At 70.8% G+C, this 54,634-nt stretch carries 53 protein-coding genes and 1 riboswitch; of the genes, 26 read left to right on the top strand and 27 right to left on the bottom strand.

Annotation, left to right across the window (positions count from 1 at the left end; translation table 11 throughout):
* Positions 1–28: 28 nt before the first annotated feature.
* From zapE to MFF21_RS21170, 5 genes are all read right to left on the bottom strand, one after another.
* Positions 29–1,255, bottom strand: a complete 1,227-nt coding sequence (gene zapE / locus MFF21_RS21190) for a cell division protein ZapE (RefSeq protein WP_238313752.1) — start codon at positions 1,253–1,255, stop codon at positions 29–31.
* Between the two features lie 224 nt (positions 1,256–1,479).
* The gene (locus MFF21_RS21185) at positions 1,480–2,928 is read right to left on the bottom strand and encodes a pilus assembly protein TadG-related protein (protein ID WP_238313750.1); all 1,449 of its coding nucleotides are present in this window, start codon (positions 2,926–2,928) and stop codon (positions 1,480–1,482) included.
* On the bottom strand, positions 2,913–3,734 hold the full coding sequence (locus MFF21_RS21180; protein ID WP_238313748.1) for a pilus assembly protein: 822 nt from the start codon (positions 3,732–3,734) through the stop codon (positions 2,913–2,915). The genes MFF21_RS21185 and MFF21_RS21180 overlap by 16 nt, the downstream gene beginning before the upstream one ends.
* Entirely contained in the window at positions 3,734–4,285 is a 552-nt protein-coding gene (locus MFF21_RS21175) for a TadE family protein (protein WP_238313746.1), read from the bottom strand. Before MFF21_RS21175 ends, MFF21_RS21180 begins: the two co-directional genes overlap by 1 nt.
* Before the next feature lie 244 nt (positions 4,286–4,529).
* Positions 4,530–4,994, bottom strand: a complete 465-nt coding sequence (locus MFF21_RS21170; protein ID WP_238313744.1) for a YcgN family cysteine cluster protein — start codon at positions 4,992–4,994, stop codon at positions 4,530–4,532.
* Between the two features lie 353 nt (positions 4,995–5,347).
* Here MFF21_RS21170 and MFF21_RS21165 point away from each other — a divergent pair, with 353 nt between their 5' ends.
* The 3 genes from MFF21_RS21165 to MFF21_RS21155 are packed head-to-tail and all read left to right on the top strand — an operon-like array spanning position 5,348 to position 8,933.
* A complete protein-coding gene (locus MFF21_RS21165) occupies positions 5,348–7,615 on the top strand; it encodes a transglycosylase domain-containing protein (RefSeq protein WP_238313742.1) in 2,268 nt (755 codons plus the stop codon).
* A gap of 20 nt (positions 7,616–7,635) precedes the next feature.
* Positions 7,636–8,325, top strand: a complete 690-nt coding sequence (locus MFF21_RS21160) for a DUF1214 domain-containing protein (RefSeq protein ID WP_373325073.1) — start codon at positions 7,636–7,638, stop codon at positions 8,323–8,325.
* Positions 8,322–8,933 carry a DUF1254 domain-containing protein gene (locus tag MFF21_RS21155; protein ID WP_238313738.1) on the top strand — a complete coding sequence of 204 codons (612 nt, stop codon included), beginning with the start codon at positions 8,322–8,324 and terminating at the stop codon, positions 8,931–8,933. Before MFF21_RS21160 ends, MFF21_RS21155 begins: the two co-directional genes overlap by 4 nt.
* Before the next feature lie 3 nt (positions 8,934–8,936).
* On the opposite strand, the gene MFF21_RS21150 is transcribed toward MFF21_RS21155, so the two are convergent.
* The 4 genes from MFF21_RS21150 to MFF21_RS21135 are packed head-to-tail and all read right to left on the bottom strand — an operon-like array spanning position 8,937 to position 11,220.
* Positions 8,937–9,500: a DNA-3-methyladenine glycosylase gene (locus MFF21_RS21150; RefSeq protein ID WP_238313736.1), complete on the bottom strand. Its 564-nt coding sequence runs from the start codon at positions 9,498–9,500 to the stop codon at positions 8,937–8,939.
* The gene (gene rnhA, locus MFF21_RS21145) at positions 9,500–10,192 is read right to left on the bottom strand and encodes a ribonuclease HI (protein WP_238313734.1); all 693 of its coding nucleotides are present in this window, start codon (positions 10,190–10,192) and stop codon (positions 9,500–9,502) included. Before rnhA ends, MFF21_RS21150 begins: the two co-directional genes overlap by 1 nt.
* A 33-nt stretch (positions 10,193–10,225) precedes the next feature.
* Positions 10,226–11,017, bottom strand: a complete 792-nt coding sequence (locus MFF21_RS21140) for a hypothetical protein (protein ID WP_238313732.1) — start codon at positions 11,015–11,017, stop codon at positions 10,226–10,228.
* Positions 11,014–11,220 (bottom strand): hypothetical protein, encoded by a 207-nt coding sequence (locus tag MFF21_RS21135; protein ID WP_238313730.1) that lies wholly within the window; start codon positions 11,218–11,220, stop codon positions 11,014–11,016. Before MFF21_RS21135 ends, MFF21_RS21140 begins: the two co-directional genes overlap by 4 nt.
* A gap of 382 nt (positions 11,221–11,602) precedes the next feature.
* Between MFF21_RS21135 and MFF21_RS21130 the strand changes: the two genes are divergently transcribed.
* The gene (locus MFF21_RS21130; RefSeq protein ID WP_373325072.1) at positions 11,603–11,938 is read left to right on the top strand and encodes a hypothetical protein; all 336 of its coding nucleotides are present in this window, start codon (positions 11,603–11,605) and stop codon (positions 11,936–11,938) included.
* 113 nt (positions 11,939–12,051) lie between these two features.
* Positions 12,052–12,999, top strand: a complete 948-nt coding sequence (gene gshB, locus MFF21_RS21125; RefSeq protein ID WP_238313728.1) for a glutathione synthase — start codon at positions 12,052–12,054, stop codon at positions 12,997–12,999.
* 7 nt (positions 13,000–13,006) lie between these two features.
* Here the strand turns inward: gshB and MFF21_RS21120 are convergent, their stop codons facing one another.
* The 4 genes from MFF21_RS21120 to MFF21_RS21105 form a co-directional block, all read right to left on the bottom strand.
* Positions 13,007–14,572, bottom strand: a complete 1,566-nt coding sequence (locus MFF21_RS21120) for a cation:proton antiporter (protein WP_238313727.1) — start codon at positions 14,570–14,572, stop codon at positions 13,007–13,009.
* Between the two features lie 218 nt (positions 14,573–14,790).
* The gene (locus tag MFF21_RS21115; RefSeq protein WP_238313725.1) at positions 14,791–15,150 is read right to left on the bottom strand and encodes an ATPase inhibitor subunit zeta; all 360 of its coding nucleotides are present in this window, start codon (positions 15,148–15,150) and stop codon (positions 14,791–14,793) included.
* Between the two features lie 175 nt (positions 15,151–15,325).
* Positions 15,326–15,787 (bottom strand): hypothetical protein, encoded by a 462-nt coding sequence (locus MFF21_RS21110; RefSeq protein WP_238313724.1) that lies wholly within the window; start codon positions 15,785–15,787, stop codon positions 15,326–15,328.
* Positions 15,771–16,082 (bottom strand): hypothetical protein, encoded by a 312-nt coding sequence (locus MFF21_RS21105; protein ID WP_238313723.1) that lies wholly within the window; start codon positions 16,080–16,082, stop codon positions 15,771–15,773. The genes MFF21_RS21110 and MFF21_RS21105 overlap by 17 nt, the downstream gene beginning before the upstream one ends.
* 154 nt (positions 16,083–16,236) lie before the next feature.
* Positions 16,237–16,436, top strand: a riboswitch (cobalamin riboswitch).
* Between the two features lie 292 nt (positions 16,437–16,728).
* On the opposite strand from MFF21_RS21105, the gene MFF21_RS21100 reads away from it, so the two are divergent.
* From MFF21_RS21100 to MFF21_RS21090, 3 genes are read left to right on the top strand one after another with little or no spacing between them, the layout of a single operon-like run.
* Complete coding sequence (locus MFF21_RS21100) at positions 16,729–18,921, top strand: TonB-dependent receptor (RefSeq protein ID WP_373325071.1); 2,193 nt, start codon at positions 16,729–16,731, stop codon at positions 18,919–18,921.
* 2 nt (positions 18,922–18,923) lie between these two features.
* Positions 18,924–20,450, top strand: a complete 1,527-nt coding sequence (locus MFF21_RS21095) for a PepSY domain-containing protein (RefSeq protein ID WP_238313722.1) — start codon at positions 18,924–18,926, stop codon at positions 20,448–20,450.
* A 53-nt stretch (positions 20,451–20,503) separates the two neighbouring features.
* Positions 20,504–20,797 (top strand): hypothetical protein, encoded by a 294-nt coding sequence (locus MFF21_RS21090; RefSeq protein ID WP_238313719.1) that lies wholly within the window; start codon positions 20,504–20,506, stop codon positions 20,795–20,797.
* A 6-nt stretch (positions 20,798–20,803) separates the two neighbouring features.
* On the opposite strand, the gene MFF21_RS21085 is transcribed toward MFF21_RS21090, so the two are convergent.
* Positions 20,804–22,195 (bottom strand): M20/M25/M40 family metallo-hydrolase, encoded by a 1,392-nt coding sequence (locus MFF21_RS21085; RefSeq protein ID WP_238313718.1) that lies wholly within the window; start codon positions 22,193–22,195, stop codon positions 20,804–20,806.
* Positions 22,196–22,407: 212 nt separating this feature from the next.
* Between MFF21_RS21085 and MFF21_RS21080 the strand changes: the two genes are divergently transcribed.
* The 8 genes from MFF21_RS21080 to MFF21_RS21045 all read left to right on the top strand — a co-directional run bounded on the left by MFF21_RS21080 (position 22,408) and on the right by MFF21_RS21045 (position 28,631).
* Positions 22,408–22,932: a (2Fe-2S)-binding protein gene (locus tag MFF21_RS21080; RefSeq protein ID WP_238313716.1), complete on the top strand. Its 525-nt coding sequence runs from the start codon at positions 22,408–22,410 to the stop codon at positions 22,930–22,932.
* Entirely contained in the window at positions 22,929–23,936 is a 1,008-nt protein-coding gene (locus MFF21_RS21075; protein WP_238313714.1) for an FAD binding domain-containing protein, read from the top strand. Before MFF21_RS21080 ends, MFF21_RS21075 begins: the two co-directional genes overlap by 4 nt.
* A gap of 13 nt (positions 23,937–23,949) precedes the next feature.
* Complete coding sequence (locus MFF21_RS21070) at positions 23,950–26,205, top strand: xanthine dehydrogenase family protein molybdopterin-binding subunit (RefSeq protein ID WP_238313712.1); 2,256 nt, start codon at positions 23,950–23,952, stop codon at positions 26,203–26,205.
* A gap of 193 nt (positions 26,206–26,398) precedes the next feature.
* The gene (gene crcB, locus MFF21_RS21065; RefSeq protein WP_238313710.1) at positions 26,399–26,767 is read left to right on the top strand and encodes a fluoride efflux transporter CrcB; all 369 of its coding nucleotides are present in this window, start codon (positions 26,399–26,401) and stop codon (positions 26,765–26,767) included.
* A 23-nt stretch (positions 26,768–26,790) separates the two neighbouring features.
* Positions 26,791–27,225: an EamA family transporter gene (locus tag MFF21_RS21060; protein WP_238313708.1), complete on the top strand. Its 435-nt coding sequence runs from the start codon at positions 26,791–26,793 to the stop codon at positions 27,223–27,225.
* On the top strand, positions 27,225–27,896 hold the full coding sequence (locus tag MFF21_RS21055) for a M15 family metallopeptidase (RefSeq protein WP_238313707.1): 672 nt from the start codon (positions 27,225–27,227) through the stop codon (positions 27,894–27,896). Before MFF21_RS21060 ends, MFF21_RS21055 begins: the two co-directional genes overlap by 1 nt.
* A gap of 241 nt (positions 27,897–28,137) precedes the next feature.
* Positions 28,138–28,311: a hypothetical protein gene (locus MFF21_RS21050; protein WP_238313705.1), complete on the top strand. Its 174-nt coding sequence runs from the start codon at positions 28,138–28,140 to the stop codon at positions 28,309–28,311.
* Entirely contained in the window at positions 28,308–28,631 is a 324-nt protein-coding gene (locus tag MFF21_RS21045; RefSeq protein ID WP_238313704.1) for a hypothetical protein, read from the top strand. Before MFF21_RS21050 ends, MFF21_RS21045 begins: the two co-directional genes overlap by 4 nt.
* A gap of 9 nt (positions 28,632–28,640) precedes the next feature.
* Here the strand turns inward: MFF21_RS21045 and MFF21_RS21040 are convergent, their stop codons facing one another.
* Positions 28,641–29,405, bottom strand: coding sequence for a Crp/Fnr family transcriptional regulator (locus MFF21_RS21040; protein ID WP_238313702.1), 765 nt, complete (start codon positions 29,403–29,405; stop codon positions 28,641–28,643).
* A 308-nt stretch (positions 29,406–29,713) separates the two neighbouring features.
* Between MFF21_RS21040 and MFF21_RS21035 the strand changes: the two genes are divergently transcribed.
* From MFF21_RS21035 to MFF21_RS21025, 3 genes are read left to right on the top strand one after another with little or no spacing between them, the layout of a single operon-like run.
* Positions 29,714–31,165: an ABC transporter substrate-binding protein gene (locus MFF21_RS21035; RefSeq protein ID WP_238313700.1), complete on the top strand. Its 1,452-nt coding sequence runs from the start codon at positions 29,714–29,716 to the stop codon at positions 31,163–31,165.
* Positions 31,162–32,016, top strand: a complete 855-nt coding sequence (locus MFF21_RS21030; RefSeq protein WP_238313698.1) for an ABC transporter permease — start codon at positions 31,162–31,164, stop codon at positions 32,014–32,016. The genes MFF21_RS21035 and MFF21_RS21030 overlap by 4 nt, the downstream gene beginning before the upstream one ends.
* Positions 32,013–32,849, top strand: coding sequence for an ABC transporter ATP-binding protein (locus MFF21_RS21025; RefSeq protein ID WP_238313696.1), 837 nt, complete (start codon positions 32,013–32,015; stop codon positions 32,847–32,849). Before MFF21_RS21030 ends, MFF21_RS21025 begins: the two co-directional genes overlap by 4 nt.
* Before the next feature lie 13 nt (positions 32,850–32,862).
* On the opposite strand, the gene MFF21_RS21020 is transcribed toward MFF21_RS21025, so the two are convergent.
* Both MFF21_RS21020 and MFF21_RS21015 read right to left on the bottom strand, forming a co-directional pair.
* Positions 32,863–33,342: a response regulator gene (locus MFF21_RS21020; RefSeq protein WP_238313694.1), complete on the bottom strand. Its 480-nt coding sequence runs from the start codon at positions 33,340–33,342 to the stop codon at positions 32,863–32,865.
* An 88-nt stretch (positions 33,343–33,430) separates the two neighbouring features.
* Positions 33,431–34,561 carry a histidine kinase dimerization/phosphoacceptor domain -containing protein gene (locus MFF21_RS21015; protein ID WP_283206547.1) on the bottom strand — a complete coding sequence of 377 codons (1,131 nt, stop codon included), beginning with the start codon at positions 34,559–34,561 and terminating at the stop codon, positions 33,431–33,433.
* A 319-nt stretch (positions 34,562–34,880) separates the two neighbouring features.
* Here MFF21_RS21015 and MFF21_RS21010 point away from each other — a divergent pair, with 319 nt between their 5' ends.
* The 3 genes from MFF21_RS21010 (at position 34,881) to MFF21_RS21000 (ending at position 37,637) form a co-directional block, all read left to right on the top strand.
* Positions 34,881–36,299, top strand: coding sequence for an AmpG family muropeptide MFS transporter (locus MFF21_RS21010; RefSeq protein WP_238313692.1), 1,419 nt, complete (start codon positions 34,881–34,883; stop codon positions 36,297–36,299).
* Between the two features lie 5 nt (positions 36,300–36,304).
* Entirely contained in the window at positions 36,305–37,234 is a 930-nt protein-coding gene (locus MFF21_RS21005) for an EcsC family protein (protein WP_444543583.1), read from the top strand.
* 121 nt (positions 37,235–37,355) lie between these two features.
* On the top strand, positions 37,356–37,637 hold the full coding sequence (locus MFF21_RS21000; protein WP_238313688.1) for a hypothetical protein: 282 nt from the start codon (positions 37,356–37,358) through the stop codon (positions 37,635–37,637).
* Between the two features lie 73 nt (positions 37,638–37,710).
* On the opposite strand, the gene MFF21_RS20995 is transcribed toward MFF21_RS21000, so the two are convergent.
* The 3 genes from MFF21_RS20995 to MFF21_RS20985 form a co-directional block, all read right to left on the bottom strand.
* Positions 37,711–40,464, bottom strand: a complete 2,754-nt coding sequence (locus MFF21_RS20995; protein ID WP_238313686.1) for a caspase family protein — start codon at positions 40,462–40,464, stop codon at positions 37,711–37,713.
* A 183-nt stretch (positions 40,465–40,647) separates the two neighbouring features.
* On the bottom strand, positions 40,648–41,313 hold the full coding sequence (locus MFF21_RS20990; RefSeq protein WP_238313684.1) for a class I SAM-dependent methyltransferase: 666 nt from the start codon (positions 41,311–41,313) through the stop codon (positions 40,648–40,650).
* The gene (locus MFF21_RS20985; protein ID WP_238313682.1) at positions 41,310–42,482 is read right to left on the bottom strand and encodes a glycosyltransferase; all 1,173 of its coding nucleotides are present in this window, start codon (positions 42,480–42,482) and stop codon (positions 41,310–41,312) included. Before MFF21_RS20985 ends, MFF21_RS20990 begins: the two co-directional genes overlap by 4 nt.
* 48 nt (positions 42,483–42,530) lie before the next feature.
* Here MFF21_RS20985 and MFF21_RS20980 point away from each other — a divergent pair, with 48 nt between their 5' ends.
* Both MFF21_RS20980 and MFF21_RS20975 read left to right on the top strand, forming a co-directional pair.
* Complete coding sequence (locus tag MFF21_RS20980) at positions 42,531–42,962, top strand: GNAT family acetyltransferase (protein ID WP_238313681.1); 432 nt, start codon at positions 42,531–42,533, stop codon at positions 42,960–42,962.
* A gap of 64 nt (positions 42,963–43,026) precedes the next feature.
* Positions 43,027–44,208, top strand: coding sequence for a DNA topoisomerase IB (locus MFF21_RS20975; RefSeq protein WP_238313679.1), 1,182 nt, complete (start codon positions 43,027–43,029; stop codon positions 44,206–44,208).
* Positions 44,209–44,218: 10 nt separating this feature from the next.
* Here the strand turns inward: MFF21_RS20975 and pyk are convergent, their stop codons facing one another.
* Entirely contained in the window at positions 44,219–45,640 is a 1,422-nt protein-coding gene (gene pyk / locus MFF21_RS20970) for a pyruvate kinase (RefSeq protein WP_238313677.1), read from the bottom strand.
* A 155-nt stretch (positions 45,641–45,795) separates the two neighbouring features.
* Between pyk and MFF21_RS20965 the strand changes: the two genes are divergently transcribed.
* Positions 45,796–47,211: a cytochrome ubiquinol oxidase subunit I gene (locus MFF21_RS20965; protein WP_238313675.1), complete on the top strand. Its 1,416-nt coding sequence runs from the start codon at positions 45,796–45,798 to the stop codon at positions 47,209–47,211.
* 96 nt (positions 47,212–47,307) lie between these two features.
* On the opposite strand, the gene MFF21_RS20960 is transcribed toward MFF21_RS20965, so the two are convergent.
* The 4 genes from MFF21_RS20960 to MFF21_RS20945 all read right to left on the bottom strand — a co-directional run bounded on the left by MFF21_RS20960 (position 47,308) and on the right by MFF21_RS20945 (position 50,014).
* On the bottom strand, positions 47,308–47,988 hold the full coding sequence (locus MFF21_RS20960; RefSeq protein ID WP_238313674.1) for a LuxR C-terminal-related transcriptional regulator: 681 nt from the start codon (positions 47,986–47,988) through the stop codon (positions 47,308–47,310).
* 182 nt (positions 47,989–48,170) lie between these two features.
* On the bottom strand, positions 48,171–49,067 hold the full coding sequence (locus MFF21_RS20955) for a GGDEF domain-containing response regulator (protein WP_238313672.1): 897 nt from the start codon (positions 49,065–49,067) through the stop codon (positions 48,171–48,173).
* Between the two features lie 118 nt (positions 49,068–49,185).
* Complete coding sequence (locus MFF21_RS20950) at positions 49,186–49,635, bottom strand: hypothetical protein (protein WP_238313670.1); 450 nt, start codon at positions 49,633–49,635, stop codon at positions 49,186–49,188.
* 133 nt (positions 49,636–49,768) lie between these two features.
* A complete protein-coding gene (locus MFF21_RS20945; RefSeq protein WP_238313668.1) occupies positions 49,769–50,014 on the bottom strand; it encodes a hypothetical protein in 246 nt (81 codons plus the stop codon).
* A 415-nt stretch (positions 50,015–50,429) separates the two neighbouring features.
* On the opposite strand from MFF21_RS20945, the gene MFF21_RS20940 reads away from it, so the two are divergent.
* On the top strand, positions 50,430–51,254 hold the full coding sequence (locus MFF21_RS20940) for an FTR1 family iron permease (RefSeq protein ID WP_238313666.1): 825 nt from the start codon (positions 50,430–50,432) through the stop codon (positions 51,252–51,254).
* Positions 51,255–51,320: 66 nt separating this feature from the next.
* Here the strand turns inward: MFF21_RS20940 and MFF21_RS20935 are convergent, their stop codons facing one another.
* The gene (locus tag MFF21_RS20935) at positions 51,321–51,485 is read right to left on the bottom strand and encodes a hypothetical protein (RefSeq protein WP_238313664.1); all 165 of its coding nucleotides are present in this window, start codon (positions 51,483–51,485) and stop codon (positions 51,321–51,323) included.
* A gap of 95 nt (positions 51,486–51,580) precedes the next feature.
* A complete protein-coding gene (gene mutS / locus MFF21_RS20930) occupies positions 51,581–54,319 on the bottom strand; it encodes a DNA mismatch repair protein MutS (RefSeq protein ID WP_238313662.1) in 2,739 nt (912 codons plus the stop codon).
* Positions 54,320–54,634 lie beyond the last annotated feature (315 nt).

Here is a 54,634-nt window from a genome sequence, read left to right as displayed (position 1 = left end):
CTGTCGTGGACAGGCGCCGGCACCGCGCTCAGGTCTCGACGAGACCGGCGCTCGACCCGGACGCGCTCGAATCCCCGGCGCCGTGGGGCATGGCGAGATACTCGGTCGAGCGCATCTCGATCAGGCGCGAGACCGTGCGGTCAAACTCGAAGGCTTCCCGGCCCTCCTTGGCCGTGTAGAGCTCCTGCGCCTCGGCCTGCGCCGAGGCCACGAGCTTCACATGCGCGTCGTAGAGCGTGTCGACGAGGGTGATGAAGCGCTTGGCCTCGTTGCGGTTGGCCTCCCCCATCACCGGGATGCCGGCGAGGATCACCGTGTGGAAGGCCCCGGCGATCGCCATGTAGTCCGAGGCGCCGAGCGGCTTGGCGCAGAGATCGGCGAAGCCGAAGCGGGCAACGCCGGCCGCCTCCTCCGGCACCGCGACCTCGCGGCCCTTCACCTTGAGGGTGGTGGGATTGCCCCTGGTCCGGCCAGTGAGCGCCTTGAAGGCCTTGTCGAGGGCCGCCTCGGCCGCCGCATCCGCCGGCACGTGGTAGACGGAGGCGCCGCCGAGCTTCTCCAGCCGGAAATCCGTGCGCGAATCGAGCCGCACGATCTCGACGCGGCTCTTCAGCTCCTTGACGAAGGGCAGGAACAGCGCCCGGTTGAGGCCGCCCTCGTAAAGCCGGTCGGGCTCGACGTTGGAGGTCGCAACCACGGTGACCCCGTGCTTGAACAGGGCCCCGAACAGGCGGCCGAGGATCATCGCGTCGGCGATGTCGGTCACCGTGAATTCGTCGAAGCAGAGCAGGCTCGCCTCCGCCGCCATGGCCTCGGCGACGGGCGGGATCGGGTCGTCGCCCTTCACCTCGCCGCGCTTGAGCGCCTGCCGGTGAGCGTGGATGCGCTCATGCGCATCCGCCAGGAAGCCGTGGAAATGAACGCGCCGCTTCCGCCCGGGAGCGACCTCGCAGAACAGGTCCATCAGCATGGTCTTGCCGCGGCCGACCGAGCCCCAGATGTACAGCCCCTTCGGCGGCCCTGCGTCGTCGTCCTTGCGCCCGAACAGCCAGCCCAGGGCACCGCCCTTCTTCGCTCGACGGCGGCGTTCCAGATCCTGCACCAGCCGGTCGAGAACCTGGATCAGGCGGATCTGCGCCGGATCGCGCTCGATGCTGCCCGCAGCGACGAGGGCATCGTATCGCTCGCGCACCGGACCGGGAGAGACGGCGCCGGCACGGGCGTGGTCGGAGGGGACGTGCGTGTTGGAGGGCATCCGGCCGATCGTTCGGGTGAGGCGGGCGCCCGTCCGTCGAGCGGGCCCGGGAAGCCGCGGAAGCGTTTCCCGGGGATCTGCTTGCCGTCCCTGGCCCTCCCGATCAAGCCGGCGAAGGCTCGCACTACCGACATCGGCGTCGATCTGGTTCTTCCCGCTGCCGAGGCTGCGCGGCTCCGAGGCTCCGAGGCTTCGCTTCAGCGGACCGCGACAGCCGGAGAGGCTCACTTCGAGAGACGGACGCCCTTCAAGGCGTGCTCGAACATCGCGTTCAAAGAGGCCGTGATATCTTCCGGCGTATTGGCTGTATAGAAGTAATCCGGTGAGGCACAGGCGCGAAGCGGGTTAGAAAGGGTCGGGCTAATTTTATTGACCTTCCCATTTTCTTCCGAAATATACCCATGATTTGGTTTATAATTTATCGTAATATATGGTATATATAATATCGATACTATGATGCCAGACCTCTTTAGATCATCGCAATATCTTGGATCGATCGCTGCAGGCTTCGAGCCATCGAAGGAAGACGGCCCATACCATTTGAACTCAGAGGGATTTCCGGCGTAGGCGTATCTACCGTTCTTGACAGTCGAATAGGTCTGGTAATTCTGCATGCCGTCGGTAATGAGAAACACGAAGGGTTTGGAGTTCTTCGAACTCGTGCCGTCGCCGATGGTTTTGATGGTCTGCCGCATCCGCGGCAGCGCGTTTTCGAAATGCGTTCCGCCACTTCCGGTGCCGGTGCCGGGATCGCCGTTGGTGTAGAACTGCGTCGTGCCGGTATCCAGGAGTTTGGTGAAGGCCAGGGGCCACGAACTGGTACAATCGGCAGCCGCCTTCAGGGCATTGAGTGAGGCCGAAGTGTCGTTCAATGGCACGAGTGTCACCAAGTCATTGATGAACGGGTAGATCCCGATCCGATATTGGTTGGGGACGACCTGGACCGAGGCCCGCTTGAGAAGCGCACAGACGGCATTGTTCACGGCATCCGAGCGCAGCTGAATCTTGCCGGCTGCCAGGTTCCAGCCGTTCGTGTTGACGAAATGACAGGCGAACTGACACCCCTGTTGGTAATCGAACCACATGTCGTGGTTGTCGCGGCCCAAAGCCTGCATGCCAGGCTCGGTCGACGGAAGTCCCATCGATCCCGACACATCGACCATCAAATAGAAATCAAGGTAGCTCGCCAGATCTGCCTTCGCGACGATCGTATTTCCGAGTGGCGTCGTCGGATGCATAAACAGCTTGCCGAACGTATTCTGGACGGTCGCGGTATAGGTGAGCGTAACCGTCAAAGTTTGGCCGTTGCGCTGCAGTTGAGGCGGCACGAGGGACACCGCTGTGAGCGGCACCTCGCCGGCGTTGATGTTGAACACCTTGATGGCTTGGTTCTGGCCAGCGATCAGAGCGGCGTCGATGACACCGGGTTGGTTCGCGTTTGCGGCGACATAGGCCTTTGCCGTCACGACAGCGGAAAGCGCCGCGGCATCCGCCGCATTGTCGAGCCGCGTCTTGTTCGTCACCGCCATGCCGTACTCGATGCCCAGGCCGATGAAGCCGAGAATGGGGATCATGGCGAGGGCAGCCAAGACGGTGAGACTGCCCGTGGTCTCACCGGCCAGGGCCTTGGCCCAGGCGTTGAGCCGGCGCGCACGGATCAATAACCGGGGCATGTCACAGCGATCCCATCACTGTTGGTCGTGTCGTAGCTGACGAGCGCGGCGTAGCGAGGCTGGACATAGGCCGAGCGGGCGATCCGGATGGCCGGCAGGAACCGCGCCCCGAAGGTCGGCCTGAAGGTGAACACGACGTCGATCACCACCAGCGACAGAGGGCCGAAGGCGGAGCGCGGAAGGGCGGCGCGGTTCGGCGGCGCCTTGTCGTCCATCGCCCGCTGCGAGGTGCTGCAAGGCCGGAAATTGGGTCCGTCGGACGGCTGGGGGCTGCCGCTGCTCGTCCAGACCACCTTGGCCTCGTAGCAGGTGCTCGCATCGGCGGCGCCTTGGATTTTGCTCTTGCAGGAGGCGTCTTTCGGCTTGAACTCAATGCTCGCGAAATTGATTGAAATGTTATCCTGCCATTTTACGCCCCTAATCCGGGCATCCGCCATGACGTATGGGAATAGAACCAGCGTTGAATCGTAGCTGAATCGAAGATCTGTCGAATTTACTTTTGCAATTGAGCCATTGATCGGCGGAGGCAATTGCGAAACCATCTGGCTGACCGAGTACGCCACCAGATCGACCTTGCGAGTGGCATCGATATACGTGATCAACTGCGCACCACAGAACAGGATGAACAGCAACGTCGGCAGAAGCAGAACGAACTCGGTTGCGGCGATCCCGCTATCGGCGAAGCGGAAACAGCGTCCGTGACGGCGAAAGCGCGCGCTGACGGCCCGGATCCGATCCGCAAGACAGAGGCCGCAGTTCCCCTCGGACGCAGCGAGGGTCGGCTTTCGGGAGAGCGGGGCTGGCATCAGTATTGTTCGACGCGAAAGGCCGCCGCCGATATGGCCAGATACGCAGGCTTGCCGTTGTAGGTCACACCGCCGCTCAGCCAGGATGAAATGATGCGAGGCAGGAAGGCAACGGGATAGATGACCTGCAAGTACTGATAATCGCCGCGTTTTCCGATATTGAACGGCCCTGATCCCACAGACAAATCGGCCAGTGCCAGACCACTCAGATCCGGCTTGACATAGGCATAGTATCCGCTCGGCTTGGACGCCTTGGTCACGACGTAGAGGTTGACGATCACGTCGTTGCATTTGATCGGAGCTAGAAGATTTTCGCAGAGGATCTGCTTGAAGCCCTCCGGCGTCGGCGTCGTCGATTGAGACTGGAAGCTACCGGTCAAGATCTGCCGGGCGGCATGGGCGGTCGCATTGTTGAGCGCCTGGTTGACGTACAGAACCAGAGCCGTGCTCATGATGAGCATGATCGCAAGAATGAACATCGCCCCCACGAGAGCGAACTCGACCGTGGTTGAGCCCTCGGCACCCTCACTATATTTCGACGCCTGCCGCATAATATAACAATATCATGCGGCATTTAAACAAAAGTGAATCTAACCGCCTAAAGCACGTCGCCCTGTATTGATATCAAGGCAGCAATCCAAGTTGTTTACAACTAGTGATATTCATGAGGCCGGCGGGCGACGCAGGCACCAATTTGATGCGCGGATAGTGGGAACTGGCAAAAGCCGCGCCCAAGCGTGGGGTGACGTGGCCGGCGAGACGCCCCTCAGCGATCGGGCGTCCCGTGAGGCAGGCTCAGGGCTTTTCGCCCGGCCAGGCTACGATGCGCTCGACGAGCTCGTCCTCCGAGAACTCTTCCTCATTGCCGGCCACACGCCCGCGCACCGAGATGCCGGCCTCGTGCACGCTCGCCTTGCGGCCCGTCAGCAGCGGGTGCCAGTTCGGCAGGTCGTGCCCGTCGCGCACGAGGCGGTAGGCGCAGGTCGGCGGCAGCCAAGGGATGCTGCGCACGGCTTCCGGCGTCAGCCGAACACAATCGGGCACGCGCTTGGACCGGTTGCGGTAGTCGCGGCAGCGGCAGGCATGGGTGTCGAGCAGCGTGCAGCCGATATCGGTGTGGTGGATCTCGCCGGTATCGTCGTCCTCAAGCTTCAGGAGGCAGCAGCGGCCGCAGCCGTCGCACAGGCTCTCCCACTCGGTCGGCGACATCTCCTCGAGGCTCTTCACGCGCCAGAACGGCTCGGCCGGGCGGTCCCGCATCGGGCGCACCCCTCTCTTTCACGCATCATGTGTCGGATCGTCGCCTCTCCTGCCGGAAGGCGGCCGCGGAGGCAAGCGGAGCCGCGCCGGGAAGCGCCTCCGAGAGGTTCAAACGGGCTCGCAACGGCCTCCGGCCATCCGGCCGCCCTATTCCGGCGTCAAGGTTAAGGAAACATTCCGGTCGCCCGGCCGCTCCCACCGGCGCGCCCGCGCGTTGGTTACGCAACCGTGAATCTCGCGCGGCGGCGTGAGACTTGGTAGGCAGGGCATTCAGCGCGGATCGGCGCCCGCTCCCGCGAGGGACGGCAGGGCGCGGATCGGCCGGGTCGCCCGAAGGACGAGACACTCAGACCGTGCGCCTGCCCAGCCTCGCCTCGCTCAGAACCCGGATCAGCCGCGCGGCGCTGGCTTTCGACGCCTTCGTCAATGCGAGTCTCTACGACAGCGGCCGCTCGACCTCGGAGGCCTACGAGCGCTTTCAGGAACGGATGAACGTCTTCTCCGTGCGCGGCTGGAAGCGCGTCGCCCTCGACCTGACGAGCGAGGCGACGACCCTGGGCGCGGTGGGGGCGCTCGGCGTGCTGATCCTGGCCCAATCCGCCTTCCAGCTCACCAGCGACAACTGGCTGAAGGCCCAGGACCTCGCCGTGACCTTCCTCGATCGCTACGGCACCGAGGTCGGGCGGCGGGGCATCAAGCACGACGACTCGCTCAAGCTCGACGACTTCCCCGACCTGATGATCAAGGCGCTCCTTTCGACCGAGGACCGGCGCTTCTACGATCATTGGGGCATCGACCCGATCGGCACGGCCCGGGCGCTGGTCTCGAATTCCCGCGGCAAGGGCAACGTGCAGGGCGGCTCAACCATCACGCAGCAGCTCGCCAAGAACCTGTTCCTCACCAACGAGCGCTCCCTCGAGCGCAAGATCAACGAGGCGTTCCTGGCCTTCTGGCTCGAGAGCCACCTGACCAAGAACCAGATCCTGAAGCTCTATCTCGACCGCGCCTATATGGGCGGCGGCACCTTCGGCGCGGTGGCGGCGGCCGACTATTATTTCGGCAAGCCCCTGCAGAACATCACCCTCGCCGAAGCCGCGATGCTCGCCGGCCTGTTCAAGGCGCCGACCAAGTACTCGCCCAACGTGAACCTGCCCGCCGCCCGCGCCCGGGCGGTCGACGTGCTGCACAACATGGTCGAGGCGGGCTTCGTCACCGAGGGTCAGATCCAGACCGCCCTGCGCAACCCGGCGACGCCCGTGACCCGGGCCAAGGACATCACCGCCGACTACTATCTCGACTGGGCCTTCGGGCAGGTGAAGGCGCTGGCCGACGCGGGCAAGCTGCGCAACGACCGCGTGCTCACGGTGAAGACCCCCCTCGACCTCTCGATCCAGCGCAGCGCCGACCAGGCGATCGAGGGTATGCTGCGCCGCTACGGCGACCAGTACGACGTCGACGAATCCGCCATGGTGGTGATGGATCCGGACGGGGCCGTGCGGGCCATGGTCGGGGGCGCCGATTACGGCGAGAGCCAGTTCAACCGCGCCACCGACGCCCTGCGCCAGCCGGGCTCCTCCTTCAAGCCCTATGTCTACGCGGCGGCGCTCGCCTCCGGCCAGTTCAAGCCGGACACCCCGGTGGTGGATTCGCCGGTCTGCGTCGGCAATTGGTGCCCGCAGAATTACGGCCGCTCCTATTCCGGCCGGCAGCCGATGTGGCTCGCCGTGGCGAAGTCGATCAACACGATCCCGATCAAGATCTCGATCGCGCTGGGCAAGGGCATGGGCATCACCCACGAGTGGAACGCCGCCAAGGCGGGCCGGGCCAAGATCATCCAGACCGCCAAGGCCATGGGCGTGACCACGCCGATCACCGACACGCCCTCCCTGCCGATCGGCTCGACGGAGGTGACGGTGATGGACCAGGCCTCGGGCTTCGCGGTCTTCGCCAATGGCGGCAAGCGGGCCAAACCCTACGCGACCGTGGAGGTGCGCAATTCCAGCGGCGAGGTGATCTACCGCCACGCCGACGAACCGGCCGAGCAGGTGCTCTCGACCCAGGTGACGGCCGACATGAACTACATGCTCAACAAGGTCGTCGAGGAGGGCACCGCCCGCAAGGCGCAGCTCGAGAACACCAAGGTGGCGGGCAAGACCGGCACCACCAACGGCTACCGCGACGCCTGGTTCGTGGGCTACACGGGCAATTACGTGGGCGCCGTCTGGTTCGGCAACGACGACCACAGCCCGACCAACAAGATGACCGGGGGCTCCCTGCCGGCGATGACGTGGCACGAGGTGATGGCCCCCGCCCACCAGGGCATCGAGCTGAAGCCGATCCCCGGCCTCAACGAGCGCAAGGGCAGCAATCAGGTCGCCCAGGCGCTGACGGGCGCCGAGGCACCGGTGAACCCGGCCGCGAGCGCGGCGGGCCGGCTGTCGCGGCGCTCCTTCGAGGTGCTGACCAGCCTCAATGGTCTGTTCCGGGCGGTCGAGAGCAAGCCGGCCGCGCAGAAGGCCGATCCCGCCCGCTCCGGCGCGCTCCGGCCGGACCGGAAGGGCGGCTCCGGCCTCGTGGACGTGGCCGAGCGCACCCGCTCCGCCGGCTTCGGGACGCCTTGAGCGATCCGGTTGGGCAGATCATGCTGACGGAGACTCCCGACCTCGCCCGCACGGGCCCGGCCCGGCCGCGCGCGACGGCACGCCTCGGCCGGCTGCGCCGTGTCCTCGGGGGCTGGCTGCGCAGGGCCTCCGTGGTGGCGCTGACGCTCTACGCCCTGGCGCTCGGCGCCGCCCTCGGCCTGCTGAGCGCCGATTACGCGACCCGAGGCGGCTACCCGTTCGGCGGCGTGCGGATCGGCCCCTGGGTGGCCTGGCCGCGTACCGGCGCGATGGATGCCGACCCCTATGCCCGCGCGGTGAATGCCCGCCGCGGCGAGATCGCCCTCGCCGTCGGCGAAGGCATGCTGGTGACGGCCGCCCTGGACGACGAGGGCCGCACCCTCGACGCCGCCTGCACCTACACGGTCGGCGGCGCCACCCCGCCGGCCCGGGCCTGGACCCTGACCATCGCCGGGCGCGGCACCCCGGAGCCGGGGGCGCCGGCTCTGCGCGAGGGCTTCACCTCCACGGAGATCCTGCGGGCGCGCGACGGCAGCTTCGGCATCGTGATCGCCCCCGACGTGCAGCCCGGCAACTGGCTGCCGATGCCGCGGCCGCGGGGGCCGGTGCGGCTAGCCCTGCGCCTCTACGACACCCCGGTCGCGGCGAGCGTCGGCAGCCTCGACCGCGACAGCCTGCCCGCCATCACCCGCATGGGCTGCGCCTCATGAGCCCGCGCAACCGCTTCCTGCTCGCCACCGCCTGCGGCCTCGTGCTGGCGGGCATGGTCCACATCGCGACGGTGCTCTCGATCCCGCGCTTCGCCGAGGGCGACGCCTTCTCCCATGCCCGGGCGAGCGAGAGCCTGGACCATCCCCTGGCCGTGCACACGCTCGCCACCGGCGAGAACCCGGGCCCGGCCGAATCCTGGCTCCCGATCCCCGACCCGGCAGTGGCGGTCGGCGTCTGCGCCTACGACCTCGATGACGGGCCGATGCGGGTCTCGGCCAAGACCGGGGCGCTGACCCTGTCTCTCGCCGTGCATGGCCGCCGCGGCGCCTTCTACGCGGTCACCGACCAGGCGGCGGTGAAGGGCGCCCTCGACCTCGTGGTGATGACCCGGGCGCAATACGACGAGGCGCTGGCCAGCGACGACGAGAGCGAACCGAGCCGCGACGTGCGCATCGTCGCCAGCGACCGCGAGGGCTTCGTGGTGGTGCGGGTGATGGCCGGGCTGCCGAGCCAGCGCGCCATGGCCAACGAGGCGGTGCAGGCGGTCTCCTGCTCCATCGACAGCCCCGACGAACCGACCGACGCCGACGCGGCGCAGGGCCGGTAAGTCTCAGGCCGGGGCCGTCCCGCGGGGCAGCGGGCGGCTGACGAAGCGCGAGCCGGCGAGCAGGAAGCGCCAGGGCGTCTCGACGCCGCGGCTGATGCCGATGCGGGGGCCCACCGCCACGGGCACGTCCTCCGCCCGAGGCCGCAGGGTAAAGGGCGCCCGGTCGAGAGGAAGGCCGTCTTGGGCGCGGTCGACGCCGAGCGCCTGGCAGAGGCGGCCGGGGCCGGCGCAGAGCAGCCGGGGCGCGTCGAGTCCGCGGCGGGCGCGCATCGTGGGCAGGCCGGCGGTCGGCTCGATCGCCCGCAGGAGCACGGCGCTGCCCGGCTCGCAGACGAGATTCAGGCACCAGTGCAGGCCGTAGGAACGATAGACATAGGCGTGGCCGGGGGGCCCGAACATGCTGGCATTGCGCGGCGTCGGGCCGCCGAAGCTGTGCGAGGCGGGGTCCGTCCGGTCATAGGCCTCGGTCTCGACGATCAGGCCGCCGACGCCGTCGACGAAGAAACCGCAGCCGATCAGCTCCGACGCCACGGCAGCGACGGGCCGCGCGAAGAAGCCCGCCTCCATCAGGTCTCGCGGGCGGGAAGGAGGGAGGCCCGGGCCCGCGCCCGGCCCTCCGGCCCGAGGTCGAGGGCGAGCTGCACCGCCTCCTCCACGAAGGCCTGGGGCGAGAGGCCGGCGCGCTTGGCGGCGCGGGACACCTCCAGCCCGAGGCCGAGTCCGATCCGCACCTCGGTGGTGCGCGGGGGCGCCGCGGGGGTAGACTCGGCGGCGACAGGCGCAGGCGCCTGAACCGGAGCAGGTGCATCCGAGGGCGCCCCGGTCGGGCGCTCCAGGGCCTCGCGGCGTCCCTGGGCGGCCAGCCGATCGGCCCGCTCGTTGCCCACCTCGCCGGCATGGCCACGCACCCAGGTCCAGCGCACGTCCCGGGCCGAGGCGAGGGCGTCGAGGCGCTCCATCAGATCGCGATTCTTCACCGGGCCGGTGGCGGTGCGCCAACCCTTGCGCTTCCAGCCCTTCATCCATTCGGTGACCGACTTCACCACATATTGGCTGTCGCAGCGCATCTCGATGGCCGCGCCTTCGGGGAAGTGCTCCAGCGCGCTGATCGCCGCCGTCAGCTCCATGCGGTTGTTGGTGGTCGCGCGCTCGCCGCCATGCAGCTCGACCGTGCCGGTCGGATGCTGGATGACGACGCCCCAGCCACCGGGACCCGGATTGGGGTCGCAGCCGCCGTCGGCGTAGACGATGGTTCGCATGGAGGAGTCCGGTTCCGCTGTCTGAGGGTCGGCTCAATACTTGGCGACGACCGGCGGGGCCAGGGCTGCCTGGGGCGGCTCGAGGATTTCGAGGCCGCAGCGCGCCGCCGCCTCGGGCGGCAGCAGGGGGGCGAGCAGCGCCCGGCGCGACTCGAGGAAGCCGATCGCCTGCTCGGTCACCGCCGCGTCCCGGCCGGGCATCTCCACGGCGAGATGCTCCAGGGCGTAGCGGTACTGCGCCACGCGCTGCCCGAGCTCCAGGCGCACCCAGGCGATCAGGCAGCGATTCTCGGCGACCCGCATGGCGGCGTTACGCACGTCGAAATCGTCCAGGGTCCTGGCGAAGGGCAGGCTGCGCAGGCGGAAGGCATCCGCCTCGATCACCCGGGCGGCGGTGGCCACGAAGACGGGGATCAGCCGGCCGTCGGCCCCCGCATCCTCGGAGAGCCGCCGATAGCGGGAGACGGGAGAACGGAAGGATTCGGAGAGGAGGCCGTCATGATAGGCGGCGACGTTGGGTTCGCGCCAGTTCGGCGGCAGCACCCGCGTGCGGGTCAGGTTGGCGAGCACGTCCTCGAAAGCGGCGTGCCCCTGGGCGGGCATGAGGAAGCGCCAGGCTCGGTCCCGCAGAACGCGCTCGTCGTCGGTCAGAGGAAAGGCGGAGGCCGGCTCCTCGCGCTCGCGGGCGGCCAGGGTGCCCGTGGTCTCGACGAGGTCGTTCCAGGCGCTCTTGGCCGGGCGGCCGAAATCGCCCTGCTGCGCGCAGGCCACCAGGCAGAGTGGCGCGAGCAGGATCAGGCGGGATGCGCGCTCGAAGGGGCTCACGACCACTTGCGGAGGCGCTGGGCCGCTTCGTCGTCGGCGAGGCGCTCGTAGCGCACGCCGGTGAAGAGCAGGATCGCGCCGCGCGGGCCTTCGGCCTCGTCCCGCCGGAACCGGCGGATCGCGGCGGCGGGGAAGGGCACGACGTTGGTCGTGGGCCTCGCGGGGACCGGCGCCTTGCGGCGGGGTTTGATCGAAGGAGTCATGGCCTTACGTCCCGTCGCGTTCGGGTCTGACGGTCTGGTCGTCCTGCGCCGCTCCGGCACCGGAGGAAACTGAGGGGTACCTCAGCACGGCATGGTTAACGGATGGTTTCCGCGGCCGTCGCGGCGCGGCCCGGTCCTTGCATCGTGGTTTTCGCCCACGGCGGGCGTTTCCTCCCTTGAACTGCGACCCCGCTCGCTTCGCGCGAGCGGGTTTTTTCGTTTGGCGCAGCCCATCGGACGCGGTGCGACGACGGGAAGGTGTTGCCGCCGCGCGACCCTCCGCCCGGGAGCTTTCGGGGCTCACCTGTGTTTGGCTTGCTAACTCGGCGGAGCGCCCGATATGCGGTGCCTGCCCTCTCAACCCAGCGAAGGACATCCCAGGATGGGTCTGGACACCTCACGATTCGGGAGCGTGGCGGGAACCACGGCGCTGCGCCTGGCCCGAGGCTTCAAGGCCGCCGCGCTGATCGGGACGCCGATGGCGGTCCTGGTGCTCGCCGGCCCGGCCCAGGCGCAGCGCGAGGATCAGGGTCTTCAGCTCGGCTGCGCCAACGACTATTTCCGCCTCTGCGCAGGCGTCGACCCGAACAGCAACGATGCGGACCGCTGCATGCAGCGCAACCGCAACCGGCTCTCGCCGGAATGCCGCTCCGCGATCAGCGACTACGATCGCCGCACCGGCAACAGGAGCGGGATGACCAAGCCGGACGACGACTGAGCGCGTCTTCGGACTCCCCATCGCGGGCGTTTCGTGAGAGGCACTGAACCACCGGGACGCCGGTCCCGCCGGTTCGTGGCCGAGAGGGGGCCACAGGACTTCAAAGGACGACCATGCCGCTCACCGTCGCGGTCCAGATGGATCCGATCCAGGCGATCCGCATCGCCGGCGACACCACCTTCGCGCTCATGCTGGAAGCTCAGGCGCGGGGGCACCGACTGCTCTACTACACGCCGGACCGGCTCTCGATGCAGGGCCGGCGCGTCACGGCCCGGGTCGAGCCGGTGACCGTGCAGGACGTGGAGGGCGCGCATGCCACCCTCGGCGGGATCGAGCGCATCGACCTGTCGGAGGCGGACGTGGTGCTGATGCGCCAGGATCCGCCCTTCGACATGGCCTATGTCACGGCCACGCACATGCTGGAGAAGATCCACCCCGGGACGCTGGTGGTGAACAACCCGGCCGAGGTGCGCAACGCGCCGGAAAAGCTCTTCGTCCTCGACTTCCCCGAGCTGATGCCGCCGACGCTGATCTCCCGCGACAAGGCGGAGATCGAGGCCTTCCGCCGCGAGCACGGCACGGTGGCGATGAAGCCCCTGCACGGACATGGCGGGGCGGCGGTGTTCCGGGTCTCGGAGGAGGACCCGAATTTCGGCTCGATGTTCGACCTCTTCGCCGCCACCTTCCGCGAGGCCTGGGTGGTCCAGCGCTTCCTGGAGCGGATCACCGAGGGCGACAAGCGCATCATCCTCGTCGACGGCGAGCCGATGGGCGCGATTAACCGCGTGCCGGCCAAGAACGACATCCGCTCCAACATGGTGCGGGGCGGGGCCGCCGCCGCCTCCGACCTGACCGACCGGGAGCGCGAGATCTGCGCGACGATCGGGCCGGAGCTGCGGCGCCGGGGCCTGATCCTCGTCGGCATCGACGTGATCGACGGGCATCTCACCGAGATCAACGTCACCTCGCCGACCGGCATCCGGGCGATCAAGCGCCTCGGCGGCCCGGATCTCGCGGTGTCGGTCTGGGACGCGATCGAGGGGCGGCTCGGCCGCAGCTGAGGCCGGCTCAGCGCTCCGCCCGGGGCGTGACGTCGAGCTCCGCCCAGTCGAACTCCTCCTCCAGCACGTAATAGGCGTCGTCGCCGATCCGGCCCTCCCGGCGCAGGGCAAGGATGCGGTCGCGGGCGGCGGAGACGGCTTTTCGGCGGGCCTCGTCCGCCGGCAGGGCCTCCGGCGCGTGGCCGGCCTCGTGCGCCGCCGCCTGTTTCAGGGCGAGGGCGAATTCCCGGCGCAGGGCCGCGGCGGCCTGCGACTCGTCCTGCTTCAGCCGGTCGAGGGCGGCCTGGTAGGCCTGGGCGCGGCCCCAGCCGACCTCGTGGCCGACGGGATCCGTGTCTTCGAGGCGCAGGCGGGCGATGAGGGGGCGCAGGGTGAGGCCCTGCAGCACCAGGGTGCCGAGCACCGTGCAGAAGGCGGTGAAGACCAGGAGGTCGCGGTGAGGGAAGCCCTCCGGCAAAGCGAGCGCCGCCGCGACCGTCACCAGGCCGCGCATCCCCGCCCACGACACCGCGAAGCCGGCTCCGAGGCCGAGGCCCTTCGGCTTCGGAGCCGCTTCGGCGGCCGCCTCGAAGCCGATGCCGCGCAGCCCGCTCGCCGGAAGCACCCAGGCGATGCGCACCAGAATCACCGTGAGCACCACCAGCCCGGCGAAGAGATTGTGCGAGACGGCGTGGTCGTCGCGCAGGCGTTCGAGGATCGGCCCGATCTGGTTGCCGATGAGCACGAAGGCGAGGACGTTGAGCACGAAGATCGCCGTGTCCCAGACGGCGTAGGACAGGATGCGGGCGCGCGGCGCGGTCTGGCCCGGGGAGAAGCGCGAGACCGTGATCGCGTAGCTGACCACGGTGAGCACGCCGGAGAGCTCCAGCTTCTCCGCGGCGATCCAGATGCCGAAGGCCGCCACGAATTGCAGGACGATGGTGCTCGCCGCGTCGTCGAACCAGCGGATCAGCCGGAGGGAGACCAAAGCGAGCAGCGGCCCGACCACGAGGCTGCCGAGCACGCCGACGAGGAAGGTCGGGGCCACCTCGGAGGGCTCGACATGCCCGGTCACCGCCGCGGCGACGCCGAGCCGGTAGATCAGCAGCGCGCTCGCGTCGTTGAGCAGGCTCTCGCCGCGCAGGATGGTGATGAGGCGGTGGGGCAGCGGCATGGCCTGGGCCGTGCCGGGGGCGAGCACCGAGAGGGCGGCGACCGCGTCCGGCGGGGCGACGATGGCCCCGAGCACGATCGCGGCGGCGAGCGGCATGTCCGGCACCAGCACCTTGGCCACCACCGCGACGGCGAGGGTGGTCGCCGCGACCGCGCCGAGGGCGAGCCCGGCGATGGGCCGCCAGCAGCGCAGGAGATCCCGCAGGGAGGTGTCGTAGCCCGCATCGAGCAGGACCGGCGCCAGGAAGAGGGCGAGCGCCAGGCCGGGATCCAGGGTCAGGTTCGGCACCCCGGGCAGGAAGGCGATGCCGACCCCGCCCAGCGCCAGGAAGGCGGGAAAGGGCGCGCCGATCCGCCGGGCCAGGGCGGCGAGCACCACCGCCCCGGTGAGGACGCCGACGATCCAGTCGAACAGAAGCATGGGCCCGGAGCAACGCGACGCGGTCAGGCAAGCGGAACCCCCAGCGGGGCCGGCGGTATCCCCACCCGGCCGATCGGTCGCGGCGCGAAGCGAGCGCCCGCGCCTTGCCTGCCCAGCCCGGAGGGCGTTCCGGCGCCCCGCGCAGGCCGGCGCATCAGGCGGCCGGGCCGGCCGCGCCCCTTCGCCCGCTCGGCATCCTCGTCAACCCGCGTCGCCCGCTACAGGGTCTCGAAGCGCGGGACGCTGGAGCGGGGCGTGACCACCCGGCGGGATTGCAGGGCGGGGTCCAGGCCGCTGCGCATCACGCCGCGCAGCTCGTCCAGGCCGAAATCGGCGACATTGGCCGAGAGGTCGGCCTGTACCCGCGCGAGCAGGGTCTCGTCGCTGGCGCCATGGACCATGGCGTCGATCAGCACGTCGGCATAGGCCCGGCTCGTCTGCCCGTCACAGCCAAGTTTTCGGACAGCAAAGTTCGCGAGCGCCTGGATTCCGAGACGGCGATTCAGGAAACGCCGCTCCTCCTCCAAAGCAAATTTCAGTTCTTCGGCACGTTCTCTCTCTTCGAACGATCTGAGCATCGTTTCCCTCCTGGGCGATCCGGGGGATGCGAGGGGTCGAAGCATTGAGAATGCCGCCGAATGCTGCGGATACCAAGGGAATTCGGCGATGGGATTTGAGGGCTTTCGCTTCCCGGCCCGGTGTTCCTCAAGGCGGCCTCATTGCGAGGCGGAGGCGGTATCCAGCGCGCTTCCCTCAACCGTTCGGCGGCCGGAACTTCTGCACGAAGCCTACGATGTCGATCCCGGCCAGATACAGGATGACGGCAAAGGCGATGAGGAGGATGGTGTAGACCGCGTTGGCGATCACGGAGGTGCCGATGGCCTTTGCCGTCGTGCCGCGCAGAGCTTCTTCCCGGATCGCAGGCGTCGCCTCGGCCACGGCGACATTGCCGAAAACCGCGAGTGAACTGTCCGCCCGTTCCTGCAGGCCCTCCAGGAGGGAATCCGTCCAGGTTGTCGCGTAGGCATCCAGCTCCGCCTGGGTCGGCTTGCGCTGCTCCTTTTCCCAGATCGCCTGCGCCCACTCGCGCTTGGCCACCTTGTAGAGCCCGTAGGCGAGCAGACCGCGGATATTCTCCTTGGCGTTCGGAGCCGGCGCGAGGCGGTCGAAGATCGGATTGTAATGGGGCTGCTTGGGGTCAGCGCCGCTTGCCATCGGGCCTCTTCGCCTCCGGGACCCTCACATCACGGAGCGCCGCGTTGGCCGATCGGACGGCCTTTTCGAAAACACCGCGATCCATCGTGCTCGCCTTGCCGAGGCCCGGCACCGTCACGGTCTTGAAGATGCCGGTGTCGCTGTTCCGGCCGAGGGCGCGGCCGGCAAACACGCCATCCGCCTTCTTTGAACCGAACATCATGATTCTCCTGGCCCACCCATCATAGAGCGTTGAGGCGACGGTTTCACCTTCTTCCGCTCTCAACCGCCTCAATTCGGGTTCGAATCGACCCACGATGCGGCTTCGCGGCCTCAAGCGTTTCGTTCGGCTCGAAAGGACGATCACAGCCTTGCGGCACACAGCCGGGTTCGACGGTCGGTCACGAGCGCGGGCGCGCCCAGCCCAGTGGGCGCCCCACAACCCCGCATTGACGAAACCGCGAGCAACGGCCAAGCTTGGTGCCGACGGTTCCCCGTTCGGGGATCAAAAGGGAACGCGGTGAGGGGTTCGCTCCGATGCCGCGGCTGCCCCCGCAACTGTGAGCGGCGAGCCTTCCGCCACCATGTCACTGGATGAGCCTCATCCGGGAAGACGGTGAGAGGGCAGCGACCCGCGAGCCAGGAGACCTGCCGTCAGCCGTGGTCACACGCGAAACGCGTCGGGCGGGGTGTCCTGACGGGTGCGAAGGCACCGCCCCTCCCCGGAGGAGGCGGAGGCCGAAGCCTCGTTCGCGGTGACGTGCCACTCGAAGACGCGCGCGCCGCCTCCGCCGATGTCCGATCCCGCAAGGTTTCCGCTCCCGCCCCGGGAGAGAGCCCGCCCGTGCCCGCGCCCCAGGCGGGGACACGGCCGCCTCGCGGATGGCGATTGTAACATTATTACATTCGCTGTAGGACCGCGGCCGGGGCACCGCCGCCCGTGCCCGGACACCCACGCTCCCATGACGATGCCTTCTCCCCGCCCCTCCGGGCGGCCCCGTTCCGCGCGCGGCCTGCCCGCCCTCGCCCTCCTGCTCTGGCCGGCCCTGCCCTGCGGGCCGGCCGCCGCACAGGAGGCGGCCAGCGTCACCCTCGACCAGCTCACCGTGACCGGCGACGGGGTGAGCCTGACCCGGGCCGCCCCGGCCGGCCTCAACCTGCGCACGCCGGATCGCGGCGGCTCCCGCCTCGGCCTGACGCCCCTGGAGACGCCGGCGAGCCTCGACGTGATCGCCGGCGAGACCGCCCGCATCCGCGGCCAGAACACGGTGACGGAGGCGGTGACGCAGAACGCCACCGGCATCACCACCATCGCCGCGCCGGGCAACGGCAACGGCGCCTTCACGAGCCGGGGCTTCGCCGGGCCGAACTCGATCCAGCAGCTCTATGACGGCACCCGGCTCTTCGTCGGCGCCGGCACCGTCACCTTCCCCTTCGACACCTGGAACGTCGAGCGCATCGAGGTGCTGCGCGGCCCGGCCTCCGTGCTCTACGGCGACGGGGCGATCGGCGGCGTGGTCAACGTGGTCAGCAAGCAGCCGGTCTTCACGCCGATCGGCGCGGCGCGGGCCGCCCTCGGCTCGGACGGGACGGCGCGGCTCGCCCTCGACACCGGTGGCCCCCTCGGCGAGCAGGTCGCCTACCGCCTCAACGTGAGCGGCAACCGCGCGGATGGCTGGATGAATCCGGACGGCGATTTCCGCAACCTCGCGGTCTCGGGCGCCCTGACCCTGCAGGCGACGCCGGACCTCGCCGTCACCCTCTCCCACGACCTCGGCTACCAGGAGCCGATGCGCTACTGGGGCAGCCCGCTCATCGACGGGCGCGTGCCGGACCGGATCCGCTTCAACAACTACAATGTCCGCGACGCCAAGGTCACCTGGCTCGACAACTGGACGCAGCTGAAGGCGGAATGGACACCGAGCGCGGACATCACGCTCCGCAACACCGCCTACCGGCTGCAGAGCCGGCGCCACTGGCTCGACGTGGAGCAATACAGCTTCAACCGCGCCACCGGGCGGATCGACCGCCGCGACTACCTGGAGATCTACCACTCCCAGGAGCAGATCGGGAACCGCTTCGACGCCGCCTTCAAGGGCGCGCTGTTCGGGATGCGCAACGAGTTCCTGGCGGGCTTCGACGTCAACACGATCCGCTTCCGCCACACCAACAACTTCTATTTCGACGCGTCCGACAGCGTGCCGGTCTCGGGCTACGATCCCGGCCTGTTCCCGCAGGACGGCCGGGCGCGCCCGGCCTATGCGACGCGGACCTTCCAGGCCTCGGTCTTCGCCGAGAACCGGCTGATCGTGACCGACCAGTTCGCGCTGCTCTCCGGCCTGCGCTACGACGCGCCGTATCTGGAGCGCACCAACCTCGCCACCGGCGCCGTCTTCGCGCGCGACTTCAGCGCGCTCAGCTACCGCTTCGGCGGCGTCTACAACCCGGCGCCGGACCTCGCCCTCTACGCGCAATACGCCACCGCGACCGACCCGGTGAACAGCCTGATCTCCCTCAGCCAGAGCGACGCGAATTTCGACCTCTCCACCGGGCAGCAGGTCGAGATCGGCGTGAAGGGCCTGAGCTTCGGCGGCACCCTCGAATGGACGCTCGCCGGCTACCGCATCGTCAAGGACAAGCTGATCTCGGCGCTGCCGGGCACCTCGACCCAGCAGGTGCAGGTCGGCCGGCAATCCTCCCAGGGCGTCGAGGCGGCGGTCTCCCTCCGCCTGCCCGAGGGCTGGCGCATCGACGCCAACCTCGCCCTGCTCCACGCCCAGTACGACGACTTCACCCAGGTGGTGAACAACGTGCTGGTCAGCTATGCCGGCAAGCAGCCCCTGGACGTGCCGGAGCGGGTCGGCAATCTCTGGCTCAACTGGGCCTTCGCCCCGGGCTGGGAGGCGCGGCTCGGGGTGCAGTATGTCGGGCGCACCTTCAGCGATTTCGGCAACACCGCGCCGCGGCCGGCCTATGCCCTGCTCAATGCCGGGCTCGACCATCAGGTGACCCCGAATTCCGTGCTCTCCCTGCGGGCCTACAACCTCCTCGACGAGGTCTACGCCATCGCCGGCAACGCGGTGGACGGGGTCGGCACCAACTGGCTGCTCGGGCGCCCGCGCTCCTTCGAGGTCGCCTACAGCGTGACGTGGTGAGGATGCGGGGCGGCGGACGACAGCGCACGAAGCGGATCGGCAAGGCGGGCAAGCGCTGGCTGCTACTCGGCCATCGCTGGATCGGCATCCTGACCGGGCTGTTCTTCGCGGCCTGGATCGGGTCCGGGCTGGTGATGCTCTACGTGCCCTTCCCGAGCCTGAGCGAGGCGGAGCGGCTCGCGGGCCTGCCGCCGATCGCCTGGGAGAGCGTCGCCCTCGGCCCCGACGCGGCGCTCGCCGCCTCGGAGGGCGGGACGCCGCCCAGCCTGGCGCTCGCCATGCGCGGCGCGGTGCCGGTCTACCGCCTCGTCACGGCGCAGGGCGAGCGCCTCACCCTCTCGGCCCGGACGGGGGCGCGGCTCGGCCCGGTCTCGGACGAGGAGGCGCGGCTCATCGCCGGGGCCGGCCCGGAGGCGCCGGTGGAGGCCGTGGCGCGCGACCAGTGGACGGTGCATGCCCGCTACGACGCCCTGCGCCCCTTCCTCAAGGTGGCGCTGGGCGATGCGGCGGGCACGGATCGCTACGTCTCGGAGCGGACCGGCGAGATCGCCCTCGACACCAACCGGCAGGAGCGCGTCTGGAACTGGCTCGGCGCGATTCCGCACTGGTTCTACCCGACGCCCCTGCGCGCCCGGGCCGAGCTCTGGCGGCAGGCGATCCTCTGGGTCTCCGGCCTCGGCATCGCCGGCGCCCTGAGCGGGCTCGTCCTCGGAATCTGGCGGCTGCGGGTCCGGCGGCCCTATCCGCACGGGTCGGTGACGCCCTATCGCGGGATCGGGCGCTGGCACCATCTCGTCGGGCTCGTGGGCGGGGCGAGCCTGCTCAGCTTCATCGTGAGCGGCTGGCTCTCGATGAACCCGAACCACTGGTTCACCATGCCGGGGCCGCCCGGCGACCTGCTGGCCGCCTATGCCGGGCCGGCCGGACCGATCGGGCTCGATCCCGCCGGGCTGAGGGCGGCGGCGCCGGAGGGCGCGGTCGAGCTCCGCTTCCTGCGCCTCGGCGGGCGCTGGCTGACCGAGGCCCGGACCGCCGCCGCCCGGCGCGTGCAGGGGGCGGAGGGCGGCCCGGCTCCGGACGAGGCCGCGATCGCCGCGGCGGCCGCCCGCGCCTTCCCGGCGGCGCCGCTCGCGGGGATCGTGCGGCTCACCAGCTACGATTCCTACTGGTACCCCCACCACGACACGCGCCCGCTGCCGGTCCTGCGCCTGCGCTTCGCCGATGCGGCGGCGACCTGGCTGCATGTCGACCCCGTCTCCGGGGAGATCCTGAACCGGCTCGACCGCAGCAGCCGCCTCTATCGCTGGCTGTTCGCCGGGCTGCACCGGCTCGACCTCGCCGTGCTCACCGGGCACCGGCCGGCCTGGGACATCGCGCAATGGTCGCTCAACGGGCTCGGCGGCGTCATCGCCGTGACCGGGGTGGTGCTGGGCTGGCGCCGCCTGCGCCGCCGGCCGCGCTCCGCACCCAACTATTCCGAGAATTTCACGGATCGTCGCAACGATTCGTTGAGGACGGGACCGGCATGATCCTGCCGAGTGGTCAGGCACGACCCCTCGTCCCTCTCGGCCCGTTGAGACAGATGGCTCCGATCCATCGCTTCGAGACCGCCCGCAGCTACCAGGCGGTCTCGCTCGTCGACGATCTCGTGGCCCGGATGGGACGCCTCGCCGTCCATCGCGGTTTCGTGCGGGAGGCCATCGCGAGCCCGATGCTCAAGCGGCTGATGCCGCGGGAGCGCCTCGCCGAGCGCGCGGCCTTCGAGACCAGCCTGCGCCGGCGCCTCGAAAGCGAGAAGCCCAGGCCGGACCAGATCGCCTATCTCGTCCGCCTCGCCGAGGACGAGCTCGACCTCGCCCACGAACGCACGACCTGAGCCGCCTCAGCCCGCCGCGCCGAGGGCCTGGAGGATGCGCGCCCAGGAGCGGGTGCCCTTGTGGAAGCTCGACAGCGCGTACTTCTCGTTGGGCGAGTGGATGCGGTCGTCGTCGAGGCCGAAGCCGATCAGCAGGGTGTCGAGGCCGAGGAGGCGCTTGAAGTCGCCCACGATCGGGATCGAGCCGCCGGCCCCGACCGCCACCGCCTCCCGGCCCCATTCCTCGGCGAGCGCCTGCCTGGCGGCGCCGAGCTGGGGCATGTCGTAGGGCAGCGCCACCGCGCGGGAGCCCTTGTAGCAGATCACCTCCACCCTGCAGTCGGCGGGCACCCGCTCGCGCACGAAGGCCTCGAAGGTCCGGGCCAGCCGCTCTGGATCCTGGTCGTCGACGAGGCGGAAGGAGACCTTGGCCGAGGCCTCGCTGGCGATCACCGTCTTGGTGCCCTCGCCGGTATAGCCGCCGATGATGCCGTTCACGTCGCAGGCCGGACGCGACTGGATCAGCTCGATCGGCAGGCGCCCCCGCTCGCCCGCCGGCTCCTTCAGGCCGATCGGCCCGAGGAACTTTTCCGCCGTGAGGCCGAGGGAGCGCCACTGCTCCAGCAGCTCCGGCGGCGGCTCGCGCACGCCCTCGTAGAAGCCCGGCAGCGTCACCCGGCCCTCGGCATCGTGCAGGGCGGCGAGGATCTTCGACAGGATGTGGATCGGGTTGGCCGCCGCCCCGCCGAAGAAGCCGGAATGCAGGTCCCGGTCGGCGCAGGTCACCTTCACCTCGAAATAGGCGAGGCCCCGCAGCGAGGTGGTGATCTGCGGCGTCTGCCGATCCCACATCCCGGTGTCGCAGACGAGGGCGACATCGGCCTCGAGGCGGTCGCGGTTGGCGGCGACCCATTCGGGCAGCCCCTGCGAGCCGTTCTCCTCCGCGCCCTCGACCAGGATGGTGACGCCGACCGGCAGGTCGCCGTTCATGGCGAGATGCGCCCGGCAGGCCTCGACGAAGGTCATCACCTGACCCTTGTCGTCGGAGGCGCCGCGGGCGACGATCTTCTGCGCCTCCCCCTCGCCGGCGAGGCGCGGCTCGAAGGGCGGCGTCTCCCACAGGGCGAGCGGGTCGACCGGCTGCACGTCGTAATGGCCGTAGAACAGGACGTGCGGCGCCCCCGGCTTGGGGCGATGCGCCAGCACCACCGGATGCAGGGAGGTCTCCTCCACGGTGGTCGCGAAGCCGAGGGCGGTGAGGGTGCCCTCGAGCCAGGCGGCCGCCTCCCGGCAATGGCCGGCATAGGCCGGGTCGGTCGAGATCGAGGGGATGCGCAGCCAGGCGAACAGCCGCTCCAGGGCATTGTCGAGGTCGCGGTCGATGTCGTTGAGGACGGGGTCGAGCGCCGTGTCGGGCATGGGCCTTCGGGTTCCCTGGGAAGCGGGTCGTGCCCTCAGCGTTAGCCGAGGGCGGCCCGGGGCGGAACCCCGGCGGCCCCGCCCCGGGCCGCCCCGCATGGAACGGCGCCAGTTTGGAGCGGTTATCGACGCAAAGCCGCGGACGGCAGCGTTTCGTCCTCCGCGCAACGTCCGCCCGGCGGACACTGTCCCTCACGCATCGGATCCCCGCCATGCTCATCGACAGCGGCTCGCCCGGAGCCCCCGGCACCGTCGACATCACCCTGACCATCAACGGGCAGAGCCGGCGCATCGCCGTCGCCCCCTGGGTCACGCTCCTCGACCTGCTGCGCGAGCGCCTCGACCTCACCGGCACCAAGAAGGGCTGCGACCACGGCCAGTGCGGCGCCTGCACCGTGCTGGTGAACGGCGTGCGCGTGAATGCCTGCCTGACGCTGGCGGTGATGAAGGACGGCGCCGAGATCACCACCGTGGAGGGCCTCGCGGCCCTGGCCCACAAGGCGGGCACCAACACCCTGCACCCGATCCAGGAAGCCTTCATCGAGCACGACGCCTTCCAGTGCGGCTACTGCACCCCAGGCCAGCTCTGCTCCTCCGTCGGCCTGATGAACGAGGGCCATGCCAAGAGCCGGGACGAGATCCGCGAGGCGATGAGCGGCAACCTCTGCCGCTGCGGCGCCTACACCCACATCGTCGACGCCATCGAAGAGGTGATGCAGCAGGGAGGCGCCCGATGAACCGCTTCGACTACGTCCGCGCGGGCACGGTCGCGGAAGCCGTGCAGGCCCTCGGTGCAGGCGGCCGCCTGATCGCGGGGGGCACCAACCTCCTCGACCTGATGAAGTACAATGTCGAGAAGCCGGAGCGGCTCGTCGACATCACCCGGCTGCCCCTGACGGACATCGAGGCGCATGCGGGCGGCCTGCGCATCGGCGCCCTCGTGACCAATGCGACGCTGGCCTATGACGACCGCGTCCGCGCCCGCTACCCGCTTCTGTCGAGCGCGATCCTGGCCGGGGCCTCGGCCCAGCTGCGCAACGCCGCCTCCACCGGCGGCAACCTGCTGCAGCGGACCCGCTGCTACTATTTTTACGACGAGGGCACGCCCTGCAACAAACGGGAGCCCGGCTCCGGCTGCCCGGCCATCGGCGGGGTGAACCGCATCCATGCGATCTTCGGGACGAGCCCGCACTGCATCGCCACCCACCCCTCCGACATGTGCGTGGCGCTCGCGGCCCTGGAGGCCACCGTCAACGTCACCGGCCCGGAGGGCGAGCGCGCCATCCCCTTCGCGGAGTTCCACCGCCTGCCCGGCGACACGCCGGAGAAGGACACCAACCTGAAGCCCGGCGAGATGATCCTCTCGATCGACCTGCCGGCCCGGGACTTCGGCCCGCACCACACCTACCTGAAGCTGCGCGACCGGCTCTCCTACGCCTTCGCCCTGGTCTCGGTCGCCGCCGCCCTCGAACTCGACGGCGGGACGATCCGGACCGCCCGGCTGGCGCTGGGCGGCGTCGCCCACAAGCCCTGGCGCAACCGCGAGGCGGAGGCGCTGCTCGAAGGCGCGCCTGCCACCCGCGAGAGCTTCCGGAAGGCCGCCGACCGGATCGTGTCGGAGGCCAGGCCCCAGTCCGAGAACGGCTTCAAGGTCGAGCTGGCCCGGCGGGCGATCGTGCGCGGGCTGGAGCAGGCCGCCGCGGGCACCCCGCAATCGCAGTCCGACAAGCGCATCCAGTAAGGAGAGCCCGACGATGGCCACCCAGCTCAGCAGCGGTGCCGGCAAGGACCGCTTCGTCGGCAGCGCGATCAGCCGCGTCGACGGCCCCGCCAAGGTCACCGGCCTCGCCAAGTATTCCGGCGAATTCGCCGCCCCCGATCTCGTGCACGGCTATGTCGTGTCGAGCCGCATCGCCCGCGGCCGGATCACCGGCATCGACGCAGCGCAGGCCGAGGCCGTGCCCGGCGTGCTCAAGGTCCTGACCCACGAGAACCGCCCCGCCGTGCCGGGGCAGGCGGATGCCTATCAGGACATGGTGGCGCCCCCGGGCGCGCCCTTCCGCGCCCTCTACGACGAGACGATCCTGTTCTCGGGCCAGCCCGTCGCCCTGGTGCTGGCGGAGGATTTCGAGACGGCGCGCTACGCCGCCTCGCTGGTGCGCGTCGCCTACGACACCGACACGCCGCGCACCGACCTCGATGCGCTGAGCGGAGACGCCTATGTCCCGCCGGTGGAGCGCGAGGGCATCAAGCCGCCGCCGGAGCCCTGGGGCGATGCGCGCAAGGCCCTGGAGGGAGCCGAGATCCGGGTCGAGCAGAGCTACCGCCTGGCCGACGAGCACCACAACCCGATGGAGCCCCACGCCTCGACCGTGGTGGTGGAGAAGGACGGCACCTACACCGTCTACGACAAGATCCAGGGGGTGGCGAACACGCAGCTCTACCTGACCAACGTCTTCGGCCTGAAGCCGGAGCAGGTGCGCTGCCTCAACCCCTATCTCGGCGGCGGCTTCGGCTCCGCCCTGCGCCCGCAATACCAGCTCTTCCTGGCCATGCTCGCGGCCCAGGACCTGAACCGCTCCGTGCGGGTGACGCTGGCCCGCGACCAGATGTGGAGCTTCACCTTCCGCTCGCAGGCGGTGCAGTCCATCGGGCTCGGCGCGGCGAAGGACGGCGCGCTGCAGGCGCTCAGGCACGGTGCCGTGCAGGGCACCTCGACCTACGAGGATTACCAGGAGGTCGTCGTCAACTGGTCGGGCGTGCTCTACAAGTGCGATAACGTCGAACTGACCTACAAGCTGGTCAAGCTCGACACCCCGACCCCGGGCGACATGCGCGCGCCCGGCGCCGTCTCCGGCGTCTACGCCATCGAATCCGCCATGGACGAGCTGGCCTACGCCACCGGCCAGGACCCGATCGCCCTGCGCCTCGTCAACTACACCGACGAGGACCCGACCGAGGGCAAGCCCTTCGGCTCCAAGGCCCTGAAGAGCTGCTTCGAGCAGGGCGCGGCGCGCTTCGGCTGGGACAAGCGCGACCCGCAGGTCCGCTCCATGAAGGACGGCCGCGAGCGCGTCGGCTGGGGCATGGCCTGCGGCATCTGGGAATCGATGATGCAACAATCGAGCGCCCGGGTGGCGCTCACCGCCGACGGGCGGGTCGAGGTCGGCAACTCCACCGGCGATATCGGCACCGGCACCTACACCATCCTCACGCAGATCGCGGCGGACGGGCTCGGCGTGCCCTTCGAGCATGTCACGACCAAGCTCGGCGACACCAGCTTGCCCGAGGCCCCCGTGGCCGGCGGCTCCTGGACCGCCGCCTCCTCCGGCACCGCGGTGATGAAGGCCGCCCGCAACGTGGCCGAGCAGGTCTTCAGGCTCGCCCGGGGCTTGGAGGGCTCGCCGCTCGCCAATGCGGATTTCGAGCGGGTCGTGTTCACCGGCGGCCGGATCCAGCTCGCGGAGGATCCCGCCCGCGGGGTCGCCCTGACCGAGGTGCTCGCCGCCACCGGCACCGACAGGCTGGAGGCCACGGAATCGGCCGGCCCGGATTCCGACTTCAAGGCGCAGTACGAGGCCTATACCCACTCGGCCGTCTTCGCCGAGGTGAAGGTCGACGAGGAGCTCGGCGTGGTCCGGGTCACCCGCGTGGTCTCGGCCATCGCCGCGGGCAAGATCCTCAACCCGAAGACGGCGGCCAGCCAGATCAAGGGCGGGATCGTGATGGGCATCGGCTCGGCGCTGCACGAGGAATCGATGCTCGACCACCGCCTCGGCCGCTTCATGAACCGCAATCTCGGCGAGTATCACGTGCCGGTGAATGCCGACATCCACGACATTGAGGTGATCTTCGTCGACGAGGAGGACAAGGCCAATCCGCTCGGCGTGAAGGGGCTCGGCGAGATCGGCATCGTGGGCGTGGCCGCGGCCATCGCCAACGCCGTCCACCACGCCACGGGCACGCGCATCCGCGCCCTGCCGATCACCCTCGACAAGCTGCTGACCTGAGGAACCCAGCGCCCTCCCCGCAGGCGCGATCGGACCGCTTCGCGCGGTCCCCCTCGCCCAGAGGGCGGGGAAAGGTGCTTCGCCCGGCACCCGCGGAGAGCTGCGGCTGCGATCCGCCCCACATCGTCGTTGCCCCACCCGCCCCGGGCGGCGTATCGCGGCGCTCGGGTTTCCTCGCGCCGGATCCAGCTGCATGGCGGCTCTCCTCGTCTTCCTCGGTGCCGGCCTCGGCGGCGTGATGCGCCACGGGGTCAACATGCTCGCCGTGCGGCTCGGATCGAGCTTCCCCTGGGGCACGCTCGCCATCAACGTCTCCGGCTCGATCGCCATGGGACTGGTGACCGGCTGGTTCGCCCTGCGCGGCGGCAGCCTGCAGGCGCGGCTGTTCCTCGCCACCGGGATTCTGGGGGGCTTCACCACCTTCTCGACCTTCTCGCTGGAAGCCTTCACCCTGTTCGAGCGCGGCGAGAGCGCGGCCGCGGCGGCCTATGTGCTCGGCTCCCTGGTCGCCGGCATCGGCGGCCTCGCCCTCGGGCTCTACGTGATGCGGCAGATCCTCTGACAGGGAGCCGAGGGGAACCGAGGATGGCCGATCCGCTCCAGTCCTGGCGCCTCTGGGCGCTGCTCTCGGCGGCCTTCGCGGCGCTGACCGCGGTGCTGGCCAAGGCCGGGGTGGAGGGCATCGCCTCCGAGACGGCGACCTTCCTGCGCACCCTCGTGATCCTGGCGCTCACCGGCGCGATCATGCTGCTGGCGGGCCAGGCCCAGGGCCTCGGCCGGATCCCGGGGCGCAGCGCCCTGCTCCTCGTCCTGTCGGGGCTCGCCACCGGCGCCTCCTGGCTCTGCTACTTCCGCGCCCTCTCCCTCGGCGACGCGGCCAAGGTCGCGCCCCTCGACAAGCTCAGCGTTGTGCTGGTCGCCTTGTTCGGCGTGCTCTTCCTCGGGGAGCGGCTCTCGGCGACCAACTGGCTCGGCATCGGCCTCATCACCGCCGGGGCCCTGCTGGTGGCCTGGCGCTGATGGGAGCCCCCCGCCTGGCCGCCCTGCTGGTCCCCGCCCTGCTCGCGGCCGGACCGGCCACGGCGGAGGATCCCTTCGTCGATGCGGGGGCGCGGGTGCCCGGCCTCGTCGTGGAGATGCGCTATGCCGGCGCGCACAACTTCGTCGGGCGGCCCATCGCCGGCTACGCGGCGCCGCGCTGCCTGCTCACCCGCGCGGCCACGGCGGCGCTCGCCCGCGCCCAGGCGGATCTGGCCCGCGAGGGGCTCGGCCTGAAGGTGTTCGACTGCTATCGGCCGACCCGGGCGGTGGCCGATTTCGTGGCCTGGGCCCGCGACCCCGCCGAGGCCCGCATGAAGGCCGAGTTCTATCCGGAGATCGACAAGGCCGACCTGTTCCGCCTCGGCTACATCGCCGGGAACTCCGCGCATTCCCGCGGCTCGACCGTCGACCTCACCCTCGTGACCCGGGCCGAGGGCCGCGAGATCGACATGGGCACGCCCTTCGACTTCTTCGGCCCCGCCTCCGGCGAGGGGAACAAGGCCCTCACCCTCCCCCAGGCCGCCCACCGCGCCCGGCTGCGGACGGCGATGATTCGGGCCGGTTTCGCCCCCTATCCGCAGGAATGGTGGCACTTCACCCTGCGCGGCGAGCCTTTTCCCCACACGGCCTTCGACCGGCCGATCCGCTGAGGCCCGCGCGCAGAAGCCGAGGCAACGCCATGGCTCTGTGTGGAATTTGTCTTGCGCCTTGAATTATTCCAGTTCAGGCGAGACAGATTTCGAGAGCAACTCTCGCCTTGTATCATTTCTAATGTTTTGATCGCAACTTGCAAATATTTCGGCGATTGCTCAAAGTTTCTCCCGCAACGAAACCTATCGATCGCCCCGGGCTTACCCTGTCAGGGGCGGGAGAACAGAAGCGGAGAGACGGATGGCACGCACCCTCGACGCGATCCGGCACTACACGCGGATCGCCTGGTGGGACGGCTCGGCCCTGGGCCTCCACCTCTCGGCCTTCGGCGACCTGCTGGGCCTGACCGAGGGCGAGCGGGGCGGCAGCCGCCGGCCCCAGGGCGGGACCGAGAGCGAGGACGAACGGGCGTGAGCGCAGGTGTGAGCGAGGAGCGGCGCGAGGCCGTGGAGCGGCAGGCGCAGGGCGGCCTCGAACGCGCGCTCATGCGCGCCTTCTGGCAGGCGATGCAGGACCAGCCCATGCCGGTGATGGCGGGGCTCGAGGCGGCGGCGCGGACGTTGGGCGCGCTCTACCGGCAGGCGGCGGCCGTGCACGGCCCCGGCGGCTGCGATTGCGGCTGGCGGCCGGAGCCCGATTCCGACCTGATCGTGCTGGAGGCGATGCTCGCCGCCGCCCTGTTGCAGCCGCCGGGCCGGACCCTGGCCGAGATGGAGCCCGCCGGCCGCGCCTGACGGCCCCGTCTAGCCCTCCGTCAGCACGATCTCGTGCAGGCGGGCGGGGCGGGTCAGGCGGATATGCGCCTTGTCGATCGCGACGATGCCCTCCCGCTGGAAGCGCTTGAGCATCATCGTCACCCATTGCCGGGTCGAGCCGACCAGGGCGGCGATCTCGTCATGGGTGATGCGGCGGTGGATCACCACCGCGCCGTCCTCCTCCGTGCCGTAGAGGTCGCCGAGATTGAGGAGCAGTTGGGCCAGCCGCTCGATCACCGAGCGGGTGCCGAGCATCTGCGCCATGGCCGTGTAGCAGCGGCCCTTGGCCTCCAGCGCCTCGATCAGGCAGAGGGCGAAGTTCGGCATCTGGCGGATCAGGCTGCGCAGGGTCGCGCTGGAGAGCACCGTGACCCGCACCGGCTCGATCGCCACCCCCGACCATTGGTGGCAGCCCCCGCCGGAAATGCTGGGGCCGCCGATGAAATGGCCCGGCGTCCAGTAGGCGAGGGTCACCTGCCGGCCGGAGGGGCCGGAATAGAACACCCGCACGCGGCCCTCCTCGATCAGGAAGATGCCCTCATGCGCCTCGCCCTGCGCGAACACGCTGCGGCCGGCGGGGAGCGTCAGGCTGCGGCCGGCGGCGCGCACCCGCGCCGCCTCCGCGGGGGTGAGCCGGTCGAGGAAGCCGGCGCCGTCGTCGAGCCCCTCGATCGTCTCGCTCAGGAACAGCGCGCTGGCGATCAGCGGCGCCGGGCGGTGCGGTTCGGACAGGGCGAGCATCGCTGCGGACATGGTGCGGATGGCCTCTTCCGGGGCGCGGCCACCGGCGAAGGCGGCGGGGCGCGCTATGAGGGGGATTATCGATCGGACGCCGCCGCGAGCAATTCCAAATTGAAGATCTCGACGGCGAGATTTTCCCAAGGGGAAGATCTTTTGGAGATTTTCTTTTTGCCAACACAAGAACAGCCGCGAAAGATCGCAGTCTTCATGGGGCGATGAAATTAATTGCTCGCCGCAGCGCAGCACGAGGCCGCTAGATGGGCCCGTCGCCGCGCACCTTCCCGGGCCGCCCGGCGCATCCTGCCCGACGGAGCCCGCCCGTGACCGCCTTCCGCCCCGCCCGCCGCCCTCTCGCCCGGCCGCTCGCCGCCCTCCTCCTCTCGGCCACCGTCTTCGGCGCCACGGCCGGCACGGCCGCAGCCGAGACGATCCGCGTCGCGGTCGGCACGCAGGACACCACCATCAACTGCGCCACCGGCGGCCTGCTGATCCGCGAGCTGAAGCTCCTGGAAAAGTTCCTGCCGCACACGGGCAAGTACAAGGACGCGACCTACGACATCCAGTGGCGCAACTTCACCAGCGGCGCGCCGCTCACCAACGAGATGGTCGCGGGCAAGCTCGATCTTGGCGCCATGGCCGACTTCCCCGGCTCGCTCAACGGCTACGCCTTCGCCAAGGCCGGGCGGCGCAGCCTGTTCCTCTCCGTGCTCTCGGGCAGCGTGAAGGGCAGCGGCAACGGCATCGTGGTGCCCAAGGACTCCCCCGTGCAGGCGCTCGCCGACCTCAAGGGCAAGACCATCTCGGTGCCCTTCGCCTCAACCGCGCACGGGCTGCTGCTGCGGGCGGTGAAGGCGCAGGGCTGGGAGCCGGGCCGCGACGTCACCATCATCACCCAGGCCCCGGAGGTGGCGGGCTCGGCGCTGCTCGCCAACAAGATCGAGGCGCATGCCGATTTCGTGCCCTTCGCCGAGCTGTTCCCCTGGCGCGGCTTCGCCCGCAAGATCTACGACGGCGCCCAGGCCGACGCCCCGACCTTCCACGGCGCCCTGGTCGACGCCGTTTACGCCGACACGTATCCCGAGATCGTCGAGGCCTATCTGCGCGCGGCGATCGAGGCGGACCGCCTGATCGCCGCCGAGCCGGAAACCTATTCCGAGCTGATCGAGAAGGTGACCGGCATCGAGGCCGAGGTCGCCTACCTGTTCCACGGCCCCCTCGGCCTGCAGACCCGGGACCTGACCTGGAAGCCCGAATACCGGCAGGCGGTGAAGACCTCCTTCGAGACGCTGAAACTCCTGAAGAAGGCCGATTCCGACATCGACCTCGACCGCTTCGTCGACGACCGCTTCATCCGCGCGGCCGCCAAACAGGCCGGGATCGACTACGAGGCCCGCCTCAGGGACTACGCCCCCGCCCCCCTCGTCGCCACGGATGCGGCGACCGGGGCGCCGATCACCGACCCCGCCCGCGTCGCCCAGATCTGGGTGCGCGGGGAGCCGAAGGTCCGCCACTACGCCTCGCCGGAGGGCGCCTTCGCGGCCCTCGCCGCCCTGGAGAAGGAGGGCGGCCAGGCCCGCGTCGTCTACGCCCAGGACCGGGGCACCGGCATCAAGCTGTTCGCCACCCAGGCCTGGTACGTGCGCGAGGCCGGGAAGCACCTGAGCGCCTTCCTGCTCAAGGCGGACGCGGAGGCCTTCGCGAAAGCCAAGGGCGGGGACGTGCTCGACTTCGCCGCCGCCCGGGCCGGCCTCTCCAAGCTCAGCGCCCGATGAGCGCCTCGGCCCTGGACGCGCCCGCGCCCCCGCGGGCGGCCGGGCGCAGGCTCCGGCTGCCCCTGCCACAGCGCTGGCCTTTGGGGCGGCTCGCCCTGCGCGGCCTCGCCCTCGGCCTCAGCCTCGCCGCCTGGCACGTGGCGGCGCATGCGAAGCTCGACCTCGGCTTCGTCAGCTTCCGCAACGTGCCGACGCCCCTCCAGGCGGCGCAGGCCGCCTGGGCGCTTCTCCATGCGCCGGCGCTCGGCGCCCATCTCGCGGCGAGCCTCGCCCGGGTGCTGTCCGGCTTCCTGGCGGCTCTGGCGATCGGGGTGGGGCTCGGCCTCGCCGTGGGCCGCTCGCGCCTCGCCCACGACCTGCTGATGCCGCCGCTCGAGGTGCTGCGCCCGATCCCCGCGGTCGCCTGGATCCCCCTGGCGATCCTGATGTTCCCCTCCTCCGAGCTCTCGATGGCCTTCATCACCTTCACGGGGGCGCTCTTCCCGATCCTGCTCAACACCCTGCACGGGGTGGAGGGCGTGCATCCGCGTCTGGTGGCCGCCGCGCGCAGCCTCGGCGCGGGGGATACCGCGATCCTGCGGGAGGTGATCCTGCCCGGCGCCGCCCCGAGCATCGTCACGGGGGCGGCCATCGGCATGGGCACGGCCTGGTTCTGCCTCGTGACCGCGGAGATGATCTCCGGCCAATACGGCATCGGCTACTTCACCTGGGAATCCTACACCCTGCAGAACTACGACGACATCGTCGTCGGCATGCTGCTGATCGGCCTGCTCGGAATGGGCTCGAGCCTGATCGTGCGGACGCTCGGCGCCTGGGCGACGCCCTGGGTCGGCGCGGGAGGGCAGCGATGAGCGCGGGCGTGGCGGCCGGGGGCCGCGTGACCCTGGAGGGCGGCGCGATCCGGCTCGGCCGGGGGGCGGCGGCCTTCGACGTGGTCGAGGACATCCATCTCGACGTGCCGGCCCGGCAATTCGTCTGCCTCCTCGGGCCGTCCGGCTGCGGGAAATCGACCCTGCTCGGGGCGGTGGCCGGGCATCTCGCCCTGCGCCGCGGCCGGGTCAGCCTCGACGGCGAGGCGATCGCCGGGCCGCATCCGGACCGCGGCATCGTCTTCCAGCAGCACACCCTGTTCCCCTGGCTGAGCGTCGTCGACAACGTCGCCTTCGGCCTGAAGATGAAGGGAATCGGCCGGCGCGAGCGCCTGGAGCGCGCCGGGGAGATCCTGGCGCAGGTCGGCCTGTCCGATTTCGCCGGGCGCTATCCGGCGGAGCTGTCCGGGGGCATGCAGCAGCGGGTCGAGATCGCCCGCGCCCTCGTCAACCGCCCGCGGGTGCTGCTGATGGATGAGCCCTTCGGGGCGCTCGACGCGCAGACGCGCCTGACCATGCAGGAACTGCTCCTCGAAGTCTGGGCGCGGCACCGCACCACCATCCTCTTCGTCACGCACGACATCGACGAGGCCCTGTTCCTCGGCGACCGCCTCCTCGTGATGACGCCCCGGCCCGGCCGCCTCCTCGACGACATCGCCCTGGACTTTCCCCGCCCGCGGGCCCGGGGCCTGATCACCGACCCGGGCTTCACCCGGATCAAGCAGCATTGCCTCGCGCTGCTCCACCAGGGACCGGGCCTGCCCCTCTCCCGGCTGAGCCCGATCGGCATGCCGAATCGCCGGGCGGGGGCGTGACGGGAAACGCCCCTCAGTGGCGCGGCTCGCCCCAGGCGGCCCGGCCGCAGGCCTCGGCGGCGAGCGGCGCGAGGCTGAAGCCGTCGATGGTGTCCCGGGAGGGCGTGGCGCCGGCCCGGCACGCGGCGACATAGGCCAGCGCGCTCGCCACGCAGCGCTCGGAATAGGGCTTCGGGATCACGCCGAGGGCGCCGGCGAAGTCGTCCGGGATGCGCTTGGCATTGGCGGTCATGAACAGCACCAGGATGCGCGGGTCGGCGCTCAGGGCGCGGGCCACCTCCACCCCGGTCGGGCCGTCGACGAGATGAATGTCGACCAGGGCGAGATCGGGTGTCGTGTCGCGGCCGAGCGCGATGGCTTCTTGCGAATTCGTGGCCACGCCGACCGGGATGTGCCCGAGATCTTCGAGAAGGCTTTCCAGTTCGAGCGCGATCAGGGCCTCGTCCTCGACGACGAGAATCCGCAGGCCGGATCCGGACGTCTCCTGGGACATGGCGGATGCCTTTCCTCCGAGGCGGGGCCTCGTTCCGTGACCGGGACCCTCGTTTTCTTGTCTTCGACCTGAAGCTATACCGACACACTCAGTTCAGGCCATCCCGGGCATTCATCGGAATCGTGATTTCTACACGTGTTCCTGGCGCGGCATCGCTCCAGAGCACGTTCCCGCGCAGCTGGCGCACCACCATCTCGACGAGGTTGCGGCCGAAGCCGGCCGGATTGGCGGGCGCCTGCGCCAGCCCGACGCCGTCATCCTCGACCACGAGCTGCATCCCCTCCGCCCCCTGCCGCGCCCGGATGCTGACCAGGCCCTCGCGGTCGCCCGGGAAGGCGTGGCGCAGGGCGTTGGCGGTCAATTCGTGCAGCATCAGGGCGAGCGGGGCGGCCATGGCGGCGGTGGTGCCGACGGGCTCGATCTCCGACCGGATCGTGGTCCGCTCCGGATCGAGCCCGGCGGCGACGTCGGAGAGGAACTCCGCGGTGAATTCCTGGAAGTCGAAGCGGGAGACGTTGCCGGCGGAGTAGAGCATCCGGTGGGCGGTCGAGAGGGCGCCGATGCGCTCGGCCATGGCCTGCAGGGCCTCCCGGGCCTCGCCCTCCGGCGTGCGCCGGGCCTTCAGGAGCATCAGCGAGGAGATGACCTGGAGGTTGTTCTTGACCCGGTGGTCGACCTCGTGGAGCAGAGCCGTCTTCTGCTCCAGGGCCGCTTGCAGGGCGGCGGTGCGCTCGGCCACCTGCCGCTCCAGCTCGTCGTTCGCCCGCTTCAGCGCCTCCTCCAGGCGGTGCTTGTCGGTCATGTCGGCCTGGGCCGAGAAGAAGTAGCGGACCGCGCCGTCGGGGTCGCGCACGGGGCTGATCGTCATCCCGTTCCAGAAGCGGGAGCCGTCCTTGCGCACGTTGAAGAGCTCGCACTCGACGGATTTCTCCTCCGCCACCGCCGCGCGCATGGCCGCGATCACCGCCGGGTCGGAATCCGGCCCTTGCAGGACGCGGCAATTGCGGCCGTAGAGTTCGGCCCGGCCGTAGCCGGTGAGCGTCAGAAAGGCTTCGTTGGCCCAGACGATGGGGTTGTCGGCCTGGCGCGGGTCGGTCACGACCATGGGCGTCGGGCTGGCCTCGAAGGCCGCCGCGAAGGCGCCGAGGCTCACCGGTGCCGAAGGCGGTACGGCGTCGACCTTGTTCTCATCGGAATCGTTGTCCCGTTTCCCCGTCATCCGCGCGCCGCGACGTACACCGTTGTCGTTGAGCGAGGGAATTCCCGGATCCGGTGGCCGGGAGCCCTCCGCTCGGATCGAGCGTTTCGTCCACTTGGTCTCGGCAACGCCAACCCGGGGCCGAGGCCGTTGTTCCTTGCAGGGCCGTCCGGGACGCCCGGTCCCGCCCCCCGGCGACCGGGGCCGCGCCCGAAAGACGGCTTAGGCTTTCTCCAGACTTGCCGTCTATGAGACGTTTCGGCCCGCCGCGACGCGGCGCCGGCGCAAGGATGCCACGATCCTGGGGGACAAGCTCCTCCGACGTTCAGGAGTTTGGTTGATGGCCGTCACCCCCGCCCCAGCGGCCCCGGCGGTGCGCAAGTTCCGCCTGCGCGACGTGGTCGAGGATCCGCGCATCCTGCGCATGCTGGCGCTCGGCTTCTCGTCGGGCCTGCCGCTGCTGCTGGTGCTCGGCACCTTCACCCTGCGGCTCGCCGATTCCAAGATCGACATCCGGGCGATCGGGCTCCTGAGCTACGTGGCCCTGCCCTATTCCCTGAAATTCCTGTGGGCGCCCCTGATCGACCGCCTCGACGTGCCCTGGCTCGCCGACCGCCTCGGCCGGCGCCGGGCCTGGATGGTCGTGACGCAGATCGCGGTCGCCGCCTGCCTCTGTCTGATGGCCTTCGCGGACCCGGTCGAGCACCTCGCCTTCCTGGCCTTCGGCGCCCTGCTCGTCGCCTTCTGCGCGGCGACGCAGGACGTGGTGATCGACGGCTGGCGCATCGACGCCGCCGGCACCGACCTGCAGGGCGTGATGGCCGCCACCTCCAATCTCGGCTACCGCCTCGGCCTGATCCTGGCCGGGGCCGGGGCGCTCTACATCGCCAGCGCCACGAGCTGGAAGGTGGCCTATCTGACCATGGCGATCTTCATGAGCGTCGGGCTCGCCGCCGCGCTGCTGGAGCCCCGCCGCGACCCCGCGCCGGGAACGGAAGGCGCCCCCCCCGCCCCCCGGCCGACCTGGAACTTCCGCGACGCCGTGCTCGAGCCCCTGACGGCCCTCTACGGCCGCATGGGCCACGCCCTCTGGGGCGTGCTGCTGCTCGTCGCCCTGTTCCGCCTGCCGGACTTCCTCTCCGGAGTGCTCGCCGGGCCGCTCTACATCAGCCTCGGCTTCACCAAGAACGAGATCGCCACCGTCACCAAGGTCTACGGCATCTGGGTCGGCATCGCCGGGGGCTTCGCCGGGGGCTGGGCCCTGAACCGGCTCGGCATGTTCCCGAGCCTGCTGATCGGCGCCTTCGTGGCGGCCGCCTCGCATCTCTCCCTCGCCTGGCTGGCGCTGGGCGGGGCCGAGATCTGGCGGCTCGTCATCGCCATCTCCATCGAGAATTTCTGCGGGTCCTTCGCCGGCATCGTGCTGATCGCCTACATGTCGAGCCTGACCACGCCGGGGCATGCGGCCACGCAATACGCCCTGTTCTCCTCGCTCTACGCCTTGCCCGGCAAGCTCATCGCCGGCACCTCCGGCTTCGTGGTCGGGACCTTCGGCTTCCCGGTCTTCTTCGCGATGACGGCGGCGGTCGGTATCCCGGTCGTGGCCCTGTGCTTCGCCGTCGGCCGGCGCACGAACCTGGCCTCCGCCGCGGCGGAGGCCCCGGAGGCTCCCGCGCCGGATCCGAAGAGGAACCCACCGGGCGGTCCCGAGCTTGCTTCGGTCGAAGTTTCCGCGTCACCGATGAGAGCGCAGACGTGAACGAGATTGCCCTGTCCGGCGAGATCCTCCCCGTCCCGACCGGAACCCCCATCCCGCCGCCCCTGACGGCCGAGGACCTCGCCGCCCTGCGCCGGGCGGTCGCCGCCCTGGAACGGCCGGGCCTCGCCGCCCGCCTCTCCGCCGCCGCGGGCGCGCCCCTGGAGATGATCGGCCGCGCCCTGCCCGGCCCGGTCACCGAGGCGGTCGCCCGCTCCACCGAGGGCGCCATGCGCACGGCCCTGCGCATCGCCCTCGCCACCCTGCCCGACCGGACCGTGAAGGCGACCGGCGAAGGCGCCGGCACCGCGGTCGAGACCGTCTCCGCGGAGACGGCGAGCCGGCTCTCCCGCCTGCTCGGGTCGAGCGATGCCCGCCACAAGGTCTTCGCCGCCCTGTCCGGCGCCGTGGGCGGCGCCTTCGGCCTGCCGAGCCTCGCCGTCGAGCTGCCCCTCTCCACCACCCTGATGCTGCGCTCCATCGCCGAGATCGCCCGCGAGGAGGGCGAGGATCTGAGCGATCCCGAGGGCGCGCTCGCCTGCGTCCAGGTCTTCGCGCTGGGCGGCCGCAACGGCGCCGAGACGGCGCTCGCCGACAGCGGCTACTTCGCCGTGCGCGCGGCCCTGGCCAAGACCATGTCGGAGGCCGCGCGTTACGCCGCGCACCGCTCCCTGCTCGATGCCGGCGCCCCGGCGCTGATGCGCTTCTCCGCGCAGATCGCGGCGCGCTTCGGCCTCGTCGTCTCGCAGAAGGTGGCAGCCCAGGCCGTACCGCTGATCGGCGCCGTGGGCGGCGCAGCGGTCAACACCGCCTTCATGGACCATTTCCAGTCGATGGCGCGGGCGCATTTCACCGTGCGCCGCCTGGAGCGCAGCTACGGCAAGGAGGCGATCCGGCAGGCCTACGCGGCGGAGAAGGACGCCTTCGGGATCGGGTGATTCGCGCCATTCCGGCACGGCACAGTCAAGCCTTCGCTACGGCTTCGTTCACGATCTTGCGCGATGTTACCGGCAGGCCGCGAAACCGGCCGCGTTCTCTCGCGTAAGTTCAGGTCCGGCCATGCGGCGCATTCTCACGAGTGGCATCAAGGCGATCCTGGCGATCGCAGCCCTCTCCACCGCCGCCCATTGGGCGATGCGGGTTCAGCGCGAACCCACCGCGACGGCGAAGATCCCCGACCCCGCCGCGACGGGGTCGATCGCGCCCCGCAAGCTGGAAGCCGCCGCGACGGCCCCGGCGGCCTCGATCATGCAGGGCCTCGACCAGCAGCATCTCGCCAAGCTGATCTCCGGCGCCTCGACCGAGAAGCCGAAAGCGCCCAAGCAGGTCGCCAAGCGCTGACCCTCGACCGACCGGGACCCTGACCGCACCCGGCCGCCCCGAGCGGGGCCGCCGGGATCTTCGGCGGCCCGCCTCAGCGGCAGGGCTGGCCCGGATGGCAGCCGCCATGGGGGGCCGGGGCAGCCCGCGGCGGCGGGGCCTGGCGCGCCTGCATCATCTGCTGCTGCCGCATGGCGGCGGCCTGGGCCTGCTGCGCCTGCATCTGCTGCGCCCGCTGAGCCGCCTGGGCCTGCATCATCTGCTGGCGCTGGGCGGCTTGAGCCTGCTGGCGCTGCGCTGCGGCCTGGGCCTGCTGGGCCTGACGCTGCGCCTGCATCTGCTGCGCCCGCTGGGCCGCCTGTTGCTGCTGCATCTGCTGACGCTGCGCGGCTTGGGCCTGCTGGCGCTGCGCCGCGGCCTGGGCCTGCTGGGCCTGACGCTGCGCCTGCATCTGCTGCGCCCGCTGGGCCGCCTGTTGCTGCTGCATCTGCTGACGCTGCGCGGCTTGGGCCTGCTGGCGCTGCGCGGCCTGGGCCTGCTGCGCCTGGCGCTGGGCCTGCATCTGCTGCTGCCGTTGGGCGGCCTGCTGCTGCGCCGCCTGCGCCCGCTGGGCGGCGGCCTCGGCCTGCTGGGCCCTCTGCGCCTGGAGCGCCTGCTGCGGGGCCTCGCGCCCGGCGGCCGGGTTCGGGCCGGGCGGCAAAGCGGGGCGGCCCGCCACGGCGGGGGGCGCCGAAGGCCGCTCGGCCGGCTGCGGCCCGCGGCCCGGCCCGGCCTGGGCCGGGAGCGGCTGACCGTTCGCGCCGGGCAGGGGCCGGCCGGGGGCGGGGGCGGCCCTCTCGGCGGCGTTCGGCAGGCCGGCCTGCTGCGGGGCGCCCGCCGGGTTCGGGCCGGGCGCGACACCGGGGCGACCCGCCTGAGCCGGAAGCGGCTGGCCGTTCATGCCCGGCAGGGCCCTTCCGGGCGCGTTGGCCGCCCGCGGATCCGCCGGGTTGGGCTGGCCGGGCAGGGGCTGCCCGTTCGTGCCCGGCAACGGCTGGCCGATGGCCGGACGCAGGCCAGGATTCTGCGCGGCGGGGTTCTGGCCCGGCGGCACGGCGCCCGGCTGGCCGGGGACGGCGCCGGGCATCGCGCCGGGGCGCTCGGCCTGGGCGGGGATCGGCTGGCCGTTGGGCAGGGCCGGACCGCGCAGGCCCTGCCCCGGCTGGCCGGGGGCGACATTCGGGGCAAGGTTGGGCGCCAGGGCCGGGTTCTGACCGGGACCGGCCGGCATCGGCCCGCGCAGGGCCGCCTTCTGCGCCACGGCCGGCGGCAGGGCGACCCGGGCCGCCGCGGCCCCCAGGGCCGCCCCCGCGACCGCCCCGGCACCGATCGCGGCGGCGGAGCCCGGGTTGCGGGCGATCTCGGCGTTGCGTTCGTTGATCGTGTTGATGACCGTGGTGTTGTGGATGTTCTCGTAGATCACGTTGTTCGGCGGGGCCGCGACATAGGCCGGCGCGCTCACGTAGTCCGGCACCGGGGTGAAGGCGGGCACCGGCAGGGCATAATAGGCGACGGGCGGAGGCGGCGGCGCCAGATCGACGATGTAGGCCGGCGGCGGCGGCAGGAACACGGCCGGCGGCGGCGGGGGCGGCGCGAAGTCGTAGACCGGATCGTCGAGATAGAGCGCCGGGCGCTCGACATAGACCACCTCCTCCGGCGGGGGCGGCGGCACGTCGTAGGCGATCATCGCGAAGCGCGGCGGCGGCTCCAGGGCGACGGCGAGCTCGCGCAGGCGGCGCCGCGCGTCCCAGGCATGCGGCCCGCGGGGATAGCGGCTCAGATAGGACCAGTAGGCATCCGGCGTGTCGGCCACGTAGGTCCGCCGCCAGGTCACCGCCTCGCGGCGTGCGGCCACGAGGGCGCGCACGCGCTTGGCCAGGGCGTCGTGCGGATAGGCGGCGATGAAATCCTGGTAGCCCTCCAGGGTGTCGCGCTCCAGGCAGACGGCATAGGCGTCCTTGGCGCCGATCTCGCGGATCGGGCGCGACCGCAGGGCCGAGACCTGCTGCGGCTCGGCCACCGGGGGCGCGTCGGGCGCGCGCTCCAGGAAGACGAAGGGCGCATCGATACGGGCGGAATGCCAGGGCATCTCGGCGCCCTTGGTGGTCTCGCTCACCCGCAGGCGCACCCGCTCGAACAGGGCGTTGGGCTGCAGGCCGCCCTCGCGGATCATCTCGACCAGGGCCTGGGCATAGGCGCCGTAGGGCCCGTTCTCCGGCGGGCCGACCGTGCCCGGGGCGGCGTTGAAGGCGATGAGCGCGCCGGGCTCGGCCTCCGTCAGGGAGAGGCCGCCGGCGAGCGGGTCGCCGGTCTTGGCGAAGGGCGCCGTGCGGGCGGCGTCGAGCACCACGAACCGGGCCTTGAGCGGGATCGCCGCGAGGCGCCGCGTGTAGTCCGAGAGGCGCAGGGCCCGCGAGGGCACGTCCGCGGCGCTGGGGATCTGCGCGTCGACCGGGGCGAAGTAGTTCTCGCCGGAGAGCTGCAGGCCGTAGCCCGAGAGGTAGAGGAAGGCGACCGTGTCCGGCCCCGAGGCGGCGGCCTTGTCGGTGAAGTCGCGCAGGGCCCGGCGCAGGGATTCCTCGTCGAGGTCGCGGGCGCCGACCACGTCGAAGCCCGCCGCCTGCAAGGTCTGCGCGATCAGGCCGGCATCGTTGGCGGGGGTGGCGAGCGCGCCGGCCTGGTACTCCGCATTGCCGATGACGAGGGCGATGCGCTTCTCGCTCCCCGCGGCGGCGGCCCCGGCGAGCGTGGGCAGGACGAGCGCCAGGGCGGCCAGCAGGGCCAGGAACGGGCGCAGGATGATGCGCATGGCGCGTTTCCCCCTCGACGTGTTCGGCGGCAGAGCCGAAGCGGGGGGCATTGCAGGACCCTTCCGTTGAACGCAAACTGAATGCGCCCGCGCGGCTCCTCACGAATTCGAGATCAGAGCCGCGCTCCGCATGATCCGAGGACCGGACAGGCCGGGCGGAATACTTGCCCGCGCCCCGCCGACTCAGCGGAAACGCCAGACGCTCGACCGTTTGATTTCGGCGTCTTCCAGCGCCCGCGTCACGGGCACTTCATAGGTCGCCAGCGCCTCGAGCCGATTCTTCGGCAGGTAGGCGCGGCCGGGATCGCCCAGCAGCACGGCGACGCCCTCCCCCTGGAGCCCTTCGAGCCAGCCCGTGACCCGGGCGGCGAGGTCGCGCTCGTAGCAGATGTCGGCGGCGAGCACGGTCTCCGCGCCGAGGGCCGCGCGGCCACGGCCGATCAGGTCGGTGGCGACGGCCTCGATCCGGTCGGCCACGCCGTTGGCGGCGGCGTTGAGGGGAATCGCGTGCAGGGCGAAGGGGTCGAGGTCGCTGGCGAGCACATGCGCGGCGCCGGCCCGGGCCGCGGCGATGGCCACCAGCCCGGAACCGGAGGCGAAATCGACCACGCGCCGGCCCGCCACCGTCTCGGGATGGTCGAGGACGTAGCGGGCGAGCGCCTGGCCCCCGGCCCAGGCGAAGGCCCAGAAGGGCGGCGGCAGCCCGATCGCCTCCAATTCCTCCTCGGTCTTCTCCCACAGACGCGTCGCCTCGTCGGCGACGTGCAGGGCGATCTCCGGCGCATGCGGCACCGGTCGCAGCCGGGTCTCTGCGCGGATGAAGGCGGTGCGGTCCCTGGCCGGAATCACGAGGCGAGAAGCTCCGCATAGAGCCCGGTCACGGCCCGGGCGACGGCCGCCTCGGTGTAGCCGCCGGTGAGGATCCGCTCGCGGGCGCCCTGGCCGAGGCGGGCGACCTCCTCTGGCGCGGCGGCCAGCCGGCGGAAGGCGGCGGCGAGCGCCCCGGCATCGCCGGGGGGCACGACGAGGCCTTCGACGCCGTCGCGCACGAGGTCGCGGCAGCCGGGCACGTCGGTGGTGATCAGGGCGCGGCCGCAGGCGGCCGCCTCCAGCAGGCTGCGCGGCAGGCCTTCGCCGCCGCGGGAGGGCAGGCAGGCGGCGTGATGGGCGGCGTGGACGGCGGCGACGTCCCGGGTCGGCCCGTGCCAGGTCACGCCGTCGCGGCTCCAGTCCCGCAGGGTCGCCTCGGGGATGGCCCGGCGGTTCGAGGCATCGGGGGCGCCGTAGAGGGAGAGCTCGACCGCGACGCCCTCCGCCCGGGCCCGCCGCAGGGCCTCCACCGCCACGTCGATGCCCTTCGACCAGAGCATGCGCGCGACGATCGCCACCCGCAGGGGCGGGGCCGGCGGAAGGGGCGCGGGGGCGAAGAGATCCGGATCGACCCCGGCGCCGCCGACGAGGGTCACCGCGATATCGGCCGGGTCGAGGCCGAGGGCGCGGGCATCGTCCGGGTTCTCGAACAGGTAGCGGGTGCGGCGGCCGGCGAGCGGCCCCCGGATCAGGCCCTTCAGGCCGAGGCGGGCGAGACGGCCGGTGCGGTCGTCCCGCGCGCCCATCAGCCCGAGCCCGGTCAGGGCGTAGACGCGCCGGTCGATGCCCGCCATCGCCGCCGCCGTGCCGCCGACCAGGATGCCGCGCAGGGCGATGCAATGGACGAGATCGGCCTTCAGCGCCTTCAGGATCGCGGAGAGCTGGCCCGCCGCGTAGCCCGCCGCCATCGGGTTGAGGCTGGAGCGCTCGGCCTCGAGCTCCACCACCCGGGCGCCCGTCGCCTCGAGGGCGGCGCGGTGCGCGCGCACCCGCGTCACCACGGCGACGGAGAGGCCCATCGCCACGGCGGCCCGGGCCATGGGCAGGAAGTGCGAGGCGAAGAACCAGTCCTCGGTGACCACGAAGACCAGGGACTTGCCGGCGAAACTCTTGCCGTCGGCCAGCGCGTCGGGGAAGGAGGAGACCATCGGGCGGCCTGTAGCATGGCGCCGGCGCCCGAGGGAGACGGACGAGAGATGGACGAGGCGAGCCTGGCGATCCGCCCCCTCGCGGACGCGGACCGGGCGGCGGTGAAGGCGCTCTGGGAAGCCTGCCGCCTCACCGTGCCCTACAACGACCCCGACACCGATATCGACCTCGCCAGGGGCAAGCCGGGCTCGGACGTGCTGCTCGGCGTCCTGCCGGACGGCCGCCTCGCCGCGAGCGTCATGGTCGGGCATGACGGGCATCGCGGCTGGCTCTACTACGTCGCCGTCGATCCCGCCTGCCGCGGGCGCGGCTTCGGCCGGGCGATGGTGCGGGCGGCGGAAGCCTGGCTGCGCGACCGGCAGGTGCGCAAGGCCATGCTGATGGTGCGCCCGACCAACGCGGCGGTGCGCGCCTTCTACGCCAAGGTCGGCTGGGAGGAGGCGCCCCGCCTCGTCCTGGAGCGCTGGCTGGTGCCGTAGCCGCCTTCGGAACACCGGAGCCCCGCTTCCGGTTCTCGATTCCACGAAGGTGGAGGAGCAGGCCATGGCGGCCGAGACGAACGAGGGCGGGCCGGGCGATCTGCGCGAGGCCGCGGCCGAGGCGGGGCTGCGCTACGTCGACGACGGCAAGCCGGGCCTGACCCGGCGCAAGAGCGGCAAGGGCTTCCGCTATCTCGACGCCCACGGCGCGCCGGTGCGCGACGCCAAGGTGCTCGCCCGCATCCGTTCGCTGGCCATCCCGCCGGCCTATACCGACGTCTGGATCTGCCCCAGCGCCAACGGCCACATCCAGGCGACGGGGCGCGACGCCAAGGGCCGCAAGCAGTACCGGTATCACCCCGAGTTCCGGCAGGCCCGGGAAGCCACCAAGTTCGGGCGGATGATGGCCTTCGCCGAGGCCCTGCCCGGCATCCGCGCCCGCATCGACGCCGACATGCGCAAGCGCGGATTGTGCCGGGAGAAGGTGCTCGCGACGGTGGTCCACCTGCTGGAGAGCACGCTGATCCGCGTCGGCAACGACGACTATGCCCGTTCGAACCGGAGCTACGGGCTGACCACCCTGCGCGACCCGCATGTGACGATCGAGGGCTCGGAGATCCGCTTCCGCTTCAAGGGCAAGAGCGGCAAGGCATGGAACCTGTCCCTGCGCGACCGGCGCGTCGCCCGGATCGTGAAGGCCTGCCAGGACCTGCCGGGCCAGGAGCTGTTCCAGTATCTCGACGACGACGGCGAGCGCCGGGACGTCACCTCCTCGGACGTCAACGACTACCTGCGCGCGATCACCGGCGAGGACATCACCGCCAAGGATTTCCGCACCTGGGCGGGCACCGTGCTCGCGGCCCTGGCCCTGCGGGAATTCGAGGCCTTCGACAGCCAGGCCAAGGCCAAGAGCAACCTGCGCACCGCGATCGAGGCGGTGGCGAGCCGCCTCGGCAACACGCCGACGATCTGCCGCAAGTGCTACGTGCACCCGGAGATCCTCGACTGCTACCTGGAGGGCGCCCTGCTGTTCCAGGTGAAGGAGGCGGTGGAGGACGAGCTCGCCAACGGCCTCTACGCGCTCAAGCCGGAGGAGGCGGCCGTGCTCGGCCTCCTGCGGACGCGGCTCGCGCAGGAGGCCAAGGCCGCGGTGAAGGCGGCGAAGAAGCCGGCCGCCGGCAAGCGCAGCGCCGCCAGGCGGACCGGCACCACCCGGGCCAGCGGCGGCAGCCGGCGCGCGGCCTGAACGGGCCCTCTCAGGTGGCCGGGATCTGGGCGATGCGGATGTTGTTGGTGTTGCCGGGCACCGCGAAGGGGATGCCGGCGGCGACCACGACGACGTCGTTGGCGGCGGCGAAGCCCTCCTCCGCCGCATGGATGAGCGCGTTCTCCACCATGGCCTCGTAGGTGCCGACCTCGTCCGAGCGGACGCTGTGGGTGCCCCAGAGCAGGCTCAGGCGGCGCGAGGTACCGAGATCCGGCGTCAGGGCCAGGATCGGCACGGACGGGCGCTTGCGGGCGATGCGGGCCGCCGTGGTCCCGCTCAGGGTATAGGCGACGATCGCCGAGGCGTGGACGGCCTCGGCCAGCTGCGCCGTGGCGGTCGCGACCGCATGGGGCGGCGTCTCCTCCTCGCCCGGCTCGGAGGCCGCGATCAGGGAGCGGTAGAGCTTGTGCCCCTCCACGGAGCGGATGATGCGGTCCATCATCGTGACCGCCTCGACGGGATAGCGCCCGGTGGCGGATTCCGCCGACAGCATCACCGCGTCGGCGCCATCGTAGATCGCGGTGGCGACGTCGGAGGCCTCCGCCCGGGTGGGCGTCGGGGCCGCCACCATCGAATCGAGCATCTGGGTCGCCACCACCACCGGCTTCACCGCCAGCCGGCAGGCGCGGATCAGCTCCTTCTGCCGGCCCGGCACGTCCTCGTGCGGGATCTCCACCCCGAGATCGCCGCGGGCCACCATCACCGCGTCCGAGAGGCGGACGATGTCGTCGATGCGCTCCAGCGCCTGGGGCTTCTCGATCTTGGTCATGATGCCAGCCCGGTCCCCGATCAGGCCGCGGGCCTCGATCAGGTCGGCGGGCTTCTGCACGAAGGAGAGCGCCACCCAGTCGACGCCGAGCTCCAGGCCGAAGGCGAGGTCGGCCCGGTCCTTCTCCGTCAAGGGCGACAGGTCGAGGAGCGTGCCCGGCAGGTTCACGCCCTTGCGGTTGGAGATGGCGCCGCCGATCACGACCTCCGCCTCCAGGGCCTCGGTCTCGATCCCGGTCACCCGCACCCGCACGCGGCCGTCATCGATCAGCAATTCCTGGCCGGGCACCACCGCGGCGAAGATCTCGGGATGCGGCAGGGGGATCGCGCGGGCATCGCCCTCGGCCCCCCGGAGCACGAAGCGCAGGCCCTGGCCGGGCACCACGTCGAGCCGCCCATCCCGCAGGGTGCCGACGCGGATCTTCGGCCCCTGCAGGTCCTGCAGGATGGCGATGGGCCGGCCGACTTCCTCCTCCAGGGCCCGGATCGCGGCATGCACCCGGGCATGGTCGGCCTGGACGCCGTGGCTGAAGTTCAGGCGGAAGGTGTCGACCCCCGCCAGGAACAGCGCCTTGAGCGTCTCGGGCGCGGAGGTCGCCGGCCCGACGGTGGCGACGATCTTGGCGTGGCGGTGACGACGCATGGTGTCCTCCTGGCCCGGGCGGCCCTTCTAGCAGAATGCGCCGCGCTCAGAAGGGCCGCCGCGACAACCGGAACGGATGCGGCGCGGACGGAGATTCTCTAGACATCGTGCGGAAGCGGCCGCGACGCGGCACCGGGCTTCCGGAAGGAGACGCCATGGATCTCGACGCCCTGATGCTCTCGCGCATCCAGTTCGGCTTCACCATGGCGTTCCACATCATCTTCCCGGCCTTCACGATCGGGCTGGCCGCCTTCCTGGCGCGGCTCGAGGCGCAGTGGCTCTGGACGAAGAACCCCGTCTACCGGACGCTCTACAAGTTCTGGGTGAAGGCCTTCGCGGTCTCGTTCGGCCTCGGCGTCGTCTCCGGCATCGTGATGAGCTACCAGCTCGGCACGAACTGGTCGCGCTATTCCGACTTCACCGGCAACGTGCTCGGGCCGCTGATCCAGTACGAGGTCATAACCGCCTTCTTCCTGGAGGCCGGCTTCCTCGGGATCATGCTGTTCGGCTGGGAGCGGGTCGGGGACCGGCTGCATTTCCTGGCGACCTGCATGGTCTCCCTCGGCACCCTGATCTCGGCCTTCTGGATCCTCTCGGCCAATTCCTGGATGCAGACGCCGGCGGGCTTCACCGTCGAGAACGGGCGGGCGGTCGCCACCGACTGGTGGGCGGTGATCTTCAACCCGTCCTTCCCGATCCGCTACGCCCACATGGTGCTCGGCTGCTTCCTCACCACGGCCTTCGCGGTGGCGGGCATGTCGGCCTGGATGATCCTGCGGGCGCGCAAGGAGCCGCCGGAGAAGGTGCGGGGCGCGCGCCTGTCCCTGTCGATGGCGCTCTGGTTCGCGGTCATCGTCACGCCGGTGCAGATCTTCGTGGGCGACGCCCACGGCCTCGCCGTGCTCAAGCTGCAGCCGACCAAGCTCGCGGCGATCGAGGCGAACTGGGAGACGCAGAAGGACATGCCGCTGCTGCTCTTCGCCATCCCCAACATGGAGGCGGAGCGCAACGACGTCGAGATCGGCATCCCGAAGCTCGGCTCCTTCATCCTCACCCACGATTTCTCCGGGGTGGTGCCGGGGCTGAAGGCGGTGACGCCGGACAAGCGCCCCCCGGTCTGGCCGGTCTTCTATTCCTTCCGGATCATGGTCGCGATCGGCATGGCCATGCTGGCCCTGAGCCTGTGGAGCCTGTGGCTGCGCTGGAAGGGCGGGCTCTACACCAACCGGATCTTCCTCACCTGCGCCATGCTGATGACGCCCTCGGGCTTCGGCGCGGTGATCTTCGGCTGGTTCACCGCCGAGATCGGGCGCCAGCCCTACATCGTCTACGGGCAGCTCAAGACCGCGGACGCGCATTCGCCGCTCGCCGCGCAGGCCGTGACGACTTCCCTCGTCGCCTTCCTGATCGCCTACGCGATCATCTTCGGCTTCGGCAGCTATTATCTCGCCAAGCTCCTGCGCAAGGGCCCGGATCCCGTGGAGCCGGGCATGGCGGAGGGCAGCCTCGTGCGCGCGCCCAAGCGCCCGCTCTCGGCCGTCGACGAGGATCTGCGCCCGAATCCGGCCTGAGGCCGCAGCGCGTCGAGGACCGGAGGCCGCCCGCGCAACGGCGGGGCGGCCTCCGTATTTGAGGGGGGACTCGGCCCCGCCCGGCGCGTTGCCCCCTCAGTGCCGGGCGGGGCGCTCGTCGCGCAGGATCCGGCGCGGCATGTCCGCGTCGAGCACCGGATCGAGGCGAAGCTGGCGGGCCAGGGAGACGAGATCCTTCAGCCGCCCCGTCTGCGTCTTGCGCCGCAGGTTCAGCCGATGCGTCTCGACGGTGCGCACGCTGAGGGAGAGGCGGCGGGCCACCTCCTTGTTGCTGAAGCCGGCGCTGAGGAAGCGCAAGACCTCCGCCTCCCGCGGCGTCAGGCCGAGCCCGTCATGGGTGTCGCTGGTTGCCCCGGAATGGGAGGCCGGTGCGGGGGGCGCCACGAGCGCGCCGTCGTCGGAGGCGAGCGCCAGGATCGCCGCGCAGATCTCGGCGGGCGGCGCGCTGCGGGCGACGAAGCCGGCGGCCCCCGCCCGGATCAGCCGCTGAAGCTCGTCCCGGTGCAGGGCGTGGAAGGCGACGAGCACTTCGAGGCCCGGCCGGCCGGCGCGCAGGCGCGCGATCCGCTCGCAATGGGCGTCGAGATGGGTTTCGCGGAGGACGACCAGGGCGATGGTGCGGCGCGTGGGATCGAGCCGGTCGAGATCGGCCTCGCCGATCGTGCGCAGCGACGGCGCATGTTCCAGCACCGCCCGGGCGTTCGGGTCGAGCCGGGACGGCTCATCGACGATCAAGACCTCGACGGCGTGACTCATGCCGCGTCCCCCTCCTGTGCCTCCACGATACATCGCGGAGAATGCGTAGGGGACAGAACAAGAGTCGTTCCAACGGTTTAGCCGGCCTGCGGGCGAGAAATCCTTGCGATTTCGGCGCACCTTGCACGGGAGCGTCCCGAAGCGGAACGCAGCGCGGCCCGGAATGGGCCGCCGGGCCGGCCTCAGCCGGTCCGTGCCAGGACGAGTTCGGTCGCGGCCGAGACGACGCGGTTCCGGCCCGCCGTCTTGGCCTCGTAGAGGGCGATGTCGGCCCGCTTGAGCAGGCCGTCGATGGTCTCGCCCTCCGACCATTCGCTCACGCCGAAGCTGCAGGTGAGGCGGATCGGCCCCTTCTTGCCGCGGATGCGCAGGTCGGCCGCACGCACGCGCAGGAGACCGGCGAGCGCTTCCGCCTCGGCGAGGGTGCGGTGCGGCAGCATGATCGCGAATTCCTCGCCGCCGTAGCGGCAGGGGAGGCCCTGCTCGCCCATCACCGCGGCGACGGCCTTGATCGCGGCATCGCCGACATCGTGGCCGTGCTCGTCGTTGATCCGCTTGAAGTGGTCGATATCGGCCAGGATGGCGGAGAGCTGGCCGAAGGAGCCGGCCCGGTCCGCGGCGTCGCGGGCCTTCTGCATGAAGGCGCGGCGGTTGAGCAGGCCGGTGAGCGGATCGGTCTCGGCGAGGCGGATCAGCTCCATCTGGAGGGAGGTCAGGCGCTCCGCGGCCCGCAGGCGGGCATGCAGCTCCTCGGCGCTCGGCGGCTTCTCGATGAAGTCGTCGGCGCCGCTGTCCAGCGCCTCGGCGAGGTTGCGGGCATTGTGGGCCGAGGACATCATCAGGATCGAGATCGGCCGGTTGGACTCGGCGAGCAGGCGGACCGACCAGCACAGCTCGAACCCGCTGAGGGGCCGCACCTCGAGGCTGGTAATGAGCGCGCGCACCGAGGGGTTGTCGGTGATGTAGGCCAGCGCCTCGGCGGAATCCGTGAACTGCTTGACCAAGTGCCCGCGGGGTTCGAGCAGCCCGGCGATGATCTTCAGAACCACTCGGCTCGCGTCGACGATGACGATATGCATGGCCGTCACGGCCCCCTGCGCAAGAAACGCTCCGCGCAAGATACGACCAGGGTGTTAACGGGAGGCTCCCGGTTCTCGGATATTGCGAAGAATCCCCGAACGGCCGAAGCCCGCGTCCTCAGCGGCGCGGCACCGTCACGTCGACCACGCGGGCGCCGCCGCCACGCGTCTCGGCGCCGCGCTCCGTATCCGACCAGCGTCCATCGTGGCCGCGCTCGACGATGCGGGCCCGCCCCGTGCCGGCGCGGGACGGCGCACCGCGGGGGCTGTCGATGACGTAGAGCATCGGCTTGGCCGCGGGCCCCTGCCGGATCCCGCTATAGGTCGGCACCCCGTAGGTGCCGTAGCCCCAGGCGGGCGGCACGATCTCGCTCGGACGGGGGAAGCGCGTGAGCGGCGCGCCGACATAGCTGCCGGAGACGAAAGGCTCGGCAAAGGTATAGCCGTCGCCGTATCCGGCGGGTCCGTAGCCATAGGCCCTGTAGAGGATGCGCTCGCCCGCCTGCGCACCGAGGGTCGCCCCCAGGACCAGGGCGGCGGCGAGCGCGGGGCGGACGAGGCTGCGCATGGGATTCACACTCCGAAACGGCCCGGACTCAATCGGCTTGGGCGCATCGTCGTTCCGCGGGCGGGGGCTCCGCCAGGGAGGCAGAGTGCTGAACCCCGCCATGTCCCGCGAACCGAAGAGGGCCCCGTCCCGCTCAGCGGCAGATCGTGACGCGGCGGACGACCCAGCCCTCGCCCTCGATCCAGAGGCGCTTGCGCGGCTTCATGCAATTCGTGGTTTCCTCCTCGGCCTCGCCGACCGAAACCGGCTTCACCGGGGATGCCTCCGCCACCTTGCTCGGGCTCCGGTCGGCCTGTCCCGGCGCCGCCTGTCCGGCGGCGGAAAAGCCGATCATGAGGACGCCCGCCAGGGCGACCATGCTGGACGTTCTCGCGATCATGAATCCCTGCCCGCATGCCCGGTTCAGGCATGCCCCGTTCTGCGCGGCCAAGAGCCGCGCGCCGCCCCGTTCTTCTCTGAATCGGTAATTCGGAGCGCGGCCATTGGTTGCGGCTTCGCCCGTGAAATCCGGCGCGTCCGATACGGGTTTCGAGAACCGGCAAAGAAACCGGCCTCGCCCTGACGATGCCGCAGCCGTGAAAGCGGCCCGGCGCGGCACGGCCTTGCAGGTAGACGGTAAATAGGAGTAGGCCGCCACGACAGACAAAGCCCGCGCAGATTCGTGTCGTGGGCCGCTTCTGCTCTTCTTAAGAACAATTCTAACCTGTATTCTCTGCAGTTTTGATCCATTAAAATGTAGGGAACAGCACGTCCCGCGTGGTCGTGCGGTGCAACGACAACACGGAGCGCATGCGATGGCGGACGGTTCGACGTTCGTACAAGCCTTCACGATCCTGTTCCGCGAGGGCCTGGAGGCTCTGCTGGTGATCGCCGCGCTGGCCGCCTTCCTGCGGCGGGCCGGCGCTTCGGAACGGATCGTGCCGATCTATCTCGGCGCGATCGCCGCCATCGTCGCCAGCTTCGGCATGGCCTGGGTGTTCGAGACCTTCTACGACGGCATTCACAGCGACCTGTTCGAGGCCGCCGTGATGATCGCGGCCGCCGTGCTGATGTTCTACATGAGCGGCTGGATGTTCATCCGTCAGGATCCCAAGGCCTGGCAGGCCGACCTCAACCGGCTGGCCGAGCGGGCGCTCGGTGCGGGCACCGTGATCTCCCTCGCCGGCATCGCCTTCCTGGCCGTGTTCCGCGAAGGCGCCGAGACGGTGCTGTTCCTCCACGCCCTGGCCAAGGGCGGGAACGGCTTCGACGCCTCGCTCCTCTCGGGCCTCGGCGTCGCGGCGCTGGCGCTGGTGGCGATGTTCGTGGCCATGCAGTGGCTGGCCCTGCGCCTGCCCCTGCGGCCGATGTTCGTGATCACCTCCGCCTTCCTGTTCTTCATGGGCCTGCGCATGATCGGCGAGGCCTTCCAGGAACTGCAGGAGCAGCAGCTCATCTCCTACAACACCGACGGCGTGCCCGCCTTCGTCTCCGAATGGGGCCTGAGCAACGGCAGCTGGGAGGCGCTCGCCACCCAGGGCGCGATCCTCGCCGTGGCGGTCGCAGCGGGCCTCGTCTACTTCGTGCGCAAGCTCGGCCGGAAGGACGCGGAGCCGCAGCGCGCCCCGCGGACGGCCTGAGGCCCGCTCGAACCGCTTCGTCACCGGAAAGGCCCGTCGCATCGCGGCGGGCCTTTTTCGATGGGATCAGTCGTTCGTGCCGCCGGTGACGCTGATCATCGGCAGCGTCACCGCCAGATCCGCGCTGGCCAAGCGCGGGTCGGTCGGCGTGACGAAGGCCGCGGCGGCGAGCCCGAGGACGAGGCTCAGGGCGAGCAGGGACGATTCGACGCCGCGATAGAACAGGTCCATGGCCGACCTCCGGCTTCGACGGGGCGCGCGGATGCGCGCCCTCCATGCTCGCACGGGGACGGTCACCAAAGCGTAAGCCGGCTCAGCCCTCTTGTTCAGCCCTCCTGGGCCCGGGCGCTCTTCAGCCGATAGAGGGCCTCGAGGGCCTCGCGCGGCGTCATCGCATCGGGATCGATCCCGTCGAGGAGGCGGCCGAGGCGGTCGTCGCGCTCCACCGGCGCGGCGGCCGGCGGGGGCGCCTCGGCGAGGCTCGCGAAGAGCGGCAGGTCCTCGATGGCGCGGCGGCCGGGGCGCTCGCGCTCCAACTTCTCCAGACCCTTCAGGATGGCGCCGGCCCGGGCCACGACGCTGCCCGGCAGCCCGGCGAGGCGCGCGACCTGCAAGCCGTAGGAACGCTCCGCCACGCCCGGCACCACCTCGTGCAGGAAGATCACCTCGCCGCGATGCTCGGCCACCTTGAGCGTGGCGTTGTCGAGCCGGGGCAGGCGCTGGCTGAGCGCGGTCAGCTCATGGAAATGCGTGGCGAACAGGGCCCGGCACCCGTTCGTCTCGTGCAGGTGCTCCAGGCAGGCCCAGGCGATGGAGAGGCCGTCGAAGGTGGCGGTGCCGCGGCCGATCTCGTCCAGCACCACCAGGGAGCGGCGGGTCGCCTGGTTCAGGATCGCGGCGGTCTCGACCATCTCGACCATGAAGGTCGAGTGGCCCCGGGCGAGGTCGTCGGCGGCGCCGACGCGGGAGAAGAGCCGGTCGACGAGACCGAGCCGGGCGGAGGTCGCCGGCACGAAGGCCCCCATCTGGGCCAGCACGGCGATGAGCGCGTTCTGGCGCAGGAAGGTCGACTTGCCGCCCATGTTCGGGCCGGTGACGAGGCGGATGCGCCCGGCCGCCTCCCCCGACAGGTCGCAATCATTGGCGATGAAGCCCTCGCCGCCCTTGGCCAGGGCCGCCTCGACCACGGGATGGCGGCCGCCCTCGATGGCGAAGGCGAGTCCCTCCTCGATGACGGGGCGTGTCCAGGCCTGCTCGACGGCGAGCGCCGCATGGCTTCCGGCGACGTCGAGGCTGGCCAGGGCCTCGGCGATGTCGGCGATGGCCTCCGCCTGCCCGATCACCCGGGCGGCCAGGGCCTCGAACACCGCGCCCTCCAGGGCGAGCGCCCGGTCGGCGGCCCCGGAGATCTTCGATTCGAGGGCACCGAGCTCCACGCTCGTGAAGCGCATGGCGTCGACCATGGTCTGGCGATGCACGAAGTCGCGCATCAGCCCCTTGAGGCAGGCCTCGCCCACGGCCTGGGGCACCTCGATATAATAGCCGAGCACGTTGTTGTGCTTGATGCGCAGGGTGCGGCAGCCGCTCTCCTCGGCATAGCGCGCCTGCAGGGCGGCGATGACCTTGCGCGAATCCTGGCCGAGCTCGCGGGCCTCGTCGATCTCGGCATGGTAGCCGGCGCGCACGAAATTGCCGTCGCGGCGGTTGAGGGGAAGGTCGTCGGCCAGCGCCGCGGCGAGTTCCGCCACCAGCCCGGAATCGACCTCCGCCAGGCGCTCGCCGATGGCGCCGAGCGCCTCCGGCAGGCCCTCATGGGCGGCGAGCCGCTCCTCGATGGCGGCGGCGGCCGAGAGCCCGTCGCGCAGGGCGGCGAGATCGCGGGGGCCGCCCCGGCCGAGGCCGATCCGGGTCAGGGCCCGGGCGAGATCGGGGGCGCGGGCCAGCGCCGCGCGCAGGGCCTCCCGCAATCCGGCCTCGCGGACGAGGAAGGCCACGGCATCGTGCCGGCGCCCGATCTTTTCCAGGTCGGTGAGGGGACCGGCCAGATGTTCGGCGAGCAGGCGGGCGCCCCCGGCCGAGACCGTGCGGTCGATCGTGTCGAGCAGGCTGCCCCGGCGCTCGCCGGAGAGGGTGCGGGTCAGTTCGAGATTGGCGCGGGTGGCGGCGTCGATCGCCATGGTCTCGCCGCTCGCCTCGCGGCTCGGGGGCGAGAGCGGCACCTTCGCCCCGATCTGGGTGCGGGCGATGTAGAGGAGCGCGGCCCCGGCCGCGGCGATCTCGGCCCGGGTGAAGCTGCCGAAGCCGTCGAGCGTCGAGACGCCGAACTGCTCGCGGAGGCGCCGTTCCGCGGAGGCCGGTTCGAGCTCGGCCTGGGCGAGGGGCGTCACCGCGGCGCGGGTGTCGCGCCAGAGCCGGGCCAGGGCGGGATCGGAGAACAGGCCCTCGGGCAGGACGATCTCCCGGGGCTCGTAGCGGGCGATGGCGGCGGCAAGATCCGTGTCGGCGACCTCGCTCAGGCCGAAGCGGCCGGTGGAGATGTCGATGGCGGCGAGCCCGTAGGCGAAGGCCTTTTCCGAGAGCTTGCGGCGGCCGAGGGCCAGGAGGAGGTTCGCCCGCGCCGGATCGAGCAGGCGGTCCTCGGTGATGGTGCCGGGGGTGACGAGGCGCTGGACCTCGCGGCGCACGACGGCCTTCGGCCCGCGCTTCTTGGCCTCGGCGGGATCCTCGACCTGCTGGCAGACGGCGACGCGGTGGCCGAGGGCGATCAGGCGGCTCAGGTAATCGTCGGCCCGCTCCACCGGCACGCCGCACATCGGGATGTCGGCGCCCCCGTGCTTGCCGCGCTTGGTCAGCACGATGCCGAGGGCCCGGGAGGCGATCTCGGCGTCCTCGAAGAACAGCTCGTAGAAATCGCCCATCCGGTAGAACAGGAGGCAATCGGGATTGGCCGCCTTGATCTCGATGTACTGCGCCATCATCGGCGTGGCGCCGGCGATGCGCGCGGCGTGCTCGTCGGGGGCGGAGCGCACGGTCTCCGCGGCTTCCGCACGCTGTTTCAGGGGCATGGGTCGAACGGGAGAGCTGGCTTCGCGGCGCATGCGCCGAAGCTAGCAGAGCCGCGGCGCGGCTCCTTCCTATCGCCTGCGATCAGCCGTGGACAATCCTCCACGGTGCAGGCTGCGGCTCGGGGCTGTAGCGGCAAGACCACCTGGAGGCGCGCTCGCCTGTCGGTGGGCGGGATTTTGTCCTGGTGGGTGGGACTGAACGCGCGAAAGCCCGCCTTGTGTGGGCGGGCTTGTGTAGCGTTGTGTTTGTCTTGGGTTGTTTTGGTTGCGGGGGCAGGATTTGAACCTGCGACCTTCAGGTTATGAGCCTGACGA

The organism is Methylobacterium organophilum, assembly GCF_022179465.1.
In the GTDB taxonomy this organism is placed as follows: domain Bacteria; phylum Pseudomonadota; class Alphaproteobacteria; order Rhizobiales; family Beijerinckiaceae; genus Methylobacterium; species Methylobacterium organophilum.
Note: the sequence above shows the minus strand (reverse complement) of the source record. Positions and strands in the feature narration are given on the sequence as shown.

Excerpts from the sequence above, each read along its gene's own strand:
- zapE (WP_238313752.1), bottom strand. The coding sequence starts at position 1,255 with ATGCCCTCCAACACGCACGTCCCCTCCGACCACGCCCGTGCCGGCGCC.
- MFF21_RS21185 (WP_238313750.1), bottom strand. The coding sequence starts at position 2,928 with ATGCCCCGGTTATTGATCCGTGCGCGCCGGCTCAACGCCTGGGCCAAG.
- MFF21_RS21180 (WP_238313748.1), bottom strand. The coding sequence starts at position 3,734 with ATGCCAGCCCCGCTCTCCCGAAAGCCGACCCTCGCTGCGTCCGAGGGG.
- MFF21_RS21175 (WP_238313746.1), bottom strand. The coding sequence starts at position 4,285 with ATGCGGCAGGCGTCGAAATATAGTGAGGGTGCCGAGGGCTCAACCACG.
- MFF21_RS21170 (WP_238313744.1), bottom strand. The coding sequence starts at position 4,994 with ATGCGGGACCGCCCGGCCGAGCCGTTCTGGCGCGTGAAGAGCCTCGAG.
- MFF21_RS21160 (WP_373325073.1), top strand. The coding sequence starts at position 7,636 with ATGCTGACGGAGACTCCCGACCTCGCCCGCACGGGCCCGGCCCGGCCG.
- MFF21_RS21155 (WP_238313738.1), top strand. The coding sequence starts at position 8,322 with ATGAGCCCGCGCAACCGCTTCCTGCTCGCCACCGCCTGCGGCCTCGTG.
- MFF21_RS21150 (WP_238313736.1), bottom strand. The coding sequence starts at position 9,500 with ATGGAGGCGGGCTTCTTCGCGCGGCCCGTCGCTGCCGTGGCGTCGGAG.
- rnhA (WP_238313734.1), bottom strand. The coding sequence starts at position 10,192 with ATGCGAACCATCGTCTACGCCGACGGCGGCTGCGACCCCAATCCGGGT.
- MFF21_RS21135 (WP_238313730.1), bottom strand. The coding sequence starts at position 11,220 with ATGACTCCTTCGATCAAACCCCGCCGCAAGGCGCCGGTCCCCGCGAGG.
- MFF21_RS21130 (WP_373325072.1), top strand. The coding sequence starts at position 11,603 with ATGGGTCTGGACACCTCACGATTCGGGAGCGTGGCGGGAACCACGGCG.
- gshB (WP_238313728.1), top strand. The coding sequence starts at position 12,052 with ATGCCGCTCACCGTCGCGGTCCAGATGGATCCGATCCAGGCGATCCGC.
- MFF21_RS21120 (WP_238313727.1), bottom strand. The coding sequence starts at position 14,572 with ATGCTTCTGTTCGACTGGATCGTCGGCGTCCTCACCGGGGCGGTGGTG.
- MFF21_RS21115 (WP_238313725.1), bottom strand. The coding sequence starts at position 15,150 with ATGCTCAGATCGTTCGAAGAGAGAGAACGTGCCGAAGAACTGAAATTT.
- MFF21_RS21110 (WP_238313724.1), bottom strand. The coding sequence starts at position 15,787 with ATGGCAAGCGGCGCTGACCCCAAGCAGCCCCATTACAATCCGATCTTC.
- MFF21_RS21100 (WP_373325071.1), top strand. The coding sequence starts at position 16,729 with ATGACGATGCCTTCTCCCCGCCCCTCCGGGCGGCCCCGTTCCGCGCGC.
- MFF21_RS21095 (WP_238313722.1), top strand. The coding sequence starts at position 18,924 with ATGCGGGGCGGCGGACGACAGCGCACGAAGCGGATCGGCAAGGCGGGC.
- MFF21_RS21090 (WP_238313719.1), top strand. The coding sequence starts at position 20,504 with ATGGCTCCGATCCATCGCTTCGAGACCGCCCGCAGCTACCAGGCGGTC.
- MFF21_RS21085 (WP_238313718.1), bottom strand. The coding sequence starts at position 22,195 with ATGCCCGACACGGCGCTCGACCCCGTCCTCAACGACATCGACCGCGAC.
- MFF21_RS21080 (WP_238313716.1), top strand. The coding sequence starts at position 22,408 with ATGCTCATCGACAGCGGCTCGCCCGGAGCCCCCGGCACCGTCGACATC.
- MFF21_RS21075 (WP_238313714.1), top strand. The coding sequence starts at position 22,929 with ATGAACCGCTTCGACTACGTCCGCGCGGGCACGGTCGCGGAAGCCGTG.
- MFF21_RS21070 (WP_238313712.1), top strand. The coding sequence starts at position 23,950 with ATGGCCACCCAGCTCAGCAGCGGTGCCGGCAAGGACCGCTTCGTCGGC.
- crcB (WP_238313710.1), top strand. The coding sequence starts at position 26,399 with ATGGCGGCTCTCCTCGTCTTCCTCGGTGCCGGCCTCGGCGGCGTGATG.
- MFF21_RS21060 (WP_238313708.1), top strand. The coding sequence starts at position 26,791 with ATGGCCGATCCGCTCCAGTCCTGGCGCCTCTGGGCGCTGCTCTCGGCG.
- MFF21_RS21055 (WP_238313707.1), top strand. The coding sequence starts at position 27,225 with ATGGGAGCCCCCCGCCTGGCCGCCCTGCTGGTCCCCGCCCTGCTCGCG.
- MFF21_RS21050 (WP_238313705.1), top strand. The coding sequence starts at position 28,138 with ATGGCACGCACCCTCGACGCGATCCGGCACTACACGCGGATCGCCTGG.
- MFF21_RS21040 (WP_238313702.1), bottom strand. The coding sequence starts at position 29,405 with ATGTCCGCAGCGATGCTCGCCCTGTCCGAACCGCACCGCCCGGCGCCG.
- MFF21_RS21030 (WP_238313698.1), top strand. The coding sequence starts at position 31,162 with ATGAGCGCCTCGGCCCTGGACGCGCCCGCGCCCCCGCGGGCGGCCGGG.
- MFF21_RS21025 (WP_238313696.1), top strand. The coding sequence starts at position 32,013 with ATGAGCGCGGGCGTGGCGGCCGGGGGCCGCGTGACCCTGGAGGGCGGC.
- MFF21_RS21020 (WP_238313694.1), bottom strand. The coding sequence starts at position 33,342 with ATGTCCCAGGAGACGTCCGGATCCGGCCTGCGGATTCTCGTCGTCGAG.
- MFF21_RS21015 (WP_283206547.1), bottom strand. The coding sequence starts at position 34,561 with ATGACGGGGAAACGGGACAACGATTCCGATGAGAACAAGGTCGACGCC.
- MFF21_RS21010 (WP_238313692.1), top strand. The coding sequence starts at position 34,881 with ATGGCCGTCACCCCCGCCCCAGCGGCCCCGGCGGTGCGCAAGTTCCGC.
- MFF21_RS21000 (WP_238313688.1), top strand. The coding sequence starts at position 37,356 with ATGCGGCGCATTCTCACGAGTGGCATCAAGGCGATCCTGGCGATCGCA.
- MFF21_RS20995 (WP_238313686.1), bottom strand. The coding sequence starts at position 40,464 with ATGCGCATCATCCTGCGCCCGTTCCTGGCCCTGCTGGCCGCCCTGGCG.
- MFF21_RS20985 (WP_238313682.1), bottom strand. The coding sequence starts at position 42,482 with ATGGTCTCCTCCTTCCCCGACGCGCTGGCCGACGGCAAGAGTTTCGCC.
- MFF21_RS20980 (WP_238313681.1), top strand. The coding sequence starts at position 42,531 with ATGGACGAGGCGAGCCTGGCGATCCGCCCCCTCGCGGACGCGGACCGG.
- MFF21_RS20975 (WP_238313679.1), top strand. The coding sequence starts at position 43,027 with ATGGCGGCCGAGACGAACGAGGGCGGGCCGGGCGATCTGCGCGAGGCC.
- pyk (WP_238313677.1), bottom strand. The coding sequence starts at position 45,640 with ATGCGTCGTCACCGCCACGCCAAGATCGTCGCCACCGTCGGGCCGGCG.
- MFF21_RS20965 (WP_238313675.1), top strand. The coding sequence starts at position 45,796 with ATGGATCTCGACGCCCTGATGCTCTCGCGCATCCAGTTCGGCTTCACC.
- MFF21_RS20960 (WP_238313674.1), bottom strand. The coding sequence starts at position 47,988 with ATGAGTCACGCCGTCGAGGTCTTGATCGTCGATGAGCCGTCCCGGCTC.
- MFF21_RS20955 (WP_238313672.1), bottom strand. The coding sequence starts at position 49,067 with ATGCATATCGTCATCGTCGACGCGAGCCGAGTGGTTCTGAAGATCATC.
- MFF21_RS20950 (WP_238313670.1), bottom strand. The coding sequence starts at position 49,635 with ATGCGCAGCCTCGTCCGCCCCGCGCTCGCCGCCGCCCTGGTCCTGGGG.
- MFF21_RS20945 (WP_238313668.1), bottom strand. The coding sequence starts at position 50,014 with ATGATCGCGAGAACGTCCAGCATGGTCGCCCTGGCGGGCGTCCTCATG.
- MFF21_RS20940 (WP_238313666.1), top strand. The coding sequence starts at position 50,430 with ATGGCGGACGGTTCGACGTTCGTACAAGCCTTCACGATCCTGTTCCGC.
- MFF21_RS20935 (WP_238313664.1), bottom strand. The coding sequence starts at position 51,485 with ATGGACCTGTTCTATCGCGGCGTCGAATCGTCCCTGCTCGCCCTGAGC.
- mutS (WP_238313662.1), bottom strand. The coding sequence starts at position 54,319 with ATGCCCCTGAAACAGCGTGCGGAAGCCGCGGAGACCGTGCGCTCCGCC.